At 67.6% G+C, this 57671-nt stretch carries 54 protein-coding genes and 2 pseudogenes (2 of these 56 only partly in view); 32 read left to right on the plus strand and 24 right to left on the minus strand.

What is annotated here, in order from left to right; all coding sequences use genetic code 11:
- A protein-coding gene (gene folP, locus F1D05_RS08785) for a dihydropteroate synthase (protein ID WP_185449066.1) crosses the window boundary here: on the minus strand, positions 1-162 show its 5' portion. The gene continues 651 nt to the left of window position 1, outside the view; 162 of the gene's 813 nt are visible here — the first part of the coding sequence; it begins with the start codon at positions 160-162; its stop codon lies off the left edge, out of view.
- A gap of 184 nt (positions 163-346) precedes the next feature.
- Here folP and F1D05_RS08790 point away from each other — a divergent pair, with 184 nt between their 5' ends.
- The 3 genes from F1D05_RS08790 to F1D05_RS08800 are packed head-to-tail and all read left to right on the plus strand — an operon-like array spanning position 347 to position 3383.
- On the plus strand, positions 347-1672 hold the full coding sequence (locus tag F1D05_RS08790; protein WP_246486539.1) for an L-fuconate dehydratase: 1326 nt from the start codon (positions 347-349) through the stop codon (positions 1670-1672).
- Complete coding sequence (locus tag F1D05_RS08795; RefSeq protein WP_185446793.1) at positions 1669-2421, plus strand: SDR family NAD(P)-dependent oxidoreductase; 753 nt, start codon at positions 1669-1671, stop codon at positions 2419-2421. The genes F1D05_RS08790 and F1D05_RS08795 overlap by 4 nt, the downstream gene beginning before the upstream one ends.
- Complete coding sequence (locus F1D05_RS08800; protein ID WP_185446794.1) at positions 2418-3383, plus strand: aldo/keto reductase; 966 nt, start codon at positions 2418-2420, stop codon at positions 3381-3383. Before F1D05_RS08795 ends, F1D05_RS08800 begins: the two co-directional genes overlap by 4 nt.
- Positions 3384-3861: 478 nt before the next feature.
- Here F1D05_RS08800 and F1D05_RS08805 read toward each other — a convergent pair whose 3' ends face one another.
- Positions 3862-5442 (minus strand): ABC-F family ATP-binding cassette domain-containing protein, encoded by a 1581-nt coding sequence (locus tag F1D05_RS08805; RefSeq protein ID WP_185446795.1) that lies wholly within the window; start codon positions 5440-5442, stop codon positions 3862-3864.
- 195 nt (positions 5443-5637) lie between these two features.
- Positions 5638-6336, minus strand: a complete 699-nt coding sequence (locus F1D05_RS08810; protein ID WP_246486540.1) for a FadR/GntR family transcriptional regulator — start codon at positions 6334-6336, stop codon at positions 5638-5640.
- A gap of 70 nt (positions 6337-6406) precedes the next feature.
- On the opposite strand from F1D05_RS08810, the gene F1D05_RS08815 reads away from it, so the two are divergent.
- From F1D05_RS08815 to F1D05_RS08830, 4 genes are all read left to right on the plus strand, one after another.
- Positions 6407-6820, plus strand: a complete 414-nt coding sequence (locus F1D05_RS08815) for a DUF3052 domain-containing protein (RefSeq protein WP_185446796.1) — start codon at positions 6407-6409, stop codon at positions 6818-6820.
- A gap of 413 nt (positions 6821-7233) precedes the next feature.
- Positions 7234-11061 (plus strand): multifunctional oxoglutarate decarboxylase/oxoglutarate dehydrogenase thiamine pyrophosphate-binding subunit/dihydrolipoyllysine-residue succinyltransferase subunit, encoded by a 3828-nt coding sequence (locus F1D05_RS08820; protein ID WP_185446797.1) that lies wholly within the window; start codon positions 7234-7236, stop codon positions 11059-11061.
- A 1-nt stretch (position 11062) separates the two neighbouring features.
- Positions 11063-11239: a DUF6104 family protein gene (locus tag F1D05_RS08825; RefSeq protein WP_185446798.1), complete on the plus strand. Its 177-nt coding sequence runs from the start codon at positions 11063-11065 to the stop codon at positions 11237-11239.
- A 65-nt stretch (positions 11240-11304) separates the two neighbouring features.
- Positions 11305-12024 (plus strand): AAA family ATPase, encoded by a 720-nt coding sequence (locus F1D05_RS08830; RefSeq protein ID WP_185446799.1) that lies wholly within the window; start codon positions 11305-11307, stop codon positions 12022-12024.
- A gap of 43 nt (positions 12025-12067) precedes the next feature.
- Here the strand turns inward: F1D05_RS08830 and F1D05_RS08835 are convergent, their stop codons facing one another.
- Both F1D05_RS08835 and F1D05_RS08840 read right to left on the minus strand, forming a co-directional pair.
- Positions 12068-12400, minus strand: a complete 333-nt coding sequence (locus F1D05_RS08835; protein WP_185446800.1) for a winged helix-turn-helix transcriptional regulator — start codon at positions 12398-12400, stop codon at positions 12068-12070.
- A 90-nt stretch (positions 12401-12490) separates the two neighbouring features.
- Complete coding sequence (locus F1D05_RS08840; protein WP_185446801.1) at positions 12491-12847, minus strand: ArsR/SmtB family transcription factor; 357 nt, start codon at positions 12845-12847, stop codon at positions 12491-12493.
- A gap of 114 nt (positions 12848-12961) precedes the next feature.
- On the opposite strand from F1D05_RS08840, the gene F1D05_RS08845 reads away from it, so the two are divergent.
- A complete protein-coding gene (locus F1D05_RS08845) occupies positions 12962-14194 on the plus strand; it encodes a sodium:proton exchanger (RefSeq protein WP_185446802.1) in 1233 nt (410 codons plus the stop codon).
- Here F1D05_RS08845 and F1D05_RS08850 read toward each other — a convergent pair.
- From F1D05_RS08850 to F1D05_RS08865, 4 genes and pseudogenes are all read right to left on the minus strand, one after another.
- On the minus strand, positions 14191-14490 hold the full coding sequence (locus F1D05_RS08850) for a WhiB family transcriptional regulator (protein ID WP_185446803.1): 300 nt from the start codon (positions 14488-14490) through the stop codon (positions 14191-14193). The two genes, F1D05_RS08845 and F1D05_RS08850, sit on opposite strands and share 4 nt — an antisense overlap.
- Positions 14491-14632: 142 nt before the next feature.
- Positions 14633-15142 carry a GNAT family N-acetyltransferase gene (locus tag F1D05_RS08855; protein ID WP_185446804.1) on the minus strand — a complete coding sequence of 170 codons (510 nt, stop codon included), beginning with the start codon at positions 15140-15142 and terminating at the stop codon, positions 14633-14635.
- A 1-nt stretch (position 15143) separates the two neighbouring features.
- A complete protein-coding gene (locus F1D05_RS08860; RefSeq protein WP_185446805.1) occupies positions 15144-16112 on the minus strand; it encodes a zinc-binding dehydrogenase in 969 nt (322 codons plus the stop codon).
- A 235-nt stretch (positions 16113-16347) separates the two neighbouring features.
- Positions 16348-17536, minus strand: a pseudogene (locus F1D05_RS08865) (NAD(P)-dependent malic enzyme).
- Between the two features lie 321 nt (positions 17537-17857).
- On the opposite strand from F1D05_RS08865, the gene F1D05_RS08870 reads away from it, so the two are divergent.
- The 7 genes from F1D05_RS08870 (at position 17858) to F1D05_RS08905 (ending at position 24404) form a co-directional block, all read left to right on the plus strand.
- Positions 17858-18703, plus strand: coding sequence for an ABC transporter substrate-binding protein (locus tag F1D05_RS08870; RefSeq protein WP_185446806.1), 846 nt, complete (start codon positions 17858-17860; stop codon positions 18701-18703).
- Positions 18700-19527, plus strand: coding sequence for an amino acid ABC transporter permease (locus F1D05_RS08875; RefSeq protein WP_185446807.1), 828 nt, complete (start codon positions 18700-18702; stop codon positions 19525-19527). Before F1D05_RS08870 ends, F1D05_RS08875 begins: the two co-directional genes overlap by 4 nt.
- Positions 19527-20282: an amino acid ABC transporter ATP-binding protein gene (locus F1D05_RS08880; protein WP_185446808.1), complete on the plus strand. Its 756-nt coding sequence runs from the start codon at positions 19527-19529 to the stop codon at positions 20280-20282. Before F1D05_RS08875 ends, F1D05_RS08880 begins: the two co-directional genes overlap by 1 nt.
- A gap of 56 nt (positions 20283-20338) precedes the next feature.
- Entirely contained in the window at positions 20339-21247 is a 909-nt protein-coding gene (locus tag F1D05_RS08885) for an ABC transporter substrate-binding protein (RefSeq protein ID WP_185446809.1), read from the plus strand.
- 970 nt (positions 21248-22217) lie between these two features.
- Positions 22218-23015, plus strand: coding sequence for an amino acid ABC transporter ATP-binding protein (locus tag F1D05_RS08895; RefSeq protein WP_185446810.1), 798 nt, complete (start codon positions 22218-22220; stop codon positions 23013-23015).
- A gap of 205 nt (positions 23016-23220) precedes the next feature.
- Complete coding sequence (locus F1D05_RS08900; RefSeq protein ID WP_185446811.1) at positions 23221-23613, plus strand: ATP-binding protein; 393 nt, start codon at positions 23221-23223, stop codon at positions 23611-23613.
- Positions 23610-24404, plus strand: a complete 795-nt coding sequence (locus F1D05_RS08905; RefSeq protein WP_185446812.1) for an RNA polymerase sigma factor SigF — start codon at positions 23610-23612, stop codon at positions 24402-24404. The genes F1D05_RS08900 and F1D05_RS08905 overlap by 4 nt, the downstream gene beginning before the upstream one ends.
- Positions 24405-24950: 546 nt before the next feature.
- Here F1D05_RS08905 and F1D05_RS08910 read toward each other — a convergent pair.
- Positions 24951-25361: a hypothetical protein gene (locus F1D05_RS08910; protein WP_185446813.1), complete on the minus strand. Its 411-nt coding sequence runs from the start codon at positions 25359-25361 to the stop codon at positions 24951-24953.
- A 526-nt stretch (positions 25362-25887) separates the two neighbouring features.
- On the opposite strand from F1D05_RS08910, the gene F1D05_RS08915 reads away from it, so the two are divergent.
- Complete coding sequence (locus F1D05_RS08915) at positions 25888-26139, plus strand: WhiB family transcriptional regulator (protein WP_185446814.1); 252 nt, start codon at positions 25888-25890, stop codon at positions 26137-26139.
- A 107-nt stretch (positions 26140-26246) separates the two neighbouring features.
- On the opposite strand, the gene F1D05_RS08920 is transcribed toward F1D05_RS08915, so the two are convergent.
- Positions 26247-27722 carry a sensor histidine kinase gene (locus F1D05_RS08920; RefSeq protein ID WP_185446815.1) on the minus strand — a complete coding sequence of 492 codons (1476 nt, stop codon included), beginning with the start codon at positions 27720-27722 and terminating at the stop codon, positions 26247-26249.
- Positions 27723-27816: 94 nt separating this feature from the next.
- Between F1D05_RS08920 and F1D05_RS08925 the strand changes: the two genes are divergently transcribed.
- Positions 27817-28722, plus strand: coding sequence for a DUF2785 domain-containing protein (locus F1D05_RS08925; protein WP_185446816.1), 906 nt, complete (start codon positions 27817-27819; stop codon positions 28720-28722).
- A 9-nt stretch (positions 28723-28731) separates the two neighbouring features.
- Here the strand turns inward: F1D05_RS08925 and F1D05_RS08930 are convergent, their stop codons facing one another.
- Positions 28732-29790, minus strand: coding sequence for an endonuclease/exonuclease/phosphatase family protein (locus F1D05_RS08930; RefSeq protein ID WP_185446817.1), 1059 nt, complete (start codon positions 29788-29790; stop codon positions 28732-28734).
- Between the two features lie 98 nt (positions 29791-29888).
- Here F1D05_RS08930 and F1D05_RS08935 point away from each other — a divergent pair, with 98 nt between their 5' ends.
- From F1D05_RS08935 to F1D05_RS08945, 3 genes are all read left to right on the plus strand, one after another.
- Positions 29889-30158: a DUF3311 domain-containing protein gene (locus F1D05_RS08935; protein ID WP_185446818.1), complete on the plus strand. Its 270-nt coding sequence runs from the start codon at positions 29889-29891 to the stop codon at positions 30156-30158.
- Positions 30155-31813, plus strand: coding sequence for a monocarboxylate uptake permease MctP (gene mctP, locus F1D05_RS08940; RefSeq protein WP_185446819.1), 1659 nt, complete (start codon positions 30155-30157; stop codon positions 31811-31813). The genes F1D05_RS08935 and mctP overlap by 4 nt, the downstream gene beginning before the upstream one ends.
- A gap of 149 nt (positions 31814-31962) precedes the next feature.
- Positions 31963-32553, plus strand: coding sequence for a DUF5317 domain-containing protein (locus F1D05_RS08945; RefSeq protein WP_246486543.1), 591 nt, complete (start codon positions 31963-31965; stop codon positions 32551-32553).
- On the opposite strand, the gene F1D05_RS08950 is transcribed toward F1D05_RS08945, so the two are convergent.
- Together F1D05_RS08950 and F1D05_RS08955 are read right to left on the minus strand one after the other, a co-directional pair.
- Complete coding sequence (locus F1D05_RS08950) at positions 32515-33792, minus strand: HD-GYP domain-containing protein (RefSeq protein WP_246486544.1); 1278 nt, start codon at positions 33790-33792, stop codon at positions 32515-32517. The genes F1D05_RS08945 and F1D05_RS08950 overlap by 39 nt on opposite strands.
- The gene (locus F1D05_RS08955; protein WP_185446821.1) at positions 33792-35141 is read right to left on the minus strand and encodes an HD-GYP domain-containing protein; all 1350 of its coding nucleotides are present in this window, start codon (positions 35139-35141) and stop codon (positions 33792-33794) included. Before F1D05_RS08955 ends, F1D05_RS08950 begins: the two co-directional genes overlap by 1 nt.
- Before the next feature lie 269 nt (positions 35142-35410).
- Here F1D05_RS08955 and F1D05_RS42885 point away from each other — a divergent pair, with 269 nt between their 5' ends.
- The 4 genes and pseudogenes from F1D05_RS42885 to F1D05_RS39940 form a co-directional block, all read left to right on the plus strand.
- Complete coding sequence (locus F1D05_RS42885; RefSeq protein ID WP_370452229.1) at positions 35411-35485, plus strand: 50S ribosomal protein bL37; 75 nt, start codon at positions 35411-35413, stop codon at positions 35483-35485.
- Positions 35486-35800: 315 nt separating this feature from the next.
- The gene (locus F1D05_RS39930; protein ID WP_246486545.1) at positions 35801-36559 is read left to right on the plus strand and encodes a helix-turn-helix domain-containing protein; all 759 of its coding nucleotides are present in this window, start codon (positions 35801-35803) and stop codon (positions 36557-36559) included.
- A gap of 198 nt (positions 36560-36757) precedes the next feature.
- Positions 36758-37039 (plus strand): hypothetical protein, encoded by a 282-nt coding sequence (locus F1D05_RS39935; RefSeq protein ID WP_246486546.1) that lies wholly within the window; start codon positions 36758-36760, stop codon positions 37037-37039.
- 8 nt (positions 37040-37047) lie between these two features.
- A pseudogene (locus tag F1D05_RS39940) lies at positions 37048-37608 on the plus strand (XRE family transcriptional regulator); the annotation flags it as partial.
- Positions 37609-37737: 129 nt separating this feature from the next.
- Here F1D05_RS39940 and F1D05_RS39945 read toward each other — a convergent pair.
- Positions 37738-38298 (minus strand): hypothetical protein, encoded by a 561-nt coding sequence (locus tag F1D05_RS39945; protein WP_246486989.1) that lies wholly within the window; start codon positions 38296-38298, stop codon positions 37738-37740.
- 204 nt (positions 38299-38502) lie between these two features.
- On the opposite strand from F1D05_RS39945, the gene F1D05_RS08965 reads away from it, so the two are divergent.
- Positions 38503-40920, plus strand: a complete 2418-nt coding sequence (locus tag F1D05_RS08965) for a helix-turn-helix domain-containing protein (protein ID WP_185446822.1) — start codon at positions 38503-38505, stop codon at positions 40918-40920.
- Here the strand turns inward: F1D05_RS08965 and rsrA are convergent.
- From rsrA to F1D05_RS08990, 5 genes are all read right to left on the minus strand, one after another.
- On the minus strand, positions 40917-41189 hold the full coding sequence (gene rsrA / locus F1D05_RS08970; RefSeq protein ID WP_185446823.1) for a mycothiol system anti-sigma-R factor: 273 nt from the start codon (positions 41187-41189) through the stop codon (positions 40917-40919). The two genes, F1D05_RS08965 and rsrA, sit on opposite strands and share 4 nt — an antisense overlap.
- The gene (locus F1D05_RS08975; protein WP_185446824.1) at positions 41186-41806 is read right to left on the minus strand and encodes a sigma-70 family RNA polymerase sigma factor; all 621 of its coding nucleotides are present in this window, start codon (positions 41804-41806) and stop codon (positions 41186-41188) included. Before F1D05_RS08975 ends, rsrA begins: the two co-directional genes overlap by 4 nt.
- 116 nt (positions 41807-41922) lie before the next feature.
- Complete coding sequence (locus tag F1D05_RS08980) at positions 41923-42555, minus strand: alpha/beta hydrolase family protein (protein ID WP_185446825.1); 633 nt, start codon at positions 42553-42555, stop codon at positions 41923-41925.
- Between the two features lie 50 nt (positions 42556-42605).
- Entirely contained in the window at positions 42606-43406 is an 801-nt protein-coding gene (locus F1D05_RS08985; protein WP_185446826.1) for an SOS response-associated peptidase, read from the minus strand.
- Positions 43407-43552: 146 nt separating this feature from the next.
- Complete coding sequence (locus F1D05_RS08990; protein ID WP_185446827.1) at positions 43553-44368, minus strand: hypothetical protein; 816 nt, start codon at positions 44366-44368, stop codon at positions 43553-43555.
- 230 nt (positions 44369-44598) lie between these two features.
- Between F1D05_RS08990 and F1D05_RS08995 the strand changes: the two genes are divergently transcribed.
- Positions 44599-46914, plus strand: a complete 2316-nt coding sequence (locus tag F1D05_RS08995) for a sigma-70 family RNA polymerase sigma factor (protein ID WP_185446828.1) — start codon at positions 44599-44601, stop codon at positions 46912-46914.
- A 190-nt stretch (positions 46915-47104) separates the two neighbouring features.
- A complete protein-coding gene (gene aspS, locus F1D05_RS09000; protein WP_185446829.1) occupies positions 47105-48394 on the plus strand; it encodes an aspartate--tRNA(Asn) ligase in 1290 nt (429 codons plus the stop codon).
- 68 nt (positions 48395-48462) lie between these two features.
- Here the strand turns inward: aspS and F1D05_RS09005 are convergent, their stop codons facing one another.
- The 4 genes from F1D05_RS09005 to F1D05_RS09020 form a co-directional block, all read right to left on the minus strand.
- A complete protein-coding gene (locus F1D05_RS09005; protein ID WP_185446830.1) occupies positions 48463-50229 on the minus strand; it encodes a beta strand repeat-containing protein in 1767 nt (588 codons plus the stop codon).
- Complete coding sequence (locus F1D05_RS09010; protein ID WP_185446831.1) at positions 50229-51323, minus strand: hypothetical protein; 1095 nt, start codon at positions 51321-51323, stop codon at positions 50229-50231. The genes F1D05_RS09005 and F1D05_RS09010 overlap by 1 nt, the downstream gene beginning before the upstream one ends.
- A 3-nt stretch (positions 51324-51326) precedes the next feature.
- Positions 51327-52466 carry a hypothetical protein gene (locus F1D05_RS09015; RefSeq protein ID WP_185446832.1) on the minus strand — a complete coding sequence of 380 codons (1140 nt, stop codon included), beginning with the start codon at positions 52464-52466 and terminating at the stop codon, positions 51327-51329.
- Between the two features lie 100 nt (positions 52467-52566).
- Entirely contained in the window at positions 52567-53004 is a 438-nt protein-coding gene (locus tag F1D05_RS09020; protein ID WP_185446833.1) for a hypothetical protein, read from the minus strand.
- Positions 53005-53276: 272 nt separating this feature from the next.
- Between F1D05_RS09020 and F1D05_RS09025 the strand changes: the two genes are divergently transcribed.
- The 5 genes from F1D05_RS09025 to F1D05_RS09045 form a co-directional block, all read left to right on the plus strand.
- Positions 53277-54536 (plus strand): ArgE/DapE family deacylase, encoded by a 1260-nt coding sequence (locus F1D05_RS09025; RefSeq protein WP_185446834.1) that lies wholly within the window; start codon positions 53277-53279, stop codon positions 54534-54536.
- Positions 54537-54570: 34 nt separating this feature from the next.
- A complete protein-coding gene (locus F1D05_RS09030; protein ID WP_185446835.1) occupies positions 54571-56469 on the plus strand; it encodes a BREX system ATP-binding domain-containing protein in 1899 nt (632 codons plus the stop codon).
- 25 nt (positions 56470-56494) lie between these two features.
- The gene (locus tag F1D05_RS09035; RefSeq protein WP_185446836.1) at positions 56495-56683 is read left to right on the plus strand and encodes a response regulator transcription factor; all 189 of its coding nucleotides are present in this window, start codon (positions 56495-56497) and stop codon (positions 56681-56683) included.
- 136 nt (positions 56684-56819) lie between these two features.
- Positions 56820-57539 carry an alpha/beta fold hydrolase gene (locus F1D05_RS09040; protein WP_185446837.1) on the plus strand — a complete coding sequence of 240 codons (720 nt, stop codon included), beginning with the start codon at positions 56820-56822 and terminating at the stop codon, positions 57537-57539.
- On the plus strand, positions 57536-57671 hold the 5' end (the start) of the coding sequence (locus F1D05_RS09045) for an alpha/beta hydrolase (protein WP_185446838.1). It continues 647 nt past the right edge of the window; 136 of the gene's 783 nt are visible here — the first part of the coding sequence; it begins with the start codon at positions 57536-57538; its stop codon lies beyond the right edge, outside the window. The genes F1D05_RS09040 and F1D05_RS09045 overlap by 4 nt, the downstream gene beginning before the upstream one ends.

Consider the following 57671-nt stretch of genomic DNA (forward strand, 5'->3'; position numbering starts at 1 on the left):
CTCCTCGGAGACCGGTTCGCCGTACCCGGCCTTGACGCCGCCGATGTCGACCAGGTCCGCGCCGTCCGCGACCGCCCGGCCGATCGCCTCGTACGCAGCGTCGGTGGCGTAGGTCGCGCCGCGGTCGAAGAACGAGTCCGGGGTCCGGTTGACGATCGCCATCAAGGCGAACTCCCCCGGCCCGAACGACCTGCTGCCCAGCCGCAGTACCTGCTCATGTTCATCCGGCACGGGACGACTTTAGTCGGCCGACTTCTTTGATCCGATGAATTAACCCCCTGGCCAGTACGTAAGCGGGCACATATCCTATAGGATTCGTCCGTCAGGTCGGATCAAGGCAGAACGGATGTCGATGCCACGCTTCACGGAGTTCGAGACGTACGACGTCCGCTTCCCCACCTCGCTGGACCTGGACGGCTCCGACGCGATGAACGCGGACCCGGACTACTCGGCGGCGTATCTGATCCTGCGGACCGATGCCGGTGATGACCTCGAAGGGCACGGCTTCGCCTTCACGATCGGGCGCGGCAACGACGTCCAGACCGCGGCGATCGAGGCGCTCCGCGACCACGTGATCGGTCTCGACGTGGACTTTGTCCTCGGCGACCTCGGCGCGTTCTGGAAGTCGCTCGTGCACGACTCGCAACTGCGCTGGCTCGGCCCTGAGAAGGGGGTCATGCACATGGCGATCGGCGCGGTCGTCAACGCCGTCTGGGATCTGGCCGCGAAGCGCGCCGGGGTGCCGCTGTGGAAGCTGCTGAGCGACCTCACCCCCGAGCAGATCGTCGACCTGGTGGACTTCCGCTATCTCACCGACGCACTCACCCGGGACGAGGCGCTGGAGATTCTGTACGCCGCGGTGCCGGGTCGCACGGAACGCGAGAAGGTACTGCGCGAGCAGGGCTACCCGGCGTACACGACGACGCCCGGCTGGCTCGGGTACGACGACGCCAAGCTGGTCCGGCTCTGCCACGAGGCGGTAACCGACGGGTTCAGCCAGATCAAGCTCAAGGTCGGTGCGAACCTCGACGACGACATCCGCCGGATGCGGCTGGCGCGGGAGGCGGTCGGGCCGGAAATCCGGATCGCGATCGACGCCAACCAGCGCTGGGACGTGGCCGACGCGATCACCTGGATCGAGGCGCTGAAACCGTACGGCGTGTGGTGGGTCGAGGAGCCGACGAGTCCGGACGACATTCTCGGGCACGCGACCATCGCACGCGCTGTCGCACCGACCCGGGTCGCGACCGGTGAGCATGTGCAGAACCGGGTGGTCTTCAAGCAGTTGCTGCAGGCCGAGTCGCTGTCGTTCCTGCAGCTCGATTCCGCCCGGGTCGCCGGGGTGAACGAGAACGTCGCGATCCTGCTGCTGGCGGCGAAGTTCGGCGTACCGGTCTGTCCGCACGCCGGCGGGGTCGGCTTGTGCGAGCTGGTCCAGCACCTGTCGATGTTCGATCTGGTCGCGGTCAGCGGCAGCACCGAGAACCGGGTGATCGAGTTCGTCGATCATCTGCACCAGCACTTCCTGGACCCGGTCGAGATCAAGTCCGGGCAGTACGTCACGCCGACGCGGCCGGGGTTCAGCGCTGAGATGGACGCCGAAACTCTGTGCGACTACCGGTACCCGAGTGGCAAGATCTGGACCGACCTCGAGAAAGAGAGTGCCAAGTGACGGATTTCGCCGGTCTGAGGGCAGTGGTCACCGGAGGAGCTTCGGGAATCGGACTCGCGGCGGCGACGCTGCTGGCCGCCCGCGGTGCCGAGGTGGTCGTGTTCGACCTCAAGCCCGACGTACCGCCGCCGCTGGTCGGGATCGCCGCTGATGTGAGCGACGACAGCTCGGTCCGGGACGCGGTGTCGGCTGCCGCGTTGAAGCTGGGTGGGATCGACATCCTGGTGAACAACGCGGGCATCGGCGCGCAGGGCACGGTGGCCGGCAACGAGGATGAGGAATGGCATCGGGTTCTCGACGTGAACGTGGTCGGGATCGCCCGCGTCACTCGGGCGACGCTTCCCTACCTGCGCCGTTCGTCGGCCGCGGCGATCGTCAACACTTGCTCGATCGCAGCTACTGCGGGGCTGCCGAACAGGGCTCTCTACAGCGCGAGCAAGGGTGCCGTACTGGCTCTGACGATGGCGATGGCCGCTGACCATGTCCGCGAGGGGATCCGCGTCAACTGCGTGAACCCCGGTACCGCGGACACGCCTTGGGTCGGCCGACTGCTCGATGTGGCGACGGATCCCGCTGCTGAGCGCGCTGCTTTGGAGGCTCGCCAGCCTCTCGGCCGCCTGGTGTCGGCGGACGAGGTCGCGCTGGCGATCGCCTATCTGGCCAGCCCATTGGCCGGATCGACCACCGGTACTGCGCTTGCTGTCGACGGCGGCATGCAGAACCTGCGGCTGCCGGCGGCCCGGTCGTGAGGCTCTTCCCGGAGGACGCCCGGATCGGACTCGGCGGGGCGCCGTTGGCCGGATTGTTCAGCCCGGTTGAGGACTCCGAGGCTGTGGCGACCGTCCAAGCCGCTTGGGACGAGGGCTGGCGGTACTTCGACACCGCGCCGCACTACGGACTCGGGCTCGCCGAGGAGCGCCTGGGTGCTGGGCTGGCGGCCCGCGACCGTTCCTCGTACGTGCTCTCTTCGAAGGTCGGCCGGATTATCTATTCTGTTGACGCTGAAGCTCCCGACGATGAAGGCTTCGCCGTCGTTTCCCGACGTAGGCGGCGCTGGGACTTCAGCCGCGACGGCGTCATGCAGAGCATCGAGGACTCGCTCCGCCGGATCGGCACCGACCGCCTCGACGTGGTCTTCGTGCACGACCCCGACGACCACTACTCGGAAGCAGTCGCGACCGCCTTCCCGACGCTGATCGAACTCCGCGACCAGGGTGTCATCCGCGCCATCGGCGCCGGCATGAACCAGACCGCGATGCTCACCCGCTTCGTCAACGAGGTCGACATCGACGCCATCATGCTGGCCGGCCGCTACACCTTGCTCGACCCGGACGGCCTGGACGACGTCCTCCCCGCCTGCCTTGCGAACGACGTACAGGTAGTTGCCGTAGGCATCTTCAACTCAGGCCTCCTCTCCCAGCCCCGCCCGGCCCCCGACGCCACCTTCAACTACTCCCCCGCCCCAGCTCCCCTGGTCTCCAAGGCCAACGCCTTGGCCGACATCTGCGAATCCCACGGCGTCACCCTGCCGGCGGTCGCGTTGGCGTTCCCCCTCTTCCACCCCGCGGTCGCCGGCATAGCCGTAGGCTGCCGCACCGCCCCAGAGGTCCACACCAACGCCGCTTTGTCGCGAGTGGAGATCCCCGGCGCCCTATGGACCGACCTCAAATCCGCCGGCCTGCTCCGCGAGGATGCCCCGACCCCCGGCTGATTTCCCGAGCCCTACCTCAGGCAGCACCACCAGTCCGCTTCGCCCCCCGTCGCGACTCGAGCAGCGGGCGCACTAGCTGGAAAGTTTTTAGTCGCAGGTGCAAATTTGTTTCCACCCAGCGAAGGGCCGGCCCGTTCCCCGGAGTACGGCGTGCTGGTGGGCCTCTCGCCGCCGTTGGCTGCCCGGCGGCGGGCATCGGCCTGACTGTAAGGCGCGTCTAGGTGGATGCGCCTTAGTCGATTCGACGAGGTTGGCTCAGGAGGGGCCCTTGTGCTTGAGATGAGTACTCCGGGGCCGCCAGATGCTCATCCGGTGCACAGAGTCGCCTCGGTCAGGCCAAGGTGGGAGCCGGGCGCACCCACCACCCCGACCAGCACGATCCCGCAGCCCGGCGACGCGAACCAGGCCGGACCGCACCCCGGCACCAGATCTCGCTCACCGACGTTGTCGACGAGCCACGACGCAGAGCCGCGTGAGGTCAGAGGGGGTCTATGTCGACCAACTCGTGCTGGTCCAGCTGGAGCCAGCGGGTGATGCCTATTGAGCGGAGGAAGGGGAGGTCGTGGCTGGCAACCACGAGGGCTCCTTGGTATGACGCGAGGGCGTCGGTTAGTTGGGTGACGCTGGACAGGTCGAGGTTGTTGGTGGGTTCGTCGAGCATCAACAACTGCGGTGGCGGTTCGGCCAGCAGCAACGCGGCGAGGGTCGCCCGGAAGCGTTCGCCGCCGGACAGGGTGCTGACCGGCTGGTCGGCAGCCCTTCCACGGAAGAGGAAACGCGCCAGCCGGGAGCGGCGGTCCTGGTTCTCGACCGTCGGGGCCATCAGCGCCAGGTTCTCCACCACCGAAAGGTCGTCCCGCAGGAGATCCAGTCGCTGCGGTAACAACCGATAAGGAACGAGAGGCTTCTCGTCCGCGACGATCGCGTGCAGCAGCGTGCTCTTGCCTGCGCCGTTCGGCCCCACCAACGCGATCCGCTCCGGACCACGGATCTCCAGCGACGCCTCCAGACCGGTCCGCAGTAGGTAGTCCTCCAGCTTCAGCACGATGCGCCCGGCGTGGACGATCGTCTTCGGAAGGTCGACGCGGATCTTCTCGTCGTCGTGGACCTTCTCCTCCGCGTCGTCGAGCGCCTCCTTCGCGGCATCGAACCGGTCGGCGTGCATCCCGATGTGCTTCGCCGCCGACACCTGCGCATTGCGCTTCAAGTTGCCGGCCACGATCTTCGGAATCCCGCCCGCCTCGAAAGCCCGCTGCCCGGCCGCCCGCCGCCGATCCATCTTCATCCGCGCCTCGGCCAACTCCTTCTTCTGCTTCCGCAGATCGGATTCAGCCGACCGCACCATCCGTTCAGCAGCCTCCTGCTCCACCGCGACAGCTTCCTCGTACGCCGTGAGGTTGCCGCCGTACCAGGTGAGGTCACCCCGGCGCAGGTCGCCGATCTGGTCGACCCGGTCGAGCAACTCCCGATCGTGGCTCACCACGATCAGCGCGCCACGGAAGGTGTCGACCGCGTCGTACAACTGCCTGCGAGCCCGCAGATCCAGGTTGTTCGTCGGCTCGTCGAGGAGCAGTACGTCGGGTCGCTTGAGCAGCTCGGCGGCCAGGCCGAGCAGGATCGTTTCGCCACCGGACAGTTCGCCGACGCTGCGATCGAGCCCGATCGAGCCGAGGCCGAGTTTGCCGAGCATCGCCTCGGCCCGCTCCTCCACGTCCCAGCCGTCACCAACGACGGAGAAGTTGTGCTCGGACGCGTCGCCGGCCTCGATCGCGGTGATCGCCTTGCGGATCCCGGCGATGCCGAGGGCCTGGTCGACGGTCAGGGTGACGTCGAGGGTCAGGTCCTGCGGCAGGTAGCCGAGTTCGCCGCTGACCCGGATCGAGCCGCGCTGCGGATTCAGCCGCCCGGCGATCAGCCGGAGCAGGGTGGACTTGCCGGCGCCGTTGCGGCCGACCAGCCCCGACCGGACTGGTCCGGCCACGAAGCTGAGGCCGTCGAACAGCACGTCGCCGTCCGGCCAGGCGAAAAAGAGGTCAGTACAGGTCAAGGAGTAAGACATCAGGGTCGTCCTTCGAGATCTCGAACGAGACCGCCCACCGATCGGTGGCGATCAACCGCTACTGAAGAGAGATCTCAGTTCGACAACCCGAACCCCTGCCGTTGGCAATGTAACGAGGACCAGGTTAGCCACCGGCTGCGATTTTGTTCAACCACATTTCCACCTCCTTGCGTCCGAAGAACAGGAGGGACGTCATCACCACTTCTTCGGACGCAAGGAGATCAGGGAGCCTTCCGGAGCCAGTTCTCGATGCCGGCGATGTGAGCGGTCATCCAGGCGCGGGCGGCCTCGGCGTCGCCGAGCTCGATCGCGTCCAGGATCGCGGTGTGCTCGGCCAGAGTCCGCTCGACCGCCCCGGGCCTGGGTGACACCGCGCCAGATGCGAGCCCGCTGGGTAGCACCGGAGATGCCGTCCAGGAGCGAGCACACGACGGCGTTCCCGGTCGCCTCGGCGATCCCCCGGTGGAACCGAAGGTCGTTGATGACCAGTTCGTCGACGCCGGACGACGGAGTGAGGCTGCCGGTCAGGTTCCGGAGGTCCTCGAGCTGCTCCTTGCTGATCCGCCCGGCCGCCAGAGCGGCGACGCCCGGTTCCAGCAACCGTCGTACCTCGAAGAACTGCAAAACCGAGTCGTCGCGGTGCAGGTCGACCATGAAGCTGAGCGCGTCGAGCAGGTGCGCCGAGTCGAGGCTGGTGACGAAGGTGCCGTCGCCGTGCCGGACGTCGAGCACGTTGACCAGCGTGAGCGCCTTCACCGCTTCCCGCAGCGAGTTCCGCGACAGCCCCAGCCGGGAGGCCAGATCGGCCTCTTTCGGCAACCGGTCGCCCGGGCCCAGCTCCCCCGAGGTGATCATCTCTTTGATCTTGACGATCGCCTCGTCCGTCAACGCCATTCGCACAGTATGCCGCCGCGCCGCGGGCACGACCTGCCACCGGGCCTCCGCCGGGGCGACAATCTGGGTCATGACCACCACCGGGTACTCCGGCAAGCCGCTGGCCGCGAAGCTGGGGATCAAGCCCGGGTACGCCGTCGTGCTGGACAATGCGCCGGCCGGATTCGTCGTCGAGGGTCTTCCGGGCGACGTGATGCCGCTCGGCCGGCTCGGGCGCGTACCCACGCAGTACGACGTGATCCTGGCGTTCTGCCCGGATCGGGCCAGGCTGGCGAAACGGCTGCCGGTGCTGTTGCCCAGGACGACGACCGCCGGGATGATCTGGGTCGCCTGGCCGAAGCGGGCGTCCGGCGTACCGACCGATCTGGACGAGAACGGGGTCCGCGAGCTGGCCGTGCCGCTCGGGGTGGTGGACGTGAAGGTGTGTGCGATCGATGCCACCTGGTCGGGCCTCAAGCTGGTCCGGCGGCTGGCCAATCGGTGAGAACTGGACTGATCCGGTGAGTGACGTTGACCACATCTTTGTGCGCAGCCGGGTATGACGGGCTGCGAGGGGGCAACTGCATACAGTGGCCAGACAGGCTCGATCAGAGCCTCGTGAACGCTTGCCGAAGGCGCCGGATGTCCAGTACTGCAACGGCTCCGGCAATCCACGCGAGGCCGGATCGGAGCGGCTTCGGCGAAGGCTTGAAGCGGCCGCCTGAAACACCACGGCAGAAGGTGTTCCAGTTGTCGATCGATCAACTGCCGCGACGCCAACCACTTGATCGACTGGTCCGGTGATCCCGGGCTGCGCGAGAGTTGCGGCAGCTATTAGCCTTGCCTCGGGAACTACCTCATAACACCCGTAGTCCTAACTACTGGTATCTGACCCGATCGGAAGAGGCGAACTGCCAAGTGGCCACCGAGCCATCAGAAACGAACCCCCTCGCAGCCTTCGGAGCCAACGAATGGCTGGTCGACGAGATGTACGAGAAGTACCTCCAGGATCCGAAGTCGGTGGATCAGGCCTGGTCGGAGTACTTCGAGAGCGACAGCTTCAAGGGGGACAGCACGGGTGACGCGAAGCCGGTGAAGACCGGCCCGGCCGACGCTCCCCGTCCCGATGCCGTGTCGGACAACAAGACGCCGGAGGCCCCCAGCCGGGGAACCGCCGCCGCCGCGCCCGCCTCCAGCCAGCCGGCCGCCCAGGCGGCCGCGGCCGCGCCCCCTGCCGCAGCGGCAGCGACGCCGGCGCCCGCAGTACAGCCGGCAGCATCCCCAGCCAAAGCCGCCCCCGCCGCGAGCGGAGCTCCGACCGGAGGCACGGTGAACCAGCCGTCCAGCGCCCAGCCCAAGCCCGCGCCGCAGAGCAGCACGGACTCGGAGCGCAGGATCCTCCGCGGTGCGCCCGCGCGGACGGCGCAGAACATGGAGGCCAGCCTCCACGTCCCGACCGCGACCAGCGTCCGGCAGGTGCCGGTCAAGCTGCTGATCGACAACCGGATCGTCATCAACAACCACCTGCGGCGTGCCCGCGGCGGCAAGATCTCCTTCACCCACCTGGTCGGCTGGGCCTTGGTGCGGGCGCTCAAGACGCTGCCGGAGATGAACGCGTCGTACGACGAGACCGAGGGTAAGCCGACCCTGGTCCAGCCGCAGCACATCAACCTCGGCCTCGCGATCGACATGCAGAAGCCCGACGGCACCCGGCAGCTGCTGGTGCCGTCGATCAAGGCGACCGAGTCGATGACGTTCGCCGAGTTCTGGATGGCCTACGAGGACGTTGTCCGGCGGGCCCGGGACAACAAACTCGCGCTGCCCGACTTCCAGGGCACCACGATCAGCCTGACCAACCCCGGCACGATCGGCACCCAGCACTCGGTGCCACGGCTGATGGCCGGCCAGGGCTGCATCATCGGCGTCGGCGCGATGGACTACCCGACGGAGTACCAGGGCGCGGCCGAGGAGACGATGGCCAAGCTCGCGGTCAGCAAGGTGATGACGCTGACCTCGACGTACGACCACCGGATCATCCAGGGCGCCCAGTCGGGTGAGTTCCTGCGCCGGCTGCACCGCCTGCTGCTCGGCGACGAGGGTTTCTACGACGAGATCTTCCAGAGCCTGCGGATCCCGTACGAGCCGATCCGCTGGGCCGCCGACCTCCCGCACAGCCACGAGGAGGACATCAGCAAGCAGGCCCGGATCCTGGAGCTGATCCACGCGTACCGCGTGCGCGGCCACATCATGGCCGACACCGACCCGCTGGAGTACAAGCAGCGCAGCCACCCGGACCTCGACGTCGCCACCCACGGCCTGACGCTGTGGGACCTGGACCGCGAGTTCGCCACCGGCTCCTTCGGGGCGCAGAGCGACCGCCGGTTCATGAAGCTGCGCGACATCCTCGGCATCCTGCGCGACTCGTACTGCCGGACCGTCGGCATCGAGTACATGCACATCCAGGACCCCGAGCAGCGCAAGTGGCTGCAGGAGCGGATCGAGCGGCCGCACACCAAGCCGCCGCGCGAGGAGCAGCTCCGGATCCTGGCCAAGCTGAACGAGGCCGAGGCGTTCGAGACCTTCCTGCAGACCAAGTACGTCGGCCAGAAGCGCTTCTCGCTGGAAGGTGGCGAGACCACCATCCCGCTGCTCGACGAGCTCTGCGAGGAGGCCGCCGGCGCCGGACTGGACGAGGTCACCATCGGGATGGCGCACCGCGGCCGGCTGAACGTGCTGGCCAACATCGTCGGCAAGTCGTACAGCCAGATCTTCCGTGAGTTCGACGGCAACATCGACCCGCGCACGGTCCAGGGTTCCGGTGACGTGAAGTACCACCTGGGCGCCGAGGGCGAGTTCGTCTCCGAGTTCGGCGACAAGATCAAGGTGTCCGTGGCGGCGAACCCGTCCCACCTGGAGACCGTCGACCCGGTGCTCGAGGGCATCGTCCGCGCCAAGCAGGACATCCTCGACCAGGGCGCCGCGTTCCCGGTGCTGCCGCTGCTCGTCCACGGTGACGCGGCCTTCGCCGGCCAGGGTGTGGTCGCGGAGACGCTGAACCTGTCCCAGCTGCGCGGGTACCGCACCGGCGGCACGATCCACGTGATCGTGAACAACCAGGTCGGCTTCACCACCTCGCCGGCCTCGTCGCGCTCGTCGATGTACTGCACCGACGTCGCCCGGATGGTCCAGGCGCCGATCTTCCACGTCAACGGCGACGACCCCGAGGCCTGCATCCGGGTCGCGGACCTGGCCTTCGAGTACCGCCAGGCGTTCAACAAGGACGTCGTCATCGACCTGGTCTGCTACCGCCGCCGTGGTCACAACGAGGGCGACGACCCGTCGTTCACGCAGCCGCTGATGTACGACCTGATCGAGCAGAAGCGGTCCGTCCGCAAGCTCTACACCGAGGCCCTGATCGGCCGTGGCGACATCACGGTCGAAGAGGCCGAGCAGGCGATGCGCGACTTCCAGCAGCGCCTGGAGCGGGTGTTCACCGAGGTCCGCGAGGCGAAATCGCAGCCCGATACGCCGGCGCCGTACGTGACCGTGCCGGTCTACCCGGACAAGCCGGAGGGCCCGGACGCGACGGCCACCACGCCCGAAGTACTGAAGAAGATCGCCGACGCGTACACGACGCTGCCGGAGGGCTTCACCGCTCACCCGAAGGTGATGCCGCAGCTGCAACGCCGGGCTGCCGCGATCACCCAGGGTCCGGTGGACTGGGCCAGCGCCGAGATGACCGCTTTCGGATCGCTGCTGCTGGCCGGTCGCCCGGTCCGGCTCGCCGGGCAGGACAGCCGCCGCGGCACCTTCGTGCAGCGGTTCGCCGCGGTCATCGACCGGGTCAACGGGCAGGACTACGTCCCGCTGCAGAACCTGGACGAGGAGCAGGCGAACTTCTACGTCTACGACTCGCTGCTGAGCGAGTACGCGGCACTCGGCTTCGAGTACGGGTACTCCGTGGCGCGGCCGGACGCGCTGGTCCTCTGGGAGGCCCAGTTCGGCGACTTCGTCAACGGCGCCCAGTCGATCATCGACGAGTACATCTCGGCCGGTGAGGCGAAGTGGGGCCAGAAGTCCGGTGTCGTACTGCTGCTGCCGCATGGCTACGAGGGCCAGGGCCCGGACCACTCGTCCGCCCGGATCGAGCGGTTCATGGCGCTGTGCGCGGAGAACGCGATGACCGTCGCGCAGCCGTCGACGCCCGCGTCGTACTTCCACCTGCTGCGGCGGCACACGCTGCAGGAGGAGCACAACCCGCTGATCGTCTTCACGCCGAAGCAGCTGCTCCGGTTGAAGGCAGCGGTGTCGCAGCCGGAGGAGCTGACCAGCGGCACGTTCCGCCCGGTCCTGAACGACCCGGAGGCCGAGCAGAACACCGCCGCGGTCGAGCGGGTCATCCTGGTCTCCGGCCGGATCTACTACGACCTGATGGCGGAGCGGAAGAAGGCGGAGCCGGACAAGATCAGCACCGCCGTACTGCGGGTCGAGCAGCTCTACCCGCTGCCGGCCGAGGAGCTCAAGGCCGAGCTCGCGAAGTACCCGAACCTGCAGGAGATCCGCTGGGTGCAGGACGAGCCGGCGAACCAGGGCCCCTGGCCGTTCATGGCGCTGAACCTGACCGAGCACCTGGGCGGCAAGCCGTTCTACCGGGTGTCCCGGCCGGCCATGTCCGCGACGTCGGTCGGCTCGCACGGCGTCCACGTCGCCGAGAACGCGACGCTGATGAAGCAGGCCTTCAGCTGACGTGTACTTCACCGACCGAGGGATCGAGGAACTCGAGGGCCGGCGTGGCGAGGAAACCGTCACGCTGGCCTGGGTCGCCGAGCGGCTACGCGAGTTCGTCGACCTGAACCCCGAGTTCGAGACCCCGACGGAACGCTTCGCCACCTGGCTCGCCCGCCTGGACGATGAAGACGACTGATCACTACAACTCAAAGGTCCCGTCGGCTCGCGCCGGAGGGACCTTGCGTTGTCTACCCTGAACAGATGCCCTTCGCCGTTCATCCCGTACGCCGGGTTGCCGCGGCGGAGGGCATCACCGTTTCCGGGGCTTGGCCACACACCATCCCGGCAGTCCGACAGATCCTGCTTGACGGACTGGAGCTGAAGCCTGGAGTCACCTTCCTCGTCGGTGAGAACGGCGCCGGCAAGTCCACCCTGGTGGAGGCCATCGCGATCGCCTTCGGGATGTCACCCGAAGGCGGATCCACCGGCGCGCGGCTCACCACCCGCGCATCGGAGTCGTCACTGGCTCAGGACCTGGTGCTCACCCGCGGCGCCGGCTCCCCTCGCTGGGGCTTCTTCCTCCGCGCCGAGACGATGCACGGCTACTACACCTACCTGGAACAGAACCCAGGCCCGCGAGGCGACCCGAACTTCCACGAACTCAGCCACGGCGAAGGCTTCCTCGAAGTACTCCGCAGCCGCTTCGACAGCCCCGGCCTCTACTGCCTGGACGAACCCGAGTCGGCTCTCTCGTTCTCCTCCAGCCTCGCGCTGGTCGGCGTACTGAACGAACTGGCAACCGCCGGCGCCCAGGTCATCTGCGCCACCCACTCCCCCATCGTCTGCTCGTTGCCCGGAGCCACCATCCTCGAAGTCGGCGACTGGGGCATCCGCAAGGCAGCCTGGCGCGAGTTGGAGATCGTCAAGAACTGGCAGGCCTACCTAGAAGCGCCCGAACGCTACCTCCGCAACATCCTCTAGCCCACGCCGCCGCTCCTGGCCACGGCAGTGGCGACAGCGTGGGTTAGTGAGGCAGGTGTTTGTCGGCCCAGTGGAGCAGGGCGACGAGGACCGGGCGTAAGTCGGTGCCTCGTTCGGTCAGGTGGTACTCGTCCCGGTTGCGCCCGCCTGGCTCTTGGTAGGTAACCCGTTCCAGGACGCCTGCGCCGACCAGCTTGTTGAGGCGCGTCGACAGCAGGTTGCTGGCGATGCCCAGTCGGCTACGGAAGTCCTGGAAGCGGCGTACGCCGTCGAACGCCTCCTCGACGATCAGCAGCGACCACCGCTCGCCAACCACCGCTGCTGCCCGGCCGACCGAGCGATTGTCGGAGCTGGGCGGTTTCATCTGTTCAGCCATGCAGCTGATCCTGGTGCGCGGTCTTCAGACAGCCTTAATGCGCGCTCCATCCACCTAACCTGCACGGCGTGGGTCAGGACCTCAGCCGGGCTAGTCCGTATGGGGCGGGCGCCTGCGGAGGGGTGGGTCGGGGGCGAGGGTGCCGTCGGGGGCGATGTGTTCGAAGATCTGGTCGACCATGTTCAGGACGTGCGGGTCGTCGACCGTGTAGATATGGCGGCGGCCGTCGCGCCGGGCCGTGATGATGCCGGCCAGCCGGAGTTTGGCGAGGTGCTGGCTCGCGGTCGCGATGCTGACTCCTGCCCGCTCCGCGAGCGTGCCCACGTCGTACTCGCCCTGCGCGGCCAGCGAGACGAGGTGCAGCCGCACGGGGGCGGACAGCATCGCGAAGGTCCCGGCGGCGGATTCGAGCTGCGCCCGGGTGGGCTCAGGCGGCGTGGTCGTCATGGCGGAGTCATTGTCGCTCCCGCGAAGGCCGTTCGCGGTACGGCAGGCCGGGGGTAAGGACGGTCTCACACTTTCGCAATTGCGAAAGTGTTAAAGCGATGGCAAACTGGAACCATGTTCCGAGCAGTCCGCCCCGTACTTTTCCTGTTGATCGCCGCGGTTCCGGCGGTCGCACTCCGGTTGACCGGCGTGCATCCGTGGGCCCCGCTGGCGATCGTGGTTTTCGGCCTCGGCGTCGTCGCGGCGTCGTTCGTGCTGGCCTGGGCGGCCGAGGCCGCCGAGATGGACATCTCCGGCGGTCTGGCCATCGCCCTGCTGGCCGTGATCGCCGTGCTCCCTGAGTACGCCGTCGACCTGTACTTCGCCCATACGGCCGGCAGCAAGCCGGAGTTCGTGCAGTACGCCGCGGCCAACATGACCGGCTCCAACCGGCTGCTGCTCGGCCTGGGCTGGTCCAGCGTCGTCCTGGTCAGTCTGTACGTCGCCAGTCGGCGCAGCGGGCGTTCTGTGAAGGCACTGGTGCTCGACTCGGGCTACCGGCGCGAATTGGGCTTCCTGGCCGTCGCCGCTGTGGTCGCCTTCATCATCCCCGTGACCGGCGAGATCCACCTGGTGCTGGGCATCGCACTGCTCGCCTTCTTCGCCTACTACCTCTACCGGGCAGCCGCCTCCGAGCACGACGGGGCGCCGGATCTGGTTGGCCCCGCCAAGCGCATCGGAAGCCTGCCGACCACGCAGCGCCGGATCACGGTGGTCACGATGTTCCTGGTAGCTGCCGGAGTGATCCTGCTGTCGGCAGAGCCGTTCGCCAACTCGCTGGTCGAAGGCGGACACGCACTGGGGATCGACCAGTTCCTGCTCGTACAGTGGCTGGCTCCGCTGGCTTCGGAGGCTCCTGAGTTCATCGTGGCGCTGCTGTTCGCCTGGCGGGGCAAGGGCGGCGCCGCACTGGGCCTGCTGATCTCGGCCAAGGTAAACCAGTGGACGCTGCTGATCGGAAGCCTTCCGATCGCCTACGGGATCGGCGGTGGGCCGGCTGCGCTCGCACTGGACGGCAGGCAGGTAGAGGAGTTCCTGCTGACCGCTACGCAGACACTGCTCGGGATCGCGATCCTGCTGACGCTGCGCGTGCCCCGGTGGGCTGCCTGGACGCTGCTGGCTCTGTTCGCCGTGCAGTTCGCCGTACCGGGTCAAACCGGTCGCTACGTCCTCAGTGGCATCTACCTGGCACTGGCGATCTTCGCGATGGTCCGGAACCGGCACGAGCTGGTCCCGACCATCACGGCGCCCTTCCGGCGTACGAGGAAGCCCGCCGAGGAACGCACCGACGAGCTTGTCGGCGTCTAGCTAGCCTGCTGTTCCGCTTCGACGACGGGTGTACGGCGGCGCTCAGCCGGGCCCGGACGGCCACGGCGGCGCCCGTACAGGAACTTCTCGCCCGCTGCCGTGCCGGTGAACTTGGTCCGGCGTGCCCACTCGCGGCACTCGTCGAGCACCGGGCAGGAGGTGAGGCAGACCGCTTGGGCCTTGCGCTGCTCCCACTGGCTTGCGCTCTCGTCGTACGCCGGCGCCTGGCCGACGCACGCAGCCTTCGTCATCCAGCGGTCGGCGGGGTCGGCGATCACCGTCAAGGTCGGCCTCATGGGCACTCCTGGCTCATTCATCGATCGGGCGGATCGAATCCGTGGGGAGAATCCCCGCGGTAGCCCCAGCCTGCGCCAGCCTCGTTGCCCCGGTGCGACGGCAATGTTTCCGCCATGAAACGTTGTAATTATCGAGCCGGCACTACGGCGCCGGCCGGACCATCCGGATCTCCGGTACACCGAAGAACGGCTCGTCGACCTTGGTGCCGTCCTCGGCGAAACCCTGGCGGCGATAGAAAGCGCGGGCCCGCTCGTTGGCCTCCAGCACCCAGAGACTGGCCGGTTCCTTGCCGATGGCAACATCGAGCAGCCGGTACCCGAGGCCGCTGCCCCACCACTGCGCACGGACGTAGACCATGAACAGCTCCAGCGGCACCGGCGCATCGTCGTCTCGTGACGGCCCGGCCGAGGCGAACCCGATCACCCGGTCCTGTAGCGCGGCCGCCGGGTCGGGGTTGACGGCTAGCCAGCGCTCGTAACCTGCTCCAAGGGCGGCGGCCCAGCGTTGCACGCGGCGATCGATATCGCTGGTGTGCTGGGCCAGCAGCACCGGGTCGACCGTGCCGTCGTACGCCTCTCGCCAGCACAGCAAGTGGCTCCAGGCAGCCGCCTCCGCGTCCGCGACCACCGCGCGGCGGATCTCGATCGCCACGTCAGACCGTGAAGACGATCTTGCCGAAGACGTCACCCTCGTGCAGTTTGGCGAAACCCTTGCGGGCGTCGGCCAGGGCGAAGGTGCTGTCGATGTGCGGTGAGATGCCGGCGTTCGCCATGAACTGGACGAGTTCGGCCAGCTCGGTCCGGGTGCCCATCGTGGAACCCTGGACCCGCAACTGGAGGAAGAAGATCCGGTTCAGCTCGGCGGACTTCGGCGCCTGCCCGCTGGTCGCGCCCGAGATCACCACCGTGCCGCCCTGCTTGAGCGATTTCAGCGAATGCGACCAGGTGGCCTCGCCGACGGTCTCCATCACCGCGTCGACGCGTTCGGGCAACCGCGCGCCCGACTCGAAGACGTCGTGGGCGCCGATCTCCAGCGCTTTCGACCGCTTGCCCTCGTCCCGGCTGGTCGCCCAGACCCGGATCCCGGCCGCGCGCGCCAGCGTGATCAGCGAGCTCGCGACACCGCCGCCGGCACCCTGCACCAGTACGGTGTCGCCTGGCTTCAGGTCAGACTGGGTGAACAACATCCGGTACGCCGTAAGCCAGGCGGTCGGCAGGCAAGCCGCCTGCTCGAAGCTCAACCCAGCCGGCTTCGGTACGACGTTGCGCGCCGGTACGACGACCTTCTCGGCCAACGTCCCCTGATACCGCTCACTCAGCAACGACCGCTTCGGATCAAGCGTCTCGTCCCCATGCCACGACGGATCCGAGATGACGGCATGCACAACCACCTCGTTGCCGTCCGGATCGGTCCCGGCGGCATCGCAGCCGAGAATCATCGGCAGATTCTTCTCCGGCAGCCCGACCCCCTTCAACGACCACAGATCGTGATGGTTCAACGCCGACGCCTTCACCTCAACGGTCACCCACCCGTCTTCCCCCACCGGCTCCGGCCGCTCCCCCACCTCCAACGCCGACAACGGATCCTCAGCACTCAACCTGGCAGCGTAGGCAGCAAGCATGTCCCCCACCCTAGAACTCCCTTGCGCTCCCGTCAGTCAGAAACCTCACTGTTCAGGACTCACTGGAGGCGATCAGAATCACGCGGCTCACCGGACAGCGCGTCCCGACGGACAGGTAATGGTCCCTCGCGGAGCCCCGGACAACGCCCACGCGAGCGTGCAGACAAGGCAACCACCCGACCATTGCCTGTCCGTCGGGACACAGCCCCCACGCAGGAGCCGCGTGGGGCTGTTGTCAGGGGCGGGCGACGCCGTCGGTGTGGGCGGCGGCGGCCACCGCTGCGGCGACGGCGGGGGCTCCCCGGGGGTCGAAGGGAGAAGGGATGATGTAGTCGGGGGCGAGGTCCTCGGCGGAGATCAGGTTCGCGAGGGCTTCGGCGGCGGCTAGTTTCATGCCTTCGGTGATTCGGCTGGCGTTGACGTCGAAGGCGCCGCGGAAGATGCCGGGGAAGGCCAGCACGTTGTTGATCTGGTTCGGGAAGTCGGAGCGGCCCGTCGCGACCACCGCGGCGTACCGGTGGGCGATGTCGGGGTGGACCTCGGGGTTCGGGTTCGCCAGCGCGAAGATCATCGCGCCCGGCGCCATCCGGGCGACCGCCTCTTCCGGCACCGTCCCGCCGGAGACGCCGAGGAAGACGTCGGCGCCGTCGAGGGCGTCCACAAGGCGGCCGGCCGGTCCACCCGTGTCCTTGGCCAGCGAAAGCTTTACCGGGTTAAGGTCTGCCCGGTCCTGAGACAGCACGCCCTTGCTGTCGACGACGGCCAGATCGCTGACGCCGGGCCTGCAGCAGGATCCGCGCGCACGCGACACCCGCCGCGCCCGCACCCGAGATCACCACGCGGATGTCCGAGATGGACTTGCCGGTCAGCCGCAGCGCATTCCAGAGCGCGGCCAGTACGACGACCGCCGTACCGTGCTGGTCGTCGTGGAAGACCGGGATGTCCAGCCGCTCCTTCAGCCGGCGCTCGATCTCGAAGCAGCGCGGCGCGGCGATGTCTTCCAGATTGATGCCACCGAACGAGGGCGCCATCCGTACGACGGTCTCGACGAACTCGTCCACGTCGGTGCAGTCCAGCGCGATCGGCACCGAGTCGACGCCGCCGAACTCCTTGAACAGCAGGGCCTTGCCCTCCATCACCGGCAGTGACGCGTTCGGCCCGATGTCACCCAGACCCAGTACCGCGGTGCCGTCGGTGACCACCGCGACCACGTTCGACTTCCAGGTGTACCGGCGGACCAGCGACGGGTCCTCGGCGATCGCGGTGCAGACCCGGGCGACGCCAGGCGTGTACGCCATCGACAGCTCGTCGGCGTCGGAGACCTTGACCGACGACGTCACCTCGATCTTGCCGCCACGGTGCAGCTCGAAGACCGGATCGCCGGCAAAAGGATCGGATTCGGACGGGAACGGTTCGGCAGCCATGGTGACCCTTCGGAGAGAAACGTGAAGCGGCCCGCAGCGATGCGGGCAGGCGGTTGCAGCTGAGAGGGGGCAAGAGGCGGTTCGTTCGGGTGCGTCGAGCACCGCCGTTGCCACTCGGGGGGTCACCCGTTGCTACGAGTAAACCACAGGCGGCACTGGTCTGGTCTGTGAGGGCCCCCACACCAGGATCCGCGGGTGACGATCGAGTCTCTTCGGGCCGGATCGGCGGCCAGCGGGCTCCCTGCTGTGTCAGGATGCGGGAAATCCAGCCGGATACCGGCCGGACCGCCGTACAAGTATCTGTGTCGAGGAGTCCTAGCGATGAACATCGTCCCCACCCTCCGCAAACCCCGCGCGACCGTCGCCGTCGCCGCGGTCGCCGTCCTCGCACTCGCCCTCGGCGCGTGCGGCAAAGACTCCGGCAGCGGCGGAAGCGAGGACAAGGCCAAAGCGGCCGGCATCACGCTGGTCAAGCCGGGCAAGTTGACCGTCTGCACGCACCTGTCGTACAAGCCGTTCGAGTACAAGGACGGCACCAAGGTCGTCGGGTTCGACGTCGACCTGCTCGATCTGGTCGCCAAGGATCTCGGCGTGGAGGAGGAGGTGATCAGCATCGAGTGGGCCCAGGTCACCTCCGGTGCCGCGTACCAGGCCAAGAAGTGCGACATGGGCATGGGCGCGATGACGATCACCCCGTCGCGGCAGGCCGCCATCGGCATCACCGAGCCGTACATGGACGCGTCCCAGGTGCTGTTGGTGAAGTCGGACGCCAGCTACAAGTCCCTCGAGGACCTGAAGGGCAAGAAGATCGGTGTCCAGGCGGACACCACCGGTAAGGACTACGCCACCGCGGCGGCGAAGAAGATCGGCTTCGAGGTCGTCGTCTTCAACGACCTCGCGCTGCAGACCAACAGCGTCAAATCCGGCCGGGTCGATGCCGCCATCAACGACAACGGCGCGCTCTACAACTTCGTCACCGCCAACCCGGACACCAAGGTGGCCACCGAGTTCGACACCGGTGAGAAGTACGGCTTCGCGGCCAAGAAGGACGACCCGAGCGGCCAGAAGCTGATCAGCAAGTTCAACGAGCTGCTGACCAAGGCGAAGTCCGACGGAACGTACAACACGATCTACAAGAAGTGGTTCGGGATCGAGCCGAAGAAGTGACCGACGCCACTACCGGTCTCACCGAACGACGGAAGGGGCTGAGCCCGCGGCAACGGGCTCAGCGGTCCCGCGCGATCCAGTACGCGATCCTGGTCGTGATCGTGCTGGTCGCCGCGTTCACCGCGGACTGGGGCCAGATCGCGAGCGTCTTCTTCAAACCGGCCCTGATCAAGTCGGCGTTCCAGGAGGGTCTGCCGACGGCATTCCTCAAGACCATCGAATACACGATCGGTGCCTTCGTCATCGGTCTGCTCGGCGGCACCCTGCTCGCTCTGATGCGGCTGAGTTCGGTCGGGCCGTACCGGTGGATCGCCACCGTCTACATCGAGTTCTTCCGCGGGCTGCCCGCGATCGTGGTGTTCGTCGCGTTCAGCCTGCTGCCGCTGGCCTTCGCCAACCTGGTGATCCCCTTCGACCCGTACGGAACCGTGTGGCTGGCCCTCGGCATCGTCTCCGCGGCGTACATGGCGGAAGTGATCAGGGCAGGTATCCAGGCGGTCCCCAAGGGACAGCTCGAGGCGGCCCGGTCGCTCGGGATGCCACTCGGGGTCGCGACCCGCAAGATCGTGCTGCCGCAGGCGTTCCGGATCGTGCTGCCGCCGCTGGCAAACGACCTGATCCTGCTGGTCAAGGACTCGTCGCTGGTCTTCATCATCGGTACCTCGGCGGCCGCCTTCGAGCTCACCGGCTTCGGCCGCGACCTGGCCAACACCGCGTCCAACCTGACCCCGCTGGTGACCGCGGGCTTCTGCTACCTGATCATCACCCTGCCGCTGGGCCTGCTGGTCCGCCGGCTGGAGGCCAAGGCTGCGAGGGCACGCTGATGACCGAACTCATCGAGATCAAGAACCTGCACAAGTCGTTCGGCAGCAACCACGTCCTGCGTGGGATCGACTTCACCGTCTCCGAGGGTGAGGTCGTCTGTGTGATCGGGCCTTCGGGTTCGGGCAAATCGACGCTGCTGCGCTGTGTGAACCTGCTGGACCAGCCTCAGCAGGGCCAGGTCTTCGTCCGCGGCGAGGACATCACCGACCGGGACTGCCACCTCGACGATGCCCGCAAGCACATCGGCATGGTCTTCCAGCAGTTCAACCTGTTCCCGCACCTGTCCGTACTGGGCAATTGCACGATCGCCCAGACGACCGTCCTGAAGCGCAGCGCGGCCGAGGCCGAGAAGGTGGCCAGGGCCAATCTGGACCGGGTCGGCCTGAACGACAAGGTGACCGCCTACCCGGCCCAGCTGTCCGGTGGGCAGCAGCAGCGGGTGGCGATCGCACGGGCGCTGTCGATGGATCCGGCGGTGATGCTCTTCGACGAGCCCACCTCCGCGCTCGACCCCGAGCTGGTCGGCGACGTCCTGACGGTGATGCGCAAGCTCGCCCTGGACGGTATGACGATGCTCGTCGTCACCCACGAGATGGCCTTCGCCCGTGAGGTGGCCGACCGGGTCGTGTTCATGGACGGCGGCGTGATCGTCGAGCAGGGCCCACCGGCCGAGGTGATCGGCAACCCGGCCCAGGAACGCACCCGTGTCTTCCTGAAGCGTGTGCTCGATCCCACTCACGTCGAGCCGACCTGACCTGTCCGGCTGTGATTTGATGCGGACGAATAGACACCCCTGAGTTGGAGGACCGGATGTTTCCCCTACGTACGACGCTCGCGATCTGCGGCGTCTTGGTTCTCTCGGCCGCCGGCTGCGGCTCGGACACCCTCTCCGGCGGCAGTTCGCCGTCGAACCCGGCTCCGGCCACGACGCCGACCGCGTCGGCTTCGATCGACGCCGAGCTGGCCGCCGCGCTGCCGGCGAAGATCAAGACCGCCGGGAAGATCGTGGTCGGCGTCGACGCGACGTACCCGCCGAACGAGTTCCTCCAGGGCGGCAAGACCGTAGCCGGGATGGACGTCGACCTGTTCAACGCCGTCGCGGCCAAGTTCGGCGTCAAGGTCGACTGGCAGCCGTCCGCGTTCGACTCGATCATCACCGGTGTCCAGGGTGGCAAGTACGACATGGGTATCTCGTCGTTCACCATCAACGACAAGCGCAAGCAGCAGGTCAACATGGTCAGCTACTTCAGCGCCGGCACCCAGTGGGCCACCGCCGCCGGCAACCCGAAGGGCATCGACCCGAACAACGCCTGCGGCAAGAACATCGCCGTCCAGAAGGGCACCACGCAGCTCGAGGACGACATCCCGGTCCGGCAGCAGAAGTGCACCGCGGCGGGCAAGCCGAAGATCAACCTGCTGGTCCGGGAGAAGCAGGACCAGGCGACCGCCGATGTGGCGACCGGCAAGGCCGACGCGATGCTGGCCGACTCCCCCGTCGTCCTGTACGCCGCCAAGCAGTCCCAGGGCAAGGTCGTTCCGCTCGGTGACATCTACGACGCCGCGCCGTACGGGTACGTCGTGCCGAAGGCAGAGACCGCGTTCGCCCAGGCGATCGCCAAGGCTCTGACCGCACTCGCCGCCGACGGCGGCTACAAGGCCGCGCTGAGCCAGTGGGGCAACGAGTCGGGCGCGATCACCACCTTCGCGGTCAACCCCTGAGATGGCCGACAGTACTGAGCCGGCTCCGGCCCAGGCACCGATGACCGACGACCGGCCCGGCCTGATCCAGGCCGTGCCGGTCCGGCATCCGGGCCGCTGGCTGGGGATCGCCGTCGTGGTCGTGCTGGCCGCGATGTTCGTTCACCTGCTGGCGACGAACAAGGCCTTCGAGTGGCGCTTCGTCTTCGAGGCGATGAATCAGAAGCCGGTCATCAACGGCTTCCTGAAGGGCACCCTGCTGGTGACCGCGCTGGCGATGGTGGTCGGCGTGAGCGGCGGCGTGCTGTTCGCGGTGATGCGGCTGTCGCCCAACCCGGTGCTGTCCGGGGTGGCCTGGCTGTTCACCTGGTTCTTCCGCAGCGTGCCGCGGCTGGTCCTGCTGACCACCATGGGCGCGCTGGGGATCCTGTTCCAGAAGGGCCTGTCGTTCGGGGTGCCGTTCGACTGGAAGATCATGGACTGGCTCGGCCTGTCGGGTGATCTGCGGTTCGCCACCGTCGACGCGAACACGGTCTTCTCCGGCCTGGTCGGCGGCGTGATCGGTCTCGGCCTGTCCGAGGCCGCCTACATGGCCGAGATCGCCCGGGCCCGGCATCCTCAGCGTCGATCCCGGCCAGGCCGAGGCCGCCCAGGCGCTCGGGATGAGCCGGGGCAAGGTGATGCGGCGGGTGGTCCTGCCGCAGGCGATGCGGGTGATCGTGCCGCCGACCGGCAACGAGACCATCGCGATGCTGAAGGACACCTCGCTGCTGATCGGGCTGCCGGTGATCGCCGAGCTCTTCTACCAGTTGCAGTCGCTCGGCAGCCAGTACTACAAGACCTTCCCGATCATGGTGGCCGCGACCCTGTACTACCTGGCCGCGACCAGCGTGCTGATGGTCGGCCAGTACTTCCTGGAGCGCCGCTTCGGCCGTGGCTTCGGCGGCGGGTCACAACGGGCGGCCCGGCCGGCCGGGGCAGGAGGAGCCTGATGAGCACGGAATCCCTACCGGGGCCGCTGGTCCGGGCGGTCAACGTCACCAAGTCCTTCCATCACACCGAGGTGCTCAAGGGCATCGATCTGGCGGTCGACCGGGGCCAGGTGGTCTGCCTGCTCGGTCCGTCCGGCTCCGGCAAGACCACCTTCCTGCGCTGCGTCAACCAACTCGAGGACATCGACGGCGGCCGGATCTGGGTCGACGGCGACCTGGCCGGGTACGCCGAGCGCGACGGCAAGCTGTACCGCCTGACCGACAAAGCGATCGCGGCCCAGCGGCGCGAGATCGGGATGGTCTTCCAGCGGTTCAACCTGTTCCCGCACATGACCGCGCTGGAGAACGTGGCCGAGGCCCCGGTCCAGGTCAAGCGGGAGTCGAAGAAGGCCGCCCGGGAACGCGGCCGGGAGCTGCTCGCGCGGGTCGGCCTCGGCGACCGCTGCGAGGCGTACCCGGCCCAGCTGTCCGGCGGCCAGCAGCAGCGGGTGGCGATCGCCCGGGCGCTGGCGATGCGGCCGAAGCTGATGTTGTTCGACGAGCCCACCTCCGCGCTGGACCCCGAACTGGTCGGCGAAGTGCTGGCCGTGATCAAGGAACTGGCCCGGGACGGGATGACGATGATCGTGGTAACGCACGAGATGTCGTTCGCCCGGGAGGTCGCCGACACGGTGGTCTTCATGGACGGCGGGGTGGTGGTCGAGGCCGGTCCACCGGCCCAGGTGATCGGCGACCCGCAGCACCAGCGCACGAAGACGTTCCTGACCAGGTTACGGTCGGAGCAGCACAACTCGTAGTGTCCCGTAAGCGCTGTAGCTTGAACGATAGCGGTGTCCAGGTGCGTGCGTCGTGGTGCTTGGGCAGTGGCCTCGATGCGGAGCATCGTGGGCGCTGGTCAAGTGGCGCGAGGTGTGCCTGGGCGCCGATAGCGTCAAGCTACGGCGCTTACGGGAGACTAGTAGCTGTGGACGATTCGTCGTCCGCCAGGGGAGGCACAACACAGTGAGCAGCACCGGACGACCCGCCGAGGTCCGCCTCAGCATCCCCGCCGACGGCGCCTACATCGCCGTACCGCGGTCGGTGGTAGGCAACCTGGCGGCCCGCAACAACTTCACCGTGGACGAGATCGACGATCTGCGGATCGCCGTCGACGAGGCCTGCGCCCTGCTGCTCCCGCAGGCCACCGACGGCGTACTGGAGTGCGTTTTCGAGATCGACCCGCCGCTGATGCGGGTCACCACGTCAGCGGCCGTCCCGAGCGGCTGGAAGCCGGACACCGGCTCGTTCGGCTGGACCGTGCTGACCGCGCTGGTGGAGTCTGTCGCGGCCGAGACCGTCGACGGGCGGCTGACGATCACGGTCACCTCTTCCGCTACGGCGGCGGAGAAGGCGTGACCGAGCAACGCACCCCGGGCGAACCCCGGGAGCCAACTGAGCTACGCACCCGGACCGCCCTGCTGTTCGCCGCGATGGGGTCGTCCAAGTCCGGCGATCCGGAGCACATCCTGGCCCGGGACGGCCTGGTGGCCCTGCACATGCCCCTGGTCGAGCACCTGGCCCGGCGGTTCCGCAACCGCGGCGAGCCGTACGACGACCTGGTCCAGGTCGCCACCATCGGCCTGATCAAGGCGGTGGACCGGTTCGACTCCGATCGCGGGGTGGAGTTCTCCACCTACGCGACGCCGACGATCCTCGGCGAGATCAAGCGGTACTTCCGGGACAAGGGCTGGGCGATTCGGGTCCCCCGCCGGCTCCAGGAGCTCCGGCTGTCGCTGACCGCGGCGACGGCCGAGCTGACCCAGGAGCTGGGCCGGGCGCCGACCGTCGCGGAGCTGTCCGACCGGCTCGGACTCGCCCCGGACCTGGTGATCGAGGGGCTGGAGTCGGCGAACGCCTACAACACCCTCTCGCTGGACGCGCCGGACCAGAACGAGGCCGACGCCACGACCGTCCTGGACGGCCTGGGCGGCGAGGACGAGGCGCTGGAGAGCGTCGAGTACCGCGAGTCCCTGAAACCGCTGCTGGCCCGGCTGGAGACCCGGGAGAAGCGGATCCTGACGCTGCGGTTCTTCCGCGGGATGACGCAGTCCCAGATCGCCGAGGAGATCGGCATCTCCCAGATGCACGTCTCCCGCCTGCTGGCCCGAACCCTCACCGAGCTCAGGGCCGGCCTGCTGAAGGAGTGAAGGGAGGGAAGGGAAGTGTGGGGGCGGGGGCCCACGGAAAGCGTGGGGCGGGGCAGTGGGGGTTGGGGCGGAGTAGCTCAGAGGACGGGGGTCCCGATGGCGTCGGTCAAAGTCGCACGGAGCGTGATTGGAAGAGCGCAGCAGTTGCCGAAGAGCAGCGGCGTGAAGGCATCACTCCGAGCAACAGGCCGAGCAGCTGGTCAGGTCCGGTTACACCGACACTGGCCGGCTCCAAGACCGACCCGCGCACCCCGATCCCCCTATTTCCCGCGGTACGGCTGCCTTTGTGCACCGGCTGAGTGTTCCCGGCCGGTCGCATGCTCAGGCCGTGCACAGAGGCGCGGAACGCCGCGTCGGTTGCCGGGCTTGGTGCATCCGGTGAGCATTTTCCGGGGGCGGAACACTCAGCCGGTGCACAAAGACGGCGCAGGGGCAGGGCGGGGACGCAGGGCGGCGGCGTGAAGGCCGGCCGGGTGGTTCAGACGACGGGGTGGCTCAGACGACCGGGTGGCTCAGACGACCGGGTGGCTCAGACGACGGGGTGGCTCAGAGGACGGGGTGATCCTTGGTCGGGTCGTCGGCCAGGGCGTCCATCGACGCCTTCTGGAAGAGTCCGGCCAGGACTCCGGCAGCGGCGACGGCGAGGACGACCGAGACGAACTTCGTCCCGCCGCCCCAGAAGCTGTAGGCCATGAACAGCTGGATCAGTTGCGCGAACACCGCCGGACCCCTGCTCCAGGTAGAGGTCCGGTAGAGACCGCGGGCCACCAGCAGCAGCGCCCCGCCGTACAGGATCAGGAACGCGGCAGTGGTGACGCCCAGTACCAGCCTGTCACTGTGGATCTTCAAGACTTCGGCAATTCCAAGAAGCGCGACCACAAGGCCTTCCGCTGCGACCACAGCCGCAGCTAGCTTGAGCGGGCGTGGAGCGGTGGACGGCGTGGAATCAGTCGGCACCCTCCGAGCCTAGTGTCTGGAGTCGGAGGTATGTGCTTCAGCCCCGGTGTTCAGGTGCGTGCATCGCGGTGCTGGAGAAGCGTCCTCGATGCGGAGCATCGTGGATGCTTCGCCAGTGCCGTGAGGTGCGTGCCTGGGCGCCGGGGATGCGCACATACCTCCGACTCCAGACACTGATCGATCGGGTAGCGCGGAACTTCGGCCCCACAGGGATTCGAGGTTATGCGTAACCCCAGGGCGCTTGGATCGGTTACTTGCAGTGAACGGGTGAACGCAAGAAGGCTTCCTCGTCCGCTATACGGACGTGGTAAACCGCTGTGCACCGGTTGGGAGTGTTAAGGAAGTGTTGTGATCGGATCGACAAGCCCAGAACCCTTGTTTCGGCAACGCGAGATTGGGAACATGGAGTCGTTCGTGAAAACGTTCACAACGCTTCGCACCACCCCCCGTGCGATTGAAGGCGCGCTGATCGGGCACAGACCAGCCCATCAGCGTAGACAAACTACTGAGAGAGATGGGATCCGCCATGGATTGGCGCCACCGGGCCGTTTGCCTCGATGAGGACCCGGAACTGTTCTTCCCCATCGGCAACACCGGGCCCGCGATCATGCAGATCGAGGAGGCCAAGCAGGTGTGCCGTCGCTGCGACGTGCGTGAGCAGTGCCTTTCCTGGGCGCTGGAGGCCGGCCAGGACCACGGTGTCTGGGGTGGCCTGAGTGAGGACGAGCGACGCGCTCTCAAGCGCCGCAACGCCCGCGCTCGCATCCGCACCGCCTGAGACGCTTCACGAAGACGGCCCCGCGGGATCCGCGGGGCCTTTCAATTTCCCTCCGCTACGTCCGAAGAACTGTGGGTCAGGACCCACGGCTGTTCGGACGCAACGATCTAGTCCTTCACCGGGATGTCCAGGACGACCGTGGTCCCCTGGCCGCCGTCGTGGCGAGGACCGAACTCCAGTACTCCGTCGAGTTCGCCGATCACCAGCGTGCGAACGATCGACAGCCCCAGATTCCCCGAAGTCTCGGAATCGAACCCGGCCGGCAACCCCAGCCCGTCGTCGGTCACCACCACCCGCAGCCGCCCGACCGATCGTCGCGCCTCCAGCACGATCTCGCCGGCCGCATCGCCTTGCCTGCCTCCGAAAGCATGCTCCACCGAGTTCTGCATGAGTTCGGTCAGCACCATCGCCAGCGGCGTCGCAACCTCGGAGTCCAGCACCCCGAAACTGCCGGTACGCCGGGTCGCCACCTGCGTGGTGACCGTCGACACATCGGCCACCATCGCCGCCACCCGGTCGGCCACGTCGTCGAAGTCCACGTGCTCGTCGAACGATTCGGACAAGGTCTCGTGCACGATCGCGATCGATCCCACCCTGCGGACAGCTTCGGCCAATGCCGCCTGCGCTTCCGGCACAGTGATGCGTCTTGCCTGCATCCGGAGTAACGCGGCGACGGTCTGCAAGTTGTTCTTCACGCGATGATGAATCTCCCGGATGGTCGCCTCCTTGGTGACCAGCTCCCGCTCCCGGCTGCGCAGCTCCGTCACGTCCCGGAGCAGGATCAGCGCGCCCACGTGCTCGCCCTCGGCACGCAGCGGGATCGCCCGCAGGAACAGCGTCGCCTCCGCGTTCTCGATCTCGATCTCCAAGGCGGCGCGGCCGGTGACCACCGAGGCCAGTACGTCGTCCACCTTCCGGCCGCTGTTGGTCAGCTCCGCGGTGATGTCCTTGAGCCGGCTGCCGACCAGGTCGGTGACGAGGCCCATCCGCCGGTACGCGGACAACGCATTCGGGCTGGCGAACGTCACCATGCCGTGCCGGTCGATCCGAATACACCCGTCCCCGACCCGTGGGGTGGTCGAGAGCAACCGCTCCCCGCCGTACGGGAAGATGCCGTCGGTGATCATCCGGGCCAGGTCGGTGGCGCTCTGCAGGTAGGCGATCTCGAGTCGCGACGGGGTCCGGACGCCGAGCAGGTTGGTGTTGCGGGCGATCACGGCGATCACCCGGCTGCCGCGACGGACCGGGATGGTCTCGACCCGGACCGGCACGTCGTCGCGCCACTCGGGGTCGCCCTCGCGGCAGATCCGGCCGCCGTCGTAGGCCTGGTCCAGCAGCGGCCGGCGGTCGCGCGGGATGAAGCTGCCGACGATGTCGTCCAGGTACGCCGTGGGCCCGGTGGTCGGCCGCATCTGCGCACCGGCCCAGAAGCCGAGCCCCTCGGTATCCGGCAGCCAGAGCACCAGGTCGGCGAAGGAGAGGTCGGCCAGCATCTGCCAGTCGGAGACCAGCAGTTGCAGCCGGTCCAGGTCGGCGGAGTCCAGCGTGGTGTGGTTCCGCGCCACATCGGTCAAAGACGGCACGGCCCCGAGCCTAGTGCCTCCCATCCCCCGGCCCGGCTCGACAGATTCGGCGGATGGGTGTTGATTGTTCGAATCCAAGTGAAAGGATGCCTCGGTGGAGTCGACGTACTGGCAGGACGTGATGGCCGCGGACTACGCGGTACCGCACGACCGGGCGCTGACCGACCTCACCGAGGAGCTCGTCCGAGGACTGGCCAGCACCAACCCGCAGATCCGGGACGCGCTGGCTTACCCGACGCTGGCCACCTGGCTCGAGCGCGGGATCTACGACGACCTGCTGCCCGGTTTCGGTGACGGTCTCTGCGCCGGGCTCGCCTACGGTCTGGGCGAGGACGGCACCGACACGGTGTTCCGCCGCTCGTTCACCGCGCTGACCCTGGCGGAGGTGATCCACCGCGACAACGCCGAGTTCCTGGTCCACGACGAGGTGGTGATGCGCTGGGGCGACCGGCTGGCCACCTGGCTGCTGCGCGAGCGCGACCTGCGTGGCTACGTGACGGACTGCGGCTGGGCCCATGCGGTGGCCCACGGCGCGGACGCGATCGGCGCGCTGGCCCGGTCCCGGCACTGCGACGCCGGCGTACTCCGTGCGCTGCTCGACGTGCTGGCCGACCGGATCGTGAAGGACACCCAGTACCGCTGGGTCCACGAGGAGCACGACCGGGTCGCGCACGCGGTGATGACGATCCTGCACCGCAACATGCTGACCACCGACGAGCTCGAGCGCTGGCTGAAGCCGATCGCGGCGACCGCGGCCCAGCAACCGCTGATGCACGAGACGCTGCCGGAGTGGCCGACGCCGAACGTGTTCAACGCCCGCGGGGTGCTGCACGTGCTGCTCAGCCAGCTCGCGATCGGCGTGAAGGGCTTCCCGATTCCCGGTGACGACGAGCTGTTCGGCCGGGCGATCGAGTCCCGGGCCGACATGCTGCTGATGCTCACCGAGGCGGTTCGCTCCTCCCAGCCCTACATCTACCGGCCGGCCGCCGGCCACTCGTAGTACGGAGGTTCAGCTCCGCGGTACGGCGACGTTCGCGACCACCGCGCGATGGTCGGTGCCGGGGATCTTGTAGGTCCTGAACTTGCCCGGCGCGATCCCGTCGGTGATCACCACGTGGTCGATCTGGGTCCGGGCCGGCGTGATCCGGTCCGACGGCCAGGTGCCGGCCAGCCCCTCTCCCACCGACGGTGCCACGCTCCGGCAGCGATCGCCGAGCGCCTGGCGGAAGTCGTAGTGGTCGGTGGTCGCGTTGAAGTCGCCGGCCAGGATCGTCGGCCGGTCCTGGCCACACCACTCCTTGACCACCCCGAGATCCCGTTTCCAGGTGCTCACCCCGGACGGCAGCGGCGGGTAGCCGTGGTAGACGATCAGCCGGAGCTTGCCCAGCGTCCCGCCGGTCACGATGATGTGGCCGAACTGGGTACTGGTCTGCTGCACCGGCCCGATCGTCTCGGCACCCGGCTCGCCCGCGCCCGGCCTCGACACCGACGAGTTGACCTTGCCGGTGTCCAGCTTCTCCGAGTCGAAGTGGACGTCACCCAATGAGGACGACACCAGCACACTGGTCGCGCTCTCGACCGCGGCGTTCGCCTGCTGGGTGTAGCCGTGGTAGGTCAGGCCCTGCAGGTGGTCCTGGATCTCTTGGCGGACGTCGACCTGGGCCTCCGGCAACGAGACCAGGTCCGGTCGATGCTCCCGGATCAGCTTGGCCACCTCGCCCGCGTCCGCGCCGCCACCGAGCACGTTGGCCACCATTATCGTCAGCGCCCTGGACCCGGGCGGGGGCGGCGTCGGGTCGGAGAACACCCGCGGCGCGATCAGCCCCATCCCGGCGAGCGCCAGCAGACTGACCAGTACCGCGGCCAACCGCCAGCCGTGCCGGATGAGCATCATCAGGCCGACCAGCAGCACCAGAACCAGCGCCTGCGGCCGGAATGCGACCAGCTGCGCGAACGGACTGACCGCCTCCAGCCCGTACAGCTCGGGATACAGCGGCAGGGCAACGAACAGCAGGAACAGCACGGACAGCACGACCCGCCGTAGCCTCCACGCCGTTGCTGTGTCCATGGCCCACCCTGTAGGTCTAGTCAGTAAGTAGCACTAGTCACTCTGTAGCGCCGAACGGTAGCGTCCAGCGTTGCGCCTGTCGTTCCGAGGAGGTAGCTGTGTCCAAACTGGCCGCGGTCAGACCCGCTTACTGGATCGCCGGTGTCCTGCTGGCGTTGTCTGTAGTCGTACCGCTTCTCGTCTCCACTTATGCCAAGGACGAACCCCGATTGTGGGGATTCCCGTTCTTCTACTGGTACCAGCTGGCGTGGGTGTTCGTCTCCGCGATCACTGTGAGCATCTCCTACCGATTGGTGCTGGGTGAGGAACGCAAGCGACGGGCGGCCGCGGGCCTCGACACGGGCACCAGCAAAGGGGGCGACAAGTGAACACGAAGGTCGACTGGGTCCAGCTGTCCATCGTCATCGTCATCTTCCTCGCGGTGACCGTGATGGGCTTCATGGCGTCGCGCTGGCGGCGGACCGGTGAGCTGGACAGCCTGGACGAATGGGGTCTCGGTGGCCGTGGGTTCGGCACCTTCATCACCTGGTTCCTGCTCGGTGGCGATCTCTACACGGCGTACACGTTCGTGGCCGTGCCGGCGGCGATGTACGCGACCGGTGCGATCAGCGGCTTCTTCGCCGTCCCGTACACGATCGTGGTCTACCCGATCATCTTCGTCTTCATGTCCCGGCTGTGGTCGGTCGCGCATCGCAACGGCTATGTCACCCCGGCCGACTTCGTCGGCGGCCGGTACGGCAGCCGCGGGCTCTCGCTGGCGGTGGCGGTCACCGGCATCCTCGCCACGATGCCGTACATCGCGCTGCAGCTCGTGGGTATGCAGGCCGTCTTCGAGACGATGGGCCTGGGTGGCACCAACACGCTGGCCAAGGACCTGCCGCTGCTGATCGCGTTCGCGGTCCTCGCGGCGTACACGTACTCGTCCGGCCTGCGCGCCCCGGCGATGATCGCGTTCGTCAAGGACGGGCTGATCTACCTGGTCATCGGGGTCGCGATCATCTACCTGCCGCATGTGCTCGGCGGCTGGGACGCCATCTTCGGCGCCGCGAAGGCCAAGATGGCCACCACGAACGCGACCACCGGCAAACCGACCGGCGCCTTCATCCCCGGCGCGACCGGCTACTCGGCGTACTGGACGCTCGCGCTCGGTTCGGCGATGGCCTTGTTCATGTACCCGCACTCGGTCACCGCTGTGCTCTCCACGAAGAACCGTAACGTCGTACGGCGTAATGCCGCGATCCTGCCGGCCTATTCGCTGTTGCTCGGCCTGCTCGCGCTGCTCGGCTTCATGGCGATCACCGCGAAGGTGAACGTGAAGGGCCTGGACGGGCTGGCCAACCCGCAGCTGGCGATCCCGCGGCTGTTCGACCAGGAGTTCCCGGCCTGGTTCGCGGGGATCGCGTTCGCGGCGATCGCGGTCGGTGCGCTGGTACCGGCGGCGATCATGTCGATCGCGGCGGCGAACCTGTTCACCCGCAACATCTACCGCGACTTCATCAAGAAGGACGCCACCCCGGCCCAGGAGGCCAAGGTCTCGAAACTGGCGTCGTTGCTGGTGAAATTCGGTGCGCTGGTGTTCGTGCTCGGGATGGACAAGACGGTCTCGCTGAACCTCCAGCTGCTGGGCGGGATCTGGATCCTGCAGACCTTCCCGGCGATCGTCGTCGGCCTGTTCACCCGCTGGTTCCACCACTGGGCGCTGCTGGCCGGCTGGGCGGTCGCGATGGTGTTCGGCACCGTCTCGGCGTACCGAGTGGTCAACCCGGTCACCAAGAAGCACTTCGGTGGCTCGCTGGCCACCATGCCGTTCACCGAGAAGCAGGTCTACATCGGGCTCACGGCGTTCGTCATCAACCTGATCATTGTCATCGTCCTGACGGCGATCTTGCGGGCTCTGAAGGTCGCCGGCGGCGTCGACTCGACGCATCCGACCGACTACCTCGCGGATGCCGGCGACCCCGGTGTGAAGGACCTTCCGGACTTGGTGGACGGCGAAGGGACGGCACGGGCCGTCGGCAACTAAGCGGCGTGAAGTGCTTGCTCGGAGCTGTCCTGAGGGACACCTCGACCCTCGCCCGTACAGTTCTTCGCGTCAACGGATAGTGATCGTCACGACACGCACGGAAGTGAGTTAAGCCCGATCGGCGTGCCATGGCGGGCAGAATCGCGAGGGTGTTACTGGTTCTGCTCGTCATGGTGCTGGCCGCGGGGGCGGCCCGGCTGACGGGTGGTCGCTTCAGTCACCTGGCCGACGACACCCTGGCAGGGCTGCACTGGCTGGCGGCCGCCTGCATCGGCCAGGTCCTGGGTGCCCTGGCCGGCGGGATCGCCTACCCGGTCGGTCTGATCGGCTCGGCCGCCTGCATCGCTGCGTTCCTCCGGCTCAACCTGTTCCGGCCGGGAGTGGCACTGCTCGCCCTCGGCTTCTTCGGCAACGCTTTGGTGGTCGCTCTGAACGGAGCGATGCCGGTATCCGCCACAGCCCTCCTACGGGCCGGACTCGACCGGTTCGTGGCCGACCCACGCCATGAGCTTGCCGCCGCCTCTACGGTGCTCCCCTGGCTCGGAGACGTCGTACCGGTCGCTCTGCCTGGCCTGGGTCAGGCAGTGAGCCCTGGCGACGTACTGATCGCCGCAGGCGCCGGCCTGCTCCTGTATGCAGGAATGGGCGCCACCGGCCGGGTCCCGGCTGTCGCAGCGCCTTCGTGGGCGGAGCTGGACAACCTAGAAACGAAAGCCGCGCCCGACCACCCGGCGCAGTGACTCCACCACGACCGGGTCGTACTCCGCTCCGATGCCCAGTCCGATGCTCTCCATCGCCTTGTCCGGACTCTGCCCGGTCCCCTCCCCCACCAACTGCTCGTAGGCCAGCGCCACGTTGACGATCCCGCTCTCCAACGGGATGTCGGGATTGCTCGCCCGGCCCTGCCGGTACGAATCGTTGGAATGCCGCACGATCTCCGCGACCCGGTCCAGTACGCCGGACCGCTCGATCACCGAAGCACCGATCTCGGCCGCCCGCTGCCGCTCCTCGCGGGTCCGCAACAGCGACGCCCCACCGGGACTGGGATCCGCCAACGCCAACTGCCCCACCCCCGACAGCAACGCGGCGTACTCCAAGGCCTCCATCCGGGCCGGCGTCAGCCCCAGATCGTTCCCCATCGCCACCGCCAGACTCGCAGTCCTGGCGTTCTGCCCAGGACTGCTGAGCCCGGCGATCTCGGTACTTCGGGCCATCGATCGCACGGTAGTCCGGTAGGTCCGCTGGGCCGACGCGTAACGGCGGAAGGCGAACTGCGTCAGCAACAGCGGAACGATGACCAACGGCGGCGCCCAGAGCCCGAGAACCGAGGTCCCCGCCGCAAGAAGGACGCCTCCGATCGCCATCGCCATCCCGATTCTGGCCACGACGACGAGCTCGTCGCGCAGGGAGGCAGGGAACGGCCGGTTGAGGCGTTCCGTCGCCTGCCCAGCGCCTACCAGGGCGTCCACCGCGGCTGCAGTGGACACACCGAGGAGCATTGCGAGGGCCAGCGGCAGAGCGTGCCGCCAGGATCCGTTCCAGGACAGGTTCGACGGGGTGACAGCTGCGAAGACGGTCGCCGCGCAGGCGACCGAGATGACCCGCCGACAGCAGACGACGACATCCCACGGAAGTCCTGCGACTGCTCGCGGCAGGATGCCGGCCAGGGTCGCGACAGCGGTCACCGCGATCACCTGGGCGACATCTGGCGGCACCGTCAACGAGGGTCCGCGGAGCATCGCATAGCCGAGCGCGGCGCTGGTCGCGATCGGTGCCCGGTTGCGACTTCGGTCGACCCGGAACTGGACCATCTCGCCGATCGCGACCAGCGCCCCGAAGGTCACCGCGAACGGCCATTCGGACAGCCCCCGGCCAACCGTCAGCAGCAGCGCGGCCAGCCCGAGGCAGCCGCCTGCGACGACGATCACCACCCCGCTGCCCAGGCCACGCAGCTCCAGGGTCTCATCCTTCCTCGGCATCAGAGCGGACCGGCGGCGGACCCGGTCGCGCCACCACCACTTCCCAGGCTGAGGTCGTCATGGTCGATGTTCGCCTCGACGGTCTCGTCCGGAGCCGGTTGCTCGGCGGCGGTCGCCTTCCAGCCTTGCGTCCTGATCACCTGCACGAACTCGTCCACCAGGGTCGGATCGAAGTGGGTGTTGCGGTCCTGGACCAAAATGGCCAAGGTCTCCTCCACGCTGCGGGCGGGCCGGTACGACCGGGTGGACGTCAGGCAGTCGAACGCGTCGACGATACCGATGATGCGAGCGAAGTACGGGATCTTGCGGCCGCTCAACCCGGCCGGGTAGCCGGTGCCGTCGAACTTCTCGTGGTGATGCAGCACAGCCGACTTGACCTCTTCGAGGAACGGGATGTTGCCGATCAGCTCCACACCCCGGGCCGGGTGCAACCGGATCGCGTCCATCTCGGTGTCGTCCAGCCGGCCGGGCTTGCGGATGATGCTGGTCGGTACGCCGACCTTGCCGACGTCGTGCAGCAGCCCCGCATGCTCGAGAGCACTCTGCCGGTCCGCGCTCAACCGCAGGTGCTTGCCCAGCATGCCGACACCTTCACTGACCCGCTCGGAGTGTCCACGCGTGTAGAGGTCCTTGGCCTCGATCACCTGGATGAAGGCGCGCATCGTCGCGGCCTGAGCGGTCTTCTCGACCTCGTACTGCGAAAGTGCCCAACGGGCCACCAGCAGCGGCACCAGCACGAGCAGACCCGCCAGCGGGCCGAGGCCGCCGAGCCAGACCACGGCCAGCAGCAGGCCGAGGAAGCCGTAGCCGGCCATCGGCAGGAAGGTGGGGATGACGACCTGGCGGAGGAACTCCAGCGGGCTGGCCTTGTTGTCCAGCCAGATCACCAGGCAGACCAGGCCGGCGTTGGCCAGGTGCTGGGCCACGGTCGCGAGAACGGCGGCCCAGATGGCTTTCGGCGCATGATCGAGTACGTTGTGGCCGGTAGGTCCACCGGCCAGTGCGTAGGCGGCGCCGCCGGCGCCGACGGCGAGGATCCGTTGCGCACCGTTGAAGATGCGCCGGATCAGAGGCATCTTGCGCCGGATCTGGGGCAGATAGCCGATAGCTGCTGCGACTACGGCGGCCCAGGGGCCGGCCATGACATAGACAGTGACGATGACGACGGAGTCGAGCGATGCGAGATATGCGGCTCCCACCGAGAACCGCAACATGCCACCGATGAGCATGAGCAGACACAGCGCAGCGACCGTCGGATAGTCGGACAAGCGGATGATCGAGACCGCCAGGACGACAATCGCCAAGGCGGTGATGGACGTGACAAGGAGACTCAGGACGCGAGCTCTCACGACATCACCCGATTCATACGCCAAGTATGATCACCAGTCCCAGAACTTCGCCATGAGTCAACACCTCCGATCAGCGGTCGCGGTCTTGTGTGAGCCGCGGGCGGCGCACACAGGGGGCAGACAGCACATCGCTGACTAGACATAATTTTGCTCATCAGGACTGCGTCGAAACACTGTAAGCCAGACCGTGACTCGCCACACCGTGGTCATGACGCCGTTGTGGTATGAGAGACTGTGACTCTTTGCAGTTGTTACAAGGAGGCTTTCTTATGGGCAAGACCGGACGCAAGCGCCGTGGACGCAAGAAGAAGGGCGCTAACCACGGTAAGCGCCCGAACGCCTGACTCAGGCGGCTACGCACAGCGAGGACCCCGGTGAAAACCGGGGTCTTTGCAATTTGGTCACATGTCACAACAAGACCACTGACCCCGGAGGTTTGTATCCGGAGCGTCCACGAACGGACACTGAGTGCTATTTTCAAACAGTGGTTTAACAATTGCCGTCGAATCGCGACAGAAGACACGTAAGTGCCGCCGTCACCAAAGTGCCGCAATCGCGCGACCCTGAGGTCCTGGCCGGATTCGGCGTCCCCGGCCGCTACGGGGCCTGTGGACAACTGAAGCGGGGCCGGCGCGAAAGCTCCTAGAGTTGGGGCCAGGATGAGGCGTCTCGTCTGTCGGGGATGGTGCTGGGGCGGGAGGTGGGTCGGGCTGACCGAAGATGACCAGGGAGCACTCCTGCGCAAGCACCGGACGGGCGCCGGTCTGACCCAGGCTGCCCCGGCCGAGAAGGCCGGCCTCAGCGAGCAGGCAGTCAGCATGCTCGAGCGCGGAACCCAGCGGCGTCCCCGGATCGAGACGATCCACGCACTCGGCGCGGCGCTCGGCCTGAACGATTCGGCTGTCGAGATCCTCGCGCTGGCAGCACGGGGACCGAAGCGCACGCAGCCCGCGGCCGCGAGTACCCCACCCACCGATCGCAGCGCCGCTGTCCCCCGGCAGCTACCGCCCACCCTGTCGGACTTCACCGGCCGGAGGCTGACCGGCAACCTGCCTCTCGCGGTGCGGCTGATCGGCGCACGGCTGGCGGCCCGCCCGTCCTGGCCTGTCGAGTACGTCGTCGAGCAACTCGAGGACGAACACCGCCGGCTGGACGAGCTCGGCACTGGCGATTCCGGTGTCCGCGCCAACATCGCCGGCTCGGTCGAATTCCTCGCCACCAGCAACGACAAGCTTGACCAGCAAGCAGCCGCCGCCCTCGACCTGCTCGGCCTGCCGAACACCTCGGACCTGATCACCCTGACCGCGGCCCACCTACTCGGCGACACAGTCGAGCACACCGAGCAGATGCTCGAACGCCTGGTCGACCTCAACTTGCTCGAGTTCATCGGCCCCGGCCGCTACCGCTTTCATGACTAGATCCTGGCCTACGCGCGCGAGCGCAGTCACCAGATCCTCTCCGAAGGCACCCGCACCGACGCCCTCACCCGCCTCCTCCGGCTATACACCGGGATCGCCTGGAACTGTCAGCAACTCACCCATCCGCAAAACCACCGGCTGGCTCTGGCCAGTTCATTCCGCGCTTCGTCGCCCGATTTCCCCGACGCCCGGACAGCCTTGAACTGGATCGACCGCGAACTACCCAACTTCATCGAACTTTTCCGGCGGGCAAACAGTACGGCTGCGCTACGCAACCTCGTTCCGGAGCTCGCGCTGGCACTCTTCGGCTACTACGAATCGAGAAATCGCTGGTCCGAGATGCGCGCCGCCGATCTGATCGGCCGGGAGATCGCCGGCAAGCTCGGATACGCCCGCCTGGCCGCGTGGCTGGAACACGATCTGGCCATTCCGGCGGTGGAACACGGCAGCTTCGAACTGGCCCGCCGCACATGCTGGTAAGCCTCGAAATGTTCCGTTCGACCTCGGACCTCCCTGGCGAAGGACGCTGCCTGTCGTCGCTGAGCTACGTTCACGCCTTGATGGGCCGACTGGACGAAGCGCTCAGCTGGGCCGAACAATCGCTGACCCACAGCCGCCAGATCGGTGACGAACTCCTCGAAGGGCTGAGTCATCTCGCGCTGAGCAAGTCGCACGCGCTCCGGAAAGACCCCGAACTGGCCGAGCAGTCCTTTGATCTGAGCATTGCGCTGGCCGAACGATCCGGCAATCTCCGGTCCCTCGCCAAGCGCCATCTGACCGCCGGCCAGTCTTACCTGTCGACCGGGCGCAACGACCTGGCCAGTGCGGCGATCCTCACCAGTCCGGCGATCTTCCAGGAGATCGGCGACGGGAACGCACAAGCCGAGGGCCATCAGTTCATGACGACCAGCTACCTCAACGCCGGACGCTACAACGACGCCGTGGCCCAAGCCGAAACAGGCCTCCGCCTGGCCCGTGTCTACACGGCGCGACAACGCGAAGGCCTGATCCTCATCGGACTCGGGCGGATCCACGCCGCACAGGGCGACCTTCCCGCGGCCCAGACCTTCTGGCGCCAGGCAGCAACCCTCCTGCACCCCATCTCCCCCCCACGACGAAGTCGCCGCCCTACAACTCCTCACCGACCACCCGGGCGCTGGCTGAGGAGTAGCGTCTCGTCACTTCGCTCCCGCCGGCGCATTTTCCAGCCGGAAGACCGCCGGAAGAACCTGCGTGAAGGTCCTGCCGTCCTGCTGGTAGCCGATTGCCACGCCGCTGGATTCCAGCGGTCTCTGATCAGTGGTCACGCGGAAATGCAGATAGATCACATCGTCCATCAGCTGCCCCGCATCCAGCTTGTATCCGGCCACCGGCTGAGAGGTCCTACTCGCCAGTTCGGCGCCGACAGAGTTCTCCTGTCCCCCGCCAGTCAGTGGCACCCCGGCCGGGAAATCTGCTCGCTTGTAGACCTTGGCATCCACATAGTCGAGGCCCGGCGATGACTTTTCTGCGCCGACTGTTCGCAGTGTCAATTGATCGTCCGAACAGTTGTTCGGCGCGGGGGCGATATAGAAAACATCATCCCCTTTGCGGATGTGGCTCATACCGATGGTCGCGTACGCCCCTCCGGCCCCGAAGGCTTCCCCGTTGCGGACTCCGGCCGTGTGCGTGCGATCCCACCCGACCCAGCCCCCGCCACCAACCGCGACGACGAGGATGAGCAGCAGCCTCTTGGTCACCAAGGTGTCCCGCCTCACGGTCCGGGCTTCATTGACTTGATCAACTCTGGCAGACAGTTAACGCAGTGAACACATACAACTACCCACACAATCCTTCAAAACTGTAGGGGTCTGTGGACAACTGGAGCGGGGGCGGTGTGGAAGCTCCTAGAGTTGGGGCCGGACGAGGGGTTTCATCTGGGCCAGGGACGGGGGGTGGGTCGGTTGGGTGACGAGGAGCTGGGCGCGTTGTTGCGCAAGCACCGCACCAGCGCCGGCCTGACCCAGGCCGCTCTGGCGGAGAAGGCCGGCCTCAGCGAGCAGGCGGTCAGCTTGCTGGAGCGTGGGACCCGGCGGCGGCCTCGGATCGAGACGATCCATGCACTCGGCGCAGCGCTCGGTCTGGACGACAAGTCTGTCGAGGCGCTGGCACTCGCCGCAAAGAGCGCCCGGCGAACGCAACCCGCGCTGAGCGAGTTGCCTACTGCTCCGGTGGCCGAAGTGCCCAGGCAGCTACCGCCGACCTTGTCGGACTTCACCGGACGGGAGGCCCAGCTGGAGCTGCTGCTGCAGACCCTGACCAGGGCAGACGGCGCGCCTGGCACAGTGCGGATGGTTGCCGTCACCGGGATGGGCGGCGTCGGCAAGACCGCGCTGGCGATCCACGCGGCCCACCTGACCGCCGACAAGTTCCCCGACGGTCACCTCTACCTGGACCTGCGCGGCTACGGCCCGGGCGATGTGATCAGCCCATTGGAGGCCCTGGGTCAGCTGCTGCGATCCCTCGACGTCGATGACCGGACGATCCCTGAGGGCGTAAACGAAGCAGCGGCGCTCTATCGCTCCCGGTTGGCCGAGTTGCGGATGCTGATCGTGCTCGACAACGCCAACAGCGCAGGGCAAGTGACCCCCTTGCTCCCGGGTGCACCCGGCTCGGCTGTCATCGTCACCAGTCGGCGGGCCCTCACCACTCTGCCCGGTTTCCGCCAGGTCAATCTGGCCCCACTGCCCGAGGCCGAGTCCGTCCGGTTGCTGACCAGAATCGCGGCCGGTTCGCAGGTCTCACCACAGAGCGCCGCCACCAGGTCGATCGCGCGGCTGACGGGCCACCTGCCCCTCGCCGTACGGCTGATCGGTGCGCGGCTGGCCGCGCGGCCGTCCTGGCCTGTCGAGTACGTCGTCGAGCAACTCGAGGACGAGCACCGCAGGCTGGACGAGCTCGGGACCGGTGAGTCCGGCGTCCGGGCCAACATCGCCGGCTCTGTCGAGTTCCTTGCCAACAGCAACGACAAGCTCGACCAGGAGGCGGCCGCCGCACTCGACCTGCTCGGGCTGCCGAACGCCTCCGAGCTGATCACGGTCACCGCGGCCCACCTGCTCGGCGACACGGTCGGGCATGCCGAGCAGATGCTGGAGCGGCTCGTCGACCTGAACCTGCTGGGCTCCATCGGTCCCGGCCGCTACCGCTTCCACGACCTGATCCTGGCCTACGCCCGCGAACGCAGTCACCAGGTGCTGTCGGAAGGCCTCCGGACCGATGCGCTGACTCGCCTTCTGCAGCTCTACACCGGAATAGCCTGGCGCTGCCAACAGCTGACCCACCCCGGGAACCACCGGCTGGAGCTGGCCAGCCCACTGCCCCGATCGCTGCCCGAGCTTGCCGACACCCGGGCGGCCCTGGCCTGGCTGGACCAAGAACGCTTCAACCTGGACGAGGCCTTCAACCAGGCCAGCCGATCGCCCACGCTGCGAAGCCTGATTCCCGAGCTGGGACTTGCCCTGTTCGGGTACTACGAGACGCGGGACCGCTGGTCGGAGATGCGCACCTGCGACGCGGTCGCCCGTGAGCTCGCGGGCGAGTTCGGCTTCGACCGGCTCGCCGCCTGGCTGGAACACGATCTTGCCATCCCCGACATCGAGCAGGTCGACCTCGAACCGGGGCGCGTGCACATGCTCCGCAGTCTGGAGATGTTCCAGGCGCTCGGCGACCTGGCCGGACAGGCCCGCTGCTGCACGTCCCTCAGCTTCGTCCACGCGCTGCTGAACGAGCCGGACGAGGCGCTGCGATGGGCCCAGGAAGGGCTTGCGCTCAGCCAGCAGATCGGCGACGAGTCCCTGGAGGGAATCAGCCACCTCGCCCTCGGCCGGGGGTACGCATTGCGGGGTGAGCTCGACGAGGCCCAGCACTCCTGGGCCGTCAGCATCGACCTGGCGCGAGCGTCCGGCAATCTCCGGTCCCTGGGCAAGCGGCACCAGACCGCCGGCACGATCTACCTGACCATCGGCGAGTACGAGCGGGCCGTCCAGCCGTTGCTGACCAGCCTCGAGGTCTTCGAGCGCGGCGGGGACCCGACCTCCCAGGCCGAGACCCGCCTACACCTCGCCGCCGTCTACCGGAAGTCCGGCAACCACCCGGAAGCAGTCGTCCAGGCCGAAGCAGGTCTGCAGCTCGCCCGCACCTACACCAACCGCCAGCGCGAAGGTCAGCTCCTGATCGAGCTGGGAAAGATCCAGGCCGCCCAGAACAAGCTCCCCGAAGCCCACACCCTCTGGCACCAGGCCGCAACCCTGCTCGCGGCCATCTCCCCCAACGACGAAGCCGACGCCCGCCGGCTTCTCACCGACAACCCGGTCGGCGATTAGTCAGTCGTAGTTATTTCTACGCGGAGCTCGGTGAGGCGTAGGAGGATCTTGGCGCGCAGGGAGTCGGGGGCGTGCTCGTCGCCGCAGCAACGGCCGACCAGCTTCTTGACGCTGCGTTCCAGGTCGTACTGGTCGAGGCAAGGAGCGCACTCTTCCAGATGCTGGCGGATCTCGTCGGTGCTGGCGTCTTCCAACTCGTTGTCGATGAAGACGTACACACGCTGCAGGATCTCACTGCAGTCCACGTCGTGGTGCTCGCCGCAGCTCACGACTCCTCCTCCGAAGAACTCGTACCGGTCTCGCCGGGGATGAGTCCCCGCTCCCGGGCATAGTCGGCCAGCAACTCACGCAGCTGACGACGACCACGGTGCAGGCGTGACATCACGGTGCCCACCGGCGTACCCATGATGTCGGCGATCTCCTTGTAGGCAAACCCCTCGACATCGGCGAGATAGACAGCCAGCCGGAAGTCCTCCGGGATGCTCTGCAGCGCCGACTTCACGTCGGAGTCGGGCAGGTGCTCCAGAGCGACGGCCTCGGCCGACTTCAAACCACCGGGAGTGTGCGACTCGGCAGCGGTCAGCTGCCAGTCCTCGATCTCCTCGGTCGGCGACTGCGTCGGCTGACGCTGCCGCTTGCGGTATCCGTTGATGAACGTGTTCGTCAGGATCCGGTACAGCCACGCCTTCAGGTTGGTGCCCGGCGTGAACTGGTGGAAAGAGCTGTACGCCTTCGCGAAGGTGTCCTGAACCAGGTCTTCGGCGTCGGACGGATTACGCGTCATCCGCATCGCCGCGGCGTACATCTGGTCGAGGAAAGGCAGCGCCTCGCGCTCGAAGCGCTCGGTCCGCTGCTCGGGTGTCTCTGTGGTCGTGGGAGTCGGCATCGTGATCGAGAATACCGGTGTCTTCCCAGTCTTCTGCGCGGGAGCCAGGCTCGTTGCCATCATGTTCGTCACAACGCCGCCGCCGGGCGGCCCATTCCCGGCCTCCCGGACGGCTTTCAGCCGGTCACTTCGCGGGTCACCCATTCGAACACAGCTTCGACCAGCAGCTCGTAACTCTCCTGCTGGGTCAGCTCGGCCCGCTTCGGGACCTTGAACGAATGGTCCCCGTCCGGCACGACGGCCATCTCGGTCAGCGGCGGGAACTCCTGCGGCGTACCGAACGGGTCCTTCTCCCCCTGCACCACCAGCGTCGGCAGCCGCGAGCCCTGCAATTCGTCGGCCCGCGACTTCTCCGGCTTGCCGGGCGGATGCAGCGGGAACGACAACGCCAGTACGCCGGAGGCTCCCAGGCCGGCCGCCGTCCGGCAGGCCACCCGGGCGCCGGCACTACGGCCGCCGAGCACCAGCGGCGTCCTGATCCGGAGCTGGCCGATGGTCGCGATCCAGGCCTCGTCGAGCACCTTCGGCGCCGGCGCGAGCTTCTTCCCGGCCCGCCGCCACGGCTGTTCGATCAGGAACACGTTCATGTCGAGTTTGGGCAGTCGCGCGGCCAAAGCGGCCAGGTCGCCGGCCTCGATGCCACCACCGGCGCCATGACCGAGCGCGAGCGTCGCCACCGGTCGCCGGGCCCGGTGCGCCACGATCCGGGCCTCACCGTGCGGCGTCGCCACAATCCGTTCGTCGGTCACGGCCCCATCCTGTCAGTTCCGGCCCGTACTACGGCTCGCCGCGCCCCGGGTCAGAACAGGGTGATCTCTTCGGGCTCCTCCGGCTTGTCGATCGGGTCGACTCCGTCGGGTGGCAACGGAACCACCAACTGGGGCCCGTTGTTCTTCACCGAACTGACCGCCCTCGAGACGGCGTACGCCTCCAGTCGGCCGGGCGCGGCCGGGACCAGCAGGTCGCGGAGCTCGTCCGGGTCCGAGCTGAGCGGATCCAGCCAGGCGTCGTACCGCTCGGGCTCGACCAGCAACGGCATCCGGTCGTGGATCCGGCCGAGGTCGTCGGTCGCCGTGGTGGTCAGCACCGTGCAGGTCCACAGCCACGCCTCGTCCTTGTCGGCATCGGCGACGGACTTGTCCCGCCAGATCTCGTAGAGCCCGGCCATCGCCAGCACTCCCCCGTCGGCCGGACGGATGTAGTACGGCTGTTTGACCGGCTTGCCGTTCAGCTTCTGGTCGGTCTCGTACCACTCGTAATAGCCGTCGGCGGGCAGGATGCAGCGCCTGGTCGCGAAGGCCTTCTTGAACGCGGGCTTCTCGGCGACCGTCTCCATCCGGGCGTTGATCAGCCGGCTGCCGATCGAGGTGTCCTTCGCCCAGGACGGCACCAGGCCCCACTTCACCAGGGTGAGCTTGCGGACGACCTCGCCGGGCTGCTCGCGGTTCTTCCGCTCGACCACGGCGATCACCGGGTTGGTCGGGGCCACGTTGTAGTTGTCCGGCAGGTCCTGGACGGACTCCCGGACGTTGCCCGCGTCGATCTCGAACTCGACCACCAGATCGGCCGGATCCCGGCTGGATGCATAACGACCACACATGGAAGTCACCCTAGCCAGCTGGACCGACACAACGCAGTACGGATCGGTGAGGACGGCGGCGACGGATCGCCTACCCCGTGATAGGCGATCCGCCACCGGTTCGATTGCGCCCGGACACCCCCCTGTCGGCGACCGGACGCAAAGTCCTAGGACGGTCTTGCGAGTTCGCCCAGCAGCCGGCCGCCCCATTCGGCCGAGGCGGGCAGGCCTTCTATCCAGAACCGGGCGTGTTGCGGTTCGTCGGTGTCCATCCGCCAGTGCCTGATCAGCGCTCGAGCCGTCTCGACCTGGTCCGGCAGGTTCGGCTCGCGGCCGACGAGCGCCGCCGCGCGGCGTGCGCCGAGACGGCCGAGTACGTCACCGCCGGCGAACACGATCCGCAGGCACTCCGCGACGTCGATGAGGCGGAGCTCGCGGTCCAGCGTCGTGAGGCCGGGCGGGTTGAGCGGTTCGACCACGACCAGTGCATGGGTCGCCGGTACGGATGTGCCACGGAGATCGGCCTCCCGGTAGATCTCGCCGAGGCGGGACCGCAGGTGCGCCAGGCTGGACAGCCCGGTCAGCGGGTCCTCGCACGACAAGGAGTGCAGGTAGATGAGTGACGCCTCGGCCCAACTGGAACTGAGTGCGCGTACCGCCTCGAAAGCAGGCTCGCCCCCGCCGATCGCGTGGTACAGCGCACCCAGCCCATCCAGTGCCTCCAGCAACGAGACCCCGTCCTCCGCCAACCGGCGGCCGACCTCGTCACTGGCAGGCACAACGTCGGCACCGTCCTTCAACGCTTCAGCAATCGCGAGATAGGCGCTGCGGTCGATGCCAGCTGTGCCGTGCGGCTCCCTCCTTCCGCACGGTTGCTCTACGGACGACGCCTCCGGACGGATCCGGGCGGGCGACCCCGCCAGGTTCAGGGGCCGCGGTGGGCGCAACTCGAACCGTCTGCGGAAATCCGCGAACAGCGACATGGCCCTCCTCGGTCCCTTCGTCTCCCGGCCGGTCGGCCGGAGGCGTCGTTCTGGGAGTGAGACAGCACCCGGGCCGGTTCATGACGCGGATTCAGAAAACTTTTTCGCGTAACCTCGCGATAGCCGCCGTCGTCATGAAGGTGCACGGATTCGTCCCTCGTGGGAACCTTGTCTCCGGCAACCAAGTGACAGACCGTGAGGACGTCGTGACAAACCAGGGGGAACGCCAGATGGAAGCGCCGGAAGCGCCCAGTGACGCGGAGCTGATCGCCCGCGTGCGCGCCGGTGATCTCGAGGCGTACGGCGAGCTGTTCGGCCGGCATCACCATGCCGCTGTCCGGATGGCGCGCCAGTTGGTCCCGGCCAACGACGCGGACGACCTGGCCAGCGACGCCTTCGCCAAGGTGCTGGACGCGCTCCGCGGCGGTGGTGGCCCCGACCTCTCCTTCCGGGCGTACCTGCTGACCACGGTCCGCCGGGTGCACGTCGACCGGATCAGGGCCGGCCGCAAGGTCCAGAGCACCGACGACATCGCGGCGTACGAGCGGGATCCGGAGACCTTCGAGGATCCGACCGTCACCGGGTTCGAGTCAGGCGCGGCCGCGAAGGCCTTCGCATCGCTGCCCGAGCGGTGGCAGGCCGTGCTCTGGCACACCGAGGTGGAGGGCGAGAAGCCCGCTGCCATCGCTCCCCTGCTCGGCCTGACCGCGAACGGCGTCTCCGCGCTCGCCTATCGAGCCCGCGAAGGACTTCGGCAGGCCTACCTGCAGCAGCACCTGGCCGACGTGGCCGGCGACCGGTGCCGCTGGACCACGGAGCGGCTCGGCGCGTATGTCCGCGGCGGCCTGACCAAGCGGGAGAACCACAACGTCCGCGAGCACCTGGACGACTGCGCCCAGTGCACCGCGGTCTATCTGGAGCTCGTCGAGATCAACAGCGCGCTACCCGCACTGCTCGCCCCGGCCCTGCTCGGCACCGCCGGCATCGGCTACCTCGCAGCGGCAGGCACGGGCGCCAAGATCGGCCTGGCCGGCTTCTTCGTCACCGGCTGGCGGAAGGTCACCGAGAACAGCACCCGTACGGCGGCGACCGGCGGCGCCGTCGTCGTGGTCGCAGTGGTCGCCGTCATCGCGGCGATGGCACTCACCGGCAAGGACACCCCACCGGCCGCGATCAGCAAGCCGCCGGTGTCCCAGCCGACCCAGCAACCGCCGGTCAACCCGCCGACCGTGAAACCACCGACGGTGAAGCCCCCCACGGTCGAACCGCCGACGGTCCGGCCGACCCAGCCGGAGCCGACCCAGCCCGAGCCGACCGAGCCCGGCACGACGCCTCCACCGGCGACTCCCAAACCCACTCCACCGGAGCCGACGACGCCGATCTTCGACGAAGGGCTGCTGACCATCAGCGCGCCGCCGTCCGGCGGCGGCGTCCCGAGCAGCTACGGGCCGGCGGCGCGCGCCGAAGCGGTGGAGGATGCGGCAGCGGGCAGCCAGTGGCTGATCACCATCAAGGTCCCGGCGAAGAACGCCAAGCCGGTGACCATCGCGGTCAACTTCGGCAAGGCGCTGCGGTGGCCGATCAGCGCCCATGCCGGCTGGAGCTGCACCAAGGCCGCGGACGGCAAGAGCGGCGCCTGCACCGCCACGAACCCGAGCGCCCCGCAACCGCTGCCGATCAGCTTCGCCAACCCGACCGGCGGATCGGCCACGGATCGCACCTTCACCATCTCGGCCAAGTCCGGCCGGCTCTACGACGACGACTCCGAGACGCTGGTGGCGCCGCCGCGCACGGACGAGAACCTCCTGAAGGTCAGCGCCGGCAAGGCGGACCCGGACACCCACTTCCGGATCCTGACCGTTGCCCCCGGCGCCGATCGCGACAAGGTCACCCTGAAGATCTCGTACGGCGCGTCGCTGTCCTGGCCGCTCTCGGCGAGCCCGGCCGGGTGGAAGTGCAGCCAGGCCAACAAGACCTGTGCCGCGCTCAACCCGGCCAAGCCTGCTCCGCTGCCCGCGGCCTTCACCGTGCCCCAGGACAGTTCGACGACGGCCCGGACGTACACGGTGAGCGCGACGGGCCGGCCTGGTCTCCGACACCGATTCGGAAACGCTGGCCCCGATCCAGCTGGACGAGTCGCTGCTCCGGATCGTCACACCGGATCCGCGGCAGGACCCGAACCCGTTCGTCTACAACCGGTTCCTGCAGATTCAGGGCACCACCGGCCGGGTCACGCTGGAGATCTCCTGGGGCCGCAACCTCAGCTTCCTGTCGAACGTGGACCGCGGCTGGATCTGCTCGCGCTCGACCGACATCCGCCGCGCGACCTGCTGGACCGACCACTACAGCAGGCCGTTCAACTCCGAATGGGCTGCCTGGCCGGGCACCGGCGTCGCGAACCAGTTCACCGTGACGGCATCGGCGGGCGGTCGCTACGACACCGACCAAGCGCCGATCCCGCCCGCGTCGAGCCGCCGCTAACTCTTTTGCCCTGGCGGCCCGCTCCCCGTAACCTGGGGTTTGTTCGTGGTGACGGAGACAAGTAACGCCGTTCACCCGTGCCAGAGAGAGTCGCCGGTAGCTGGGAAGGCGACGCACGGGCCGTCGTGAAGACACTCCTGAGCGAATGAAAGGCAAGAGGCCGTCCGACAGGGCGGTGAAGGTGTGGTGGCACCGCGAGATTCCCCTTCGCCCACACCTCCGGGGTTCGAGTAGACCAACGGAGGTGAAACAGCGATGCGCATTCTCAACCACGAGATCCCCTCAGCAGTAGGCCAGACCGTCACGGTGGCCGGCTGGGTGCACCGAAGACGACGGCTCGCAGCCGTCGGGTTCCTGATCCTGCGCGACAGATCGGGCCTCAGCCAGATCGTCGTCAAGGGCCCGGAAGCCCAAGCCCAGCTGGACGAACTGGGCGAAGAAACCGTCGTCCAGGTGACCGGCCTGGTGGCTGCCAATCCGCAGGCACCCGGCGGCGCCGAGATCGTCGACCCGACCATCACACCGCTGACCGAGCCGGCTCAGACGCCGCCGATCGAGCTGTGGCGACCCACTGTCGGCGCGGGGCTTCCTGTCGTCCTGGACAACGCGCCGGTCGCCCTGCGGCATCCGGCGATCCGGGCCGGCTGGGAGATCGCGGCGGCGGCGTTGCACGGGTTCAGGAGCACGCTCGACGGGCTGGAGTTCACCGAGATCCAGACGCCGAAGATCGTCGGTACGGCGACCGAGTCCGGCGCGAACGTCTTCGCGCTCGACTACTTCGGCGGCCCGGCGTACCTGGCCCAGTCGCCGCAGTTCTACAAGCAGACGATGGTCGGCGTGTTCGAACGCGTCTACGAGGTCGGCCCGGTGTTCCGTGCCGAACCGCACGACACGGTCCGGCACCTGGCCGAGTACGTCTCGCTCGACGCCGAGTTCGGCTTCATCGAGAACCATCGCGACGTCCTCGCCGTACTGCGGGAGGTTCTCGCCGGGATGCTCGCCACGGTCGGGACCAGAGCCGCCTCCGCGCTGGAACGGCTCGGCGTCGAACTGCCCGAGATTCCGGCCGAAGTACCGGTGCTGCACTTCAGCGAAGCGCTCAAGCTGGCCGGGGCCGACCCGGACGAGCCGGACCTGTCGCCGGCCGACGAGCGGGCGATCGGCGAGTGGGCGTTGAAGGAACACGGCAGCGCGTTCGTCGCGGTCGAGGGCTATCCGATGGTCAAGCGGCCGTTCTACACCCACTCGCAGCCGTCTGACCCACGCTGGTCCAACTCGTTCGACCTGCTGTTCCGTGGGGTCGAACTGGTCACCGGCGGTCAGCGCCTGCACCGCTACAGCGACTACGCGGCAGCGCTCGAAGCACGCGGCCAATCGGCCGAAGACCCGGCGTACGAGTCGTATCTGCAGGCGTTCAAGCACGGCATGCCACCGCACGGCGGCTTCGCCATCGGCCTCGAACGCTTCGTGGCCCGCCTCACCGGCGCCGAGAACGTCCGCGAGGTCACCTTGTTCCCGCGCGACCTCCACCGCCTCACGCCTTAAGAACTGCAGACCGGCCCTCCTCGGCATCATCCGTCGCCGAGGAGGGCCGGTTGGCAGGCCAGCAGGAACTAGTTGGAGACGGTGACAGGGATGGACTGGCTGGGCTGGCTCACGTTGGTGACGTTGTCCGTCCCCACCACCACGAGACGATATGCACCGTTGGCCGGCTGGGCGTTCCATGTCACGGGGTAGTTCCCCGCCGCTGTGGTCGAGGAGCCGATCGACGTCCAGCTCGCACTAGTGCACGCGCCGGTGTAACCCGTGCAGTAGTAGTACGCGACCGTTTTCACACCGGCTCCGCCGTCGCTGGCCGCATCGGTGAGCGCCGCTCCGTTGCTCACAGCAACGGTCACGTTGAACGGCGCGGATGCCGCAGTCGCGGTAAGCCCAGCAGACGACGCCGTCATAGTGAGCGCCACTGCCGCAGTGTTGATGACAACCCCACTGAAGGTAGCCCGCCCCGAGCTGTTGGTGGTCGCCGAAGCCCCCCCATCAACGACCCCGGAAGACAACGCCAACGTGACACTGACCCCGGACGTGCTCACCGCATTCCCGTTGGAGTCCTGAAGCTGCACCGTGACCGCAGGCGACATAGTCGATCCAGCAAACACAGACGACGGCCCTTGAACAAACACAAGCCTGCTGCCGCCCTGCGGGCTGATCACGATTGCACCACTCGTCGCAGTGGTGAAGCCGGTATGACCGGCCGTCGCGTCCGAGGCCGTCAGCGTGTAACTGCCTGCCGTGTTGAACACGACGCCGCTGAAAGTCGCCACACCTGCTACCGCGGACACGCTGGTGGTTCCCCCGTTGAAGGTGCCCCCGGGCGGTCCACTGGCAATGCTCAACGTAATGATGTCGGTCGATCCGCTTCCGGTTGTGACCGGATCGCCCGAGGCGTCCTCAACGGATACCCGGAAGGTCGGCAATGCTGATCCGGCGGTACCGGCTGCAGGCGGCGCGGTGGTGAAGGCCAACTGTGCCGCCGGCCCCGACGTCACGTTGAACGCCGCGCTGTCGCCCGACGTCAGAGAGGTGCCCGCGGCGTGCAGCCGGTACGACGTCCCGGCCGTGTTGATCTTGCACCCGGAGAAGGTGGACACCCCACCGGATCTCACAGAGGTGCAGCCACTAAGTACTCCTGGCCCGCCAGCACTCGGCGTGCCCGACGTGATGGACAGAGTCACAACTGTGTTGTCGGTGGTCACAGTGTTGCCAAAGGCATCTTGCACAGCCACCTTCGGCTGAGTAGTGAATGCGGTACCGCTGACCGCACCTGCCGGCTGTTGGGTGAACGCGAACTGCGTGGCCGTACCAGCGGCTGTGGTCACTCCTGCGGACGGTGAGACGGCCGTTGTGTCGCTAGACGTGGCAACGCTGAAGGTCGTGTTCGCGTAGGAACCTGGGAGTGGATTGACGATCCCTGTGATCGTGAGACTTGCGGAGGTGGCTTTCGCAAGTGCACATGGATTGCCCGTCAGGACCACCGTGATTGCACCTGAGGAAGATCCGCTCGCCGTCGCCGAGCAGCCAACGAAGGTGGAACCCAGAGTTACGCTCAGGCCGCCCGTGACAGTGAAGGCCGGATCAAACGTGGCGGTGATGGTGCCGCCGGCGGCGAGCGAGCCCTGCCCGTTGCTGGTCGTGAATCCCACGGTCCAGTTAGCTGGTGCCTTAGCTACCAGCGTCGATCCGGTGAAGGTAACACTGCTGACGCTGCCGGCAGCGAAGGCGGAGGTGCCGTTGGTGATGCCGATAGCTATGCCGATCAGGGTTGTGATCAGGGCGGCGATCAGCCAGGTTAGGCGGTGCCTCGGGGTTCTGAAGGCGCTCATCAGGAGTGTCCGTTCACGGTGGGGCGGGTGACGGTTGGTGGGGTGGTGTCTACGGTGATGAGGGTTGCCGGGCTTGGGGCGCTGATGTTGCCGGCGGTGTCGGTCGCTACTGCGATGACCTTGTAGGCACCCTCTGGTGCGAGTGGCGACGGTGTGGTGAAGGCGAAGTTGCTCGCCGCGTTTGAGGAAGAGCCGATTGAGGTTCCGCTGGTGCAGGTTGGTGTCGCAGCAAGGCAGTAGTAGTAGGTGACGGATGCGACGGCTGAGTTGGAGTCCGTGGCCGCGTCGGTGAGGGTTACTGGTTCGTTGTTGACGAAGAGAGGGCTGGTGCCGAAGGTGACGGCAGCGGTCGCAGCCGGCGCGGGTGCTGTTGGCGCTGTTACGTCGTAGGTGACTGTGTTGTCGGTGCTGGTCGACGCGGTGTTTCCTGCGCCTGCTGCGTCGTGCACGGTGTTCGCTGCGATTGACGCGGTCACGGGCCCGCTGCTGGTCAGCCCGCCGACCGCGATGTTGTACGTCGTCCCGCTGCCGGTGACGACGACCGTCGCAGTACCAGGAGCAACTGTGACGTCGGAGCTGCTGAAGTCGGTGACACTGGCGTTGAAGACAGCAGTGAAGTTGATCGGCGCGGTCTTGGTCGGGTCGGCTTGTCCTGCTGCCTGGTTGACGGTGACTGCGGGCCTGGTGTTGTTGACGGTCACGTTGTTGCTCGAAGCGCTCGTGGCCGTCCAGCTGCCTCGTACGGCGATGACTGTGTAGTGGTAGATCCCGTCTGCCACAGCGAGGTCGCCACAAGACGTCGTAGCTGTTGGTTGCGCAGGAGATGTGCCGCAAGCCGCAGCAGACGAGCTGTCGCTGTTGCGAACGCGGATGACGTAGTAGCCGGTCGCCTGACTGGACGCGGTCCAGCTGACGTGGACAGTCCCATTGCCCGGTGTTGCCACAGCGGTGACGTTCGTCGGCGGTGCCAGCGTGCCGGTCATTGCGCTGCCTGCACCGGCGCCGGACGTGGTCCAGAAGGCCAGGGCAACTCCAGTCGCCGTCAGCAGGACGACAGTGGCACCGAGCAGGAGGAGCAAGCGTCTGCGGATCATGGTTCAGCTCCCCTGTCCTGAGCCGGAGTACGCGAGCGTCAGGGTGGCGCCCTTGCAGCCGTCCTGGTTCAGCGCGGTGTTGAGCATGGACACCTTCGGCTGGGCGGAGGTGCTGACACCTAGGCTGGACAGTGATGCACTGCCGTTGCCTGGCACGGTGAGCGGATAAGAGCCGCTGTACTGCGTGACCGCGTAGTCGGCCGTTGTACAGGGCTGGTTGTGAGCGATCGCGTACGCCGTCCGTGTCACCGTCTTCACTGTCACAGTCAGGTTGGTGACGGACAGCGGCTTCTTGTTCGGGTTGGCCAGCGTGAGATCCAGCGGGCGGGAGAGGCCGGGTGCCAGTGCACCCGACAGGTTCCCGGAGATGGTGAACGGATTGCCGGCCTTGGCGAGGACCAAACCGACGCTCGCATAGGCGTACCGCGTGGTCCCGCCCCGGTCCTTGCCGGAGCTCACCAGGTACAGGGTGAAACCGCCGTCGGCCGCCGTAGCGGGTGTGGTGATCTGCAGTGCTGAAGAGTTCCCGGTCGTCGGGTTCGGTGTGAAGGTAGCCGTCGCCCCCGCGGGCAGACCGCCCAGTACTGCGAACGTGACTGAGCCGGGCAAGTTCGTGCGCGCCAACTGCACCGTGAACACAGCTGTGGAGCCTGGCGCCATGGTGACCGAGGCCGGCGTCGCGCTCATTGACAAGGCGCTCGACAGGGGTGCGTTCACTGTCAGACCGGCGACAACCGTGCCGCTCACGTTGCCGCTGGTGCCCCTGACCGTGATCGTGCTCGACGCGATCGGCGTACTCGACGTTGTGCTGATTGTGAGAGTCGTGCTGCCCGTACTACCGGAGGTCAGCGTTACGGAAGACGGGCTGAAGGCCGCCGACGCTCCGCTCGGCAAACCGCTCGCGGTCAGTGTCACCTTGCCGGTGAACCCGCCGGCCGACGTGATCGCCACGGTGTAGGTCGCGGACTTGCCCTGCGTGATGGACTGGCTGGCGGGTGAGATCCCGAGTGTGATGCCCGGCTTGGCCGGCTTGGCGCCGTACGCGACACCCGCGGCTGTGAGTAGCAACAGCAGCCCGGCCAGGAAGAGTTTCGTGGCGGCATTGGCAGACCGAAGGGCGGGAAACACTCGCCTGGGCGACATCTGAACCTCACTCCTTTCGGCTGGTTTGACCTGGAAACACTGCGGCGTTCACGGGCCGGGCGAGCTCCCCCCACCCGGCCCCGAGAACACCCGAGTCTGACTAGTTGCTGCTCAGAGTCAGCGTGATCGTCGCGCTCTTGCAGGCATCCTGGTTGACAGGCGCGTCGGTGAACGTGAGCGTGCCGCCGTTCGCCAGGGCGACACCGCTCGCACCGGCTGCGATGGTCTGGTTCTCGGCCACCGGGGCCACGCTGAACCAGGAAGCGTCACAGGTTCCGGAGGCGGTGACGACCGTGGTGACGGTGCCGACCTGCAGACTGGAAGAGCCGGCGTTGTCCGCTGTGAAGCTGACCGGGGTGCTGCCGCCCGGCGTCAGGCCGTTGGCGAAGGATGCGTGCAGGACGACCGTGCCGTTCGAGGCAGCCGTCGTACCCGAGCCCGTGCCGGAACCAGTGGTGCTCCAGTAGGCGAAGGCTGAGCCGGCGCCGATGACGGCTACTGCGACGCCCGCCAGGATGATCCTCTTCTTGTTCCGCATGATGGTTCTCCTCTCCCCGTGAGGGGATCCGAAGTGCAGGTTCGCTCCGATCCAGGCCGGACCGTCATCACGAAGAGTGACAGCGATCACCGAGGGGTGTTGTCGGCTGATCGGGTGGACTTCGTCCGCCGATCGGGCAGACCGGTTGACAGGCGATCGGTGGTGCCGCAGGCCCGGCAAGGCGCGTGTAGGGTGCAGCCGAGCCCTGGCCTGGCGAGTGCGACTGGCGACTGGTGCTCAGACCGCCGGCCGATGGAGCGGGAGACCGAAAGATGACCTCCGAGATCGAAAAGGCCGTGCTGGCCGCCGTCGACGACCAGCGGATCGTCGACGATCTGCGGACCTTGATCCGCATCCCGAGCGTGGACGGCACCGCGGCCGAGGTCGACGTACAGGCCTGGTGTGCGGAGCGGTTCGAACAACTAGGGCTGACGGTCGACCACTGGGAGATCGACCTCCCGTCGATCACCGCCGACGCCGACTTCCCCGGCATGGAGGTCGAGCGGTCCGAGGCGTGGGGCTGCGTGGGCACGCTGGGCGATGGCGGAACGACGCCGGGTTTGATCCTGAACGGCCACACGGATGTGGTGCCGACCGGCGATCCGAGCCTGTGGCCGGATGGCGATCCGTTCTCGGCGCGCATCTCCGACGGGATCATGTGGGGCCGCGGGACGTGCGACATGAAGGGCGGCCTGGCCGCGATCATCGGAGCCGTCGCCGCGATCGCCGCTGCCGGAATCAGCCTGAAGAAGCCGCTGGCCGTGCACACCGTGGTGGGCGAGGAGGACGGCGGCATCGGCGCGTTCGCGACGTTGAAGCGCGGCCATACCGGCGAGGCCTGCCTGATCGCGGAACCGACCGCGGGCGGGGTGATCCCGGCCAACGCGGGCTCGCTGACGTTCCGGCTGGAGCTCACCGGCCTCGCGACGCACGGCTCGACCCGGACCCGGGGCGTCAGTGCGATCGAGAAGTTCGAGCCGATCCACCATGCGCTGCAGGCGCTGGAGGCCGAGCGCAACCGCGATCCGCATCCCCTGCTGAAGCACCTCGACCTGGCCAACCCGTTGTCGGTCGGCACCATCCAGGCCGGCGACTGGGCCAGCACCGTGCCGGATCTGCTCGTCGCGGAAGGACGGTACGGCGTACGCCTGGGTGAGCCGGTCGCCGAGGCGCGGCAAGCCTTCGAACGAGCCATCGCCGAAGCCTGCGCCAAGGACGCGTGGCTGAGCGATCACCCGGTCCAGGTGAGTTGGCCGGGTGGGATCTTCGCGTCCGGTCTGCTTCCGGAGGGCGATCCGCTGCTCGACGACATCCTGCGCGCGGCTACCGAGGCCGGGGCCGAGGCGCCAGAGGTGAAGGGCGGACCCTACGGTTCGGATCTGCGCCAGTACACCGGCGCAGGCATCCCGACGCTGCAGTACGGGCCCGGAGATGTCCGCTACGCCCACGCTGTCGATGAGCACGTCGCGCTGGCCGAGGTCCTCCACTGCGCCCGTGCTTATGCGCTACTAGCTGTCCGCCGCTGCGCCTGACCAGGTCTGCGGCTGTAGCTGGTAGAAAGTGCCCATGGACCCGCTGCGTGGGCGCTCGGCTGAGCTAGGGCGCCTGCTGGACGCGTTGCGGGCAGCCCAGGACGGCAAGGCGTCGCTTGCGGTGGTCACTGGCGAGCCAGGCATCGGCAAGTCGGCGTTACTCCGAGCAGCAGTCGAGCAGGCCGAGCGGCAGGGCTTCCTGGTCGCTACTGCGGCCGCACACCAGACAGACGACATCAGCCCACTCGCATCGCTCGCGCCCGCTCTCCGCGTAGGTCCGGAACCGCTGGTCAGCACCGAGCACTTCCTGGAGCTTGCTGCTCTCAATGGCCAACCGCTGTGGCTGGCCGAGCGGCTGGCAGACCTCATCGGCCGTCGCCTCGACGGTGAAGTCGCACTGATCGTTCTGGACGACGCCCAGTGGTCAGACCCCCTCACCAACTTCGTACTACGGGTCGTCGTCGCCCGGCTGTCCGAGTGCAAGGTCCTGTGGCTGCTGGCCACCAGACCCGCACCGGGCGGGGTCACCGACCAGCTGATCGACGCCGTGCGCGAGCAGGTCCCGGTGAACTCCATCCAGCTCGCCCCGCTCAGCACCGAGGCCGTGCTGGAGTTGGCGGCCGACCGGCCGAATGCTGCGGTCGATCCGAGCCTGTCCGTTCGGCTCGGCGGAGTACAGGGCATTCCGTTCCTGGCCGAGCAGCTCATTGCCGGTCTCTATCTCACCGACGCGGGCCTCCCCGACGGCCTGGTCGAAGGCGTCCGGCGCAGGACAGCCAGTACTTCGGAGTTGTGCCGCGAGCTGCTGCGTACGGCAGCCGTCTTCGGCAGTGAGTTCCGGCTGGAGGACGTCGCCGAGCTGATGAAGGAGGCGATCGCCAAGCTGGCCGGCGCTCTCGACGAGGCGATCCAGGCCGGCCTGCTCCTCGACAGCGGTGCCACGCTCACCTTCCGGCACGAGCTGCTGCGGTCCGCAGTACTGGCTGATGTGCCGCCTTCTGCTCAGCGGGCTCTGCACCGGGCGATCGCGAACCTACTGCTCGCCACCGGTCGAGGCCCTGCCGCAGCAGCACCACATCTGCTGGCCACGGCGGCGCCGGGTGATGAAGACGCGACCGGCACGCTGCGAAAGGCCGCGCAGGAGCTACTGGCCACCATGTCGACCACCGCCATCAAGGTGATCCAGGAGACCTTCGAACTCACCCCGGTCGACCACCCGCTGCGTAGCGAGGTCGGTGAGGACGTCGTCCAGGTGCTGCTGGCCGGCGGCCGGTACGACGATGCCAAGGCCTTCGCCGACGACCTGCTGAGCGGGACCGTCCTCTTCCGCGGCCCGGTGACACCGGATCTCACGGCGTCGATCCGACTCCGGCTGGCACCGCAGCAGTGGGCCAGCGGCCAGCTGGACCCGGCTGCGCTCGCCATCGAAGGCGCAGCACCACACCTGGCCGAGCGCCTCACGGCGTACTGGGTCCTGGCCGGGGTCGAGGATCCCTTCGAGACTGAGGACCCGGTAGCTCGCGCAGTACAGCTTCTGGCCGCGGGTCTCAAGGCGCAGGTCGAAGGCCGGTACGAGGTCGCACGGGATCGCTACGCCCAGGTTCGGGCGACGAAGACGGCTGAGATCGGCAGCCCGCCGTACTTCCGCATCGAACTGGCCGAGCTGTTCTGCCGGGCCCAGCTCGACGATCTCGACGGCGCGCTCAAACGCCTGGACGAACTGCAGGCCGCTGCTGCTGGCAAGGGCCGAGGAGCTCTACGGCCGGGCCGAGCTGGAACACGGCGACCGCTCGATCGGTGTAGCCACGCTGGAGCGCGCACTGGACTCGTACTCCGAACACGGGGCGACCACACCCGCCGGCAGGGTCCAGGCCGTCTTGCAGGCGGCCGGAGTACGCCGAAGGCGGTGGGCCGCAGTACAGCATCGTCCTGATACCGGGTGGGAGGCGCTGACGCCGATGGAGCGCCGGGTGGCCCTGCTGGTGGCAGAGGGCCACACGAACCGGTCTGCGGCCGATGAGCTGGTGCTGTCGGCCAGCACGGTCGGCACTCATCTACGGGCGGCCTTCGGCAAGCTCGGGGTCAATTCGCGGGTCCAGCTCACCCGCCTGGTGCTCGAGCGGTTCGCGTCTCCCCCAAACGCATGAGATTCGGGTGCGGCGGCCGCTCGCGCACCCATTGCCGGGCCTGACGAGTTCCGCTGTTCGGTCGATCCGCCGACTCCTGTTTCCGGAGTTTCCTTGCGGTGCCGGAAAACCCGCAGACGAGATCGAGGAACAGAAGATGAGCGAGAACACCCCCACCGTCGTCCTGGTACACGGCGCGTTCGCCGACGCGTCCAGCTGGAACGGCGTGATCACCGAACTGAAGAGCCGCGGCATCCCGGCCCTCGCCCTGGCCAACGAGCTGCGCGGCCCGGGCCTCGACGGCAGCCGGATCGCCGCCCAGGTCCGCGAGATCGACGGCCCGGTCGTACTGGTCGGCCACTCCTACGGCGGCGCGGTGATCACCACCGCCGCGAACCAGGCCGACAACGTCACCGGACTGGTCTTCGTCGCCGCCTTCTCACCGGACGAGGGCGAGAGCCTGCAGGACCTGCTCGGCTCCTTCCCCGCCAACGACTTCGCCTCCGGCCTGGTGCCGCACCTGCTGCCGACCGGTGACGGTGGCGAGGAGCCGTGGCTGAGCATCGCCGTCGACGCCTACCCGAAGCTGTTCGCGGCCGATGTCGCCGGTAACGAGCTCGGCGCCCGGACCCAGCGCCCGATCGCCGCCGCGGCGTTCGAGGAGAAGGCCGGCCCGGCCAGCTGGAAGCGGCTGCCGTCCTTCACCCTGGTCGCCACCGGCGACCAGGCCATCCACCCCGACGGCCAGCGCAAGATGGCCGCCCGCAGCAACTCCACCACGATCGAGGTCGACGGCTCGCACGCGGTCGCCGTCTCCCAGCCGAAGGCCGTCGCGGCCTTCATCGCCACTGCAGTAGAGACCGGAGCCAACTCATGATTCGCCGCATCCTCGCAGTAGCGGCCAGCGCCGCCCTGCTCGTCACCGGCGCGACCACGGTCACCACTGCCGTCGCCCACCCGAAGGACCCGAAGCCGACCATCGTCCTGGTCCACGGCGCGTTCGCCGACG

The organism is Kribbella qitaiheensis, assembly GCF_014217565.1.
Classification (GTDB): Bacteria; Actinomycetota; Actinomycetes; order Propionibacteriales; family Kribbellaceae; genus Kribbella; species Kribbella qitaiheensis_A.

Bases quoted from the DNA above. Each gene is read 5' to 3' on its own strand.
- F1D05_RS39930 (WP_246486545.1), top strand. From the start codon at position 35,801: ATGAGGCGTCTCGTCTGTCGGGGATGGTGCTGGGGCGGGAGGTGGGTC.
- F1D05_RS08950 (WP_246486544.1), bottom strand. From the start codon at position 33,792: ATGCCGAGGAAGGATGAGACCCTGGAGCTGCGTGGCCTGGGCAGCGGG.
- F1D05_RS09030 (WP_185446835.1), top strand. From the start codon at position 54,571: ATGGACCCGCTGCGTGGGCGCTCGGCTGAGCTAGGGCGCCTGCTGGAC.
- aspS (WP_185446829.1), top strand. From the start codon at position 47,105: ATGCGCATTCTCAACCACGAGATCCCCTCAGCAGTAGGCCAGACCGTC.
- F1D05_RS08840 (WP_185446801.1), bottom strand. From the start codon at position 12,847: ATGACGACCACGCCGCCTGAGCCCACCCGGGCGCAGCTCGAATCCGCC.
- F1D05_RS08930 (WP_185446817.1), bottom strand. From the start codon at position 29,790: ATGGACACAGCAACGGCGTGGAGGCTACGGCGGGTCGTGCTGTCCGTG.
- F1D05_RS08915 (WP_185446814.1), top strand. From the start codon at position 25,888: ATGGATTGGCGCCACCGGGCCGTTTGCCTCGATGAGGACCCGGAACTG.
- F1D05_RS08790 (WP_246486539.1), top strand. From the start codon at position 347: ATGTCGATGCCACGCTTCACGGAGTTCGAGACGTACGACGTCCGCTTC.
- F1D05_RS09035 (WP_185446836.1), top strand. From the start codon at position 56,495: ATGGAGCGCCGGGTGGCCCTGCTGGTGGCAGAGGGCCACACGAACCGG.
- F1D05_RS09040 (WP_185446837.1), top strand. From the start codon at position 56,820: ATGAGCGAGAACACCCCCACCGTCGTCCTGGTACACGGCGCGTTCGCC.
- F1D05_RS09025 (WP_185446834.1), top strand. From the start codon at position 53,277: ATGACCTCCGAGATCGAAAAGGCCGTGCTGGCCGCCGTCGACGACCAG.
- F1D05_RS08830 (WP_185446799.1), top strand. From the start codon at position 11,305: ATGCCCTTCGCCGTTCATCCCGTACGCCGGGTTGCCGCGGCGGAGGGC.
- F1D05_RS08990 (WP_185446827.1), bottom strand. From the start codon at position 44,368: ATGTCGCTGTTCGCGGATTTCCGCAGACGGTTCGAGTTGCGCCCACCG.
- F1D05_RS08870 (WP_185446806.1), top strand. From the start codon at position 17,858: ATGAACATCGTCCCCACCCTCCGCAAACCCCGCGCGACCGTCGCCGTC.
- F1D05_RS09010 (WP_185446831.1), bottom strand. From the start codon at position 51,323: ATGATCCGCAGACGCTTGCTCCTCCTGCTCGGTGCCACTGTCGTCCTG.
- F1D05_RS08895 (WP_185446810.1), top strand. From the start codon at position 22,218: ATGAGCACGGAATCCCTACCGGGGCCGCTGGTCCGGGCGGTCAACGTC.
- F1D05_RS08815 (WP_185446796.1), top strand. From the start codon at position 6,407: ATGACCACCACCGGGTACTCCGGCAAGCCGCTGGCCGCGAAGCTGGGG.
- F1D05_RS08860 (WP_185446805.1), bottom strand. From the start codon at position 16,112: ATGCTTGCTGCCTACGCTGCCAGGTTGAGTGCTGAGGATCCGTTGTCG.
- F1D05_RS08985 (WP_185446826.1), bottom strand. From the start codon at position 43,406: ATGTGTGGTCGTTATGCATCCAGCCGGGATCCGGCCGATCTGGTGGTC.
- F1D05_RS08885 (WP_185446809.1), top strand. From the start codon at position 20,339: ATGTTTCCCCTACGTACGACGCTCGCGATCTGCGGCGTCTTGGTTCTC.
- F1D05_RS08995 (WP_185446828.1), top strand. From the start codon at position 44,599: ATGGAAGCGCCGGAAGCGCCCAGTGACGCGGAGCTGATCGCCCGCGTG.
- F1D05_RS09015 (WP_185446832.1), bottom strand. From the start codon at position 52,466: ATGTCGCCCAGGCGAGTGTTTCCCGCCCTTCGGTCTGCCAATGCCGCC.
- F1D05_RS09020 (WP_185446833.1), bottom strand. From the start codon at position 53,004: ATGCGGAACAAGAAGAGGATCATCCTGGCGGGCGTCGCAGTAGCCGTC.
- F1D05_RS08975 (WP_185446824.1), bottom strand. From the start codon at position 41,806: ATGCCGACTCCCACGACCACAGAGACACCCGAGCAGCGGACCGAGCGC.
- F1D05_RS08845 (WP_185446802.1), top strand. From the start codon at position 12,962: ATGTTCCGAGCAGTCCGCCCCGTACTTTTCCTGTTGATCGCCGCGGTT.
- F1D05_RS09005 (WP_185446830.1), bottom strand. From the start codon at position 50,229: ATGAGCGCCTTCAGAACCCCGAGGCACCGCCTAACCTGGCTGATCGCC.
- F1D05_RS08850 (WP_185446803.1), bottom strand. From the start codon at position 14,490: ATGAGGCCGACCTTGACGGTGATCGCCGACCCCGCCGACCGCTGGATG.
- F1D05_RS08810 (WP_246486540.1), bottom strand. From the start codon at position 6,336: ATGGCGTTGACGGACGAGGCGATCGTCAAGATCAAAGAGATGATCACC.
- F1D05_RS08805 (WP_185446795.1), bottom strand. From the start codon at position 5,442: ATGTCTTACTCCTTGACCTGTACTGACCTCTTTTTCGCCTGGCCGGAC.
- F1D05_RS08880 (WP_185446808.1), top strand. From the start codon at position 19,527: ATGACCGAACTCATCGAGATCAAGAACCTGCACAAGTCGTTCGGCAGC.
- F1D05_RS08835 (WP_185446800.1), bottom strand. From the start codon at position 12,400: ATGGCTGAACAGATGAAACCGCCCAGCTCCGACAATCGCTCGGTCGGC.